Origin of the sequence: Variovorax sp. EBFNA2 (assembly GCF_033802765.1) — a bacterium.
Classification (GTDB): domain Bacteria; phylum Pseudomonadota; class Gammaproteobacteria; order Burkholderiales; family Burkholderiaceae_C; genus Variovorax; species Variovorax paradoxus_H.
In genome coordinates this window covers 4570170-4623192 of sequence record NZ_CP138496.1, presented here as the reverse complement: position 1 = coordinate 4623192, position 53023 = coordinate 4570170, and the positions used below count along the sequence as shown (strand labels likewise).

The window sequence follows — 53023 nt, the reverse complement described above, 5'->3', positions numbered from 1 at the left end:
GGCATTTCCATCTCGCCCATGTCGGCCATGCCCTTGTCGCCCATCACCATGTAGTCGGGCACGAGCTTCTTGATCTTCTCGGCCACGCCCTTGTGGTCCACGCCGATCATGGTCGGCACGTCGTGGCCCATCGGGCCCATCGTGTGGTGCGCCTTGTGGCAATGCAGCGCCCAGTCGCCTTCCTCGTCGGCGATGAACTCCATCTGCCGCATCTGGCCCACCGCCACGTCGACCGACACCTCGGGCCAGCGCGCGGTGCGCGGCACGGGGCCGCCGTCGGTGCCCGTGACCTCGAACTCGTGGCCGTGGATGTGGATCGGGTGGTTGGTCATCGTGAGGTTGCCCACGCGGATGCGCACGCGGTCGCCCTTGCGCACGTTGAGCGTGTCGATGGCCGGGAACACGCGGCTGTTGAAGCTCCAGATGTTGAAGTCGGTCATGGTGTTGACCTTGGGCGTGGCGCTGCCGGGTTCCACGTCGAAGCTGCCGAGCAGAAAGCAGAAGTCGCGCTGCACGGGCTCGATGAGCGGATGGTTCTCTTTCGGATGCGTGACCCAGAAGCCCATCATTCCCATCGCCATCTGCACCATCTCGTCGGCGTGCGGGTGGTACATGAAGGTGCCGGGGCGGCGCGCCGTGAACTCGTAGACGAAGGTCTTGCCCGGCGGAATGTGCGGCTGCGTGATGCCGCCCACGCCGTCCATGCCGTTGGGCAGGCGCTGTCCGTGCCAGTGCACGGTCGTGTGCTCGGGCAGCTTGTTGGTCACGAAGATGCGCACCTTGTCGCCCTCGACCACCTCGATGGTCGGGCCCGGCGACTGGCCGTTGTAGCCCCACATGTTGACCTTGAAGCCCGGCGCCATCTCGCGCACCACGGGTTCGGCGACGAGGTGGAATTCCTTGACGCCGGCGTTCATGCGCCAGGGCAGCGTCCAGCCGTTGAGCGTGACGACGGGGTTGTAGGGGCGGCCGTTCGGCGGCACCAGCGGTGGCGCGGTGGCGGTCGAGGCTTGTGTCACCGGCTCGGGCAGCGCAGCCATCGACACGCGGCTGACGGTGGTGGCGGCCACGGCCGTGGCTGCGCCTGCGAAGAAGTTGCGACGGTTCATGTCAGTGGCCTCCCGCCGCAGGTTCGTTGGTGGCCGCGGTCTGCAGGGCCGTCATGCCACCGGGCGAGCTGCCCGTGAGCACCAGCTGCAGATCGGTGTCCGCCAGCCAGAAGTCGCGCTGCGCCTCCATGCCGGCGTTCACGGCCAGCATGCTCGCGCGCGTTTCGCCGAGCAGCTCCCACACGCTGGCGAGCATGCCGTTGTAGCGCAGCACCATCTCCTCGTTCACCTGCTTGCGCAGCGGCAACACCTCGTCGCGGTAGCGGCGCGCCAATGCGTAGGCGGTGTTCCAGCCTTGCCAAGCTTCGCGCGCCTCGCTGGCCGCAAGCACGCCCACGTCGCGCACGCGCGCCGCCGACTGCAGGTACTGCGCCTCGGCGCGTCCGTTGCGCACCTGGCCCCAATCGAAGATCGGAATCGGCAGCTCGAGCTCGAAGCCGCGCGTGGTCGATCTCGAGCGATCGGCGTCGTTCTCGAAGGTGGTGTTGCGCACCACGCCCAGTTCCATCGCATTGATCACGCGCGTGGCGTGCGTGAGGCCGAGCGAGCCGGCCACGGCCGTGTTCTGCGCTTGCGCCGAGCGCACGTCGAGCCGGTCGCGCAGCGCCAGTGCCTGCACATCGCCGAGTTCGGGTGCGGCCTTCGGCAGCGGCGGCAGGCGGTCGGGCAGGGCGTAGGCGGCGCGCGTGCCGCTCAGGCCCAGCAGGCGCGTGAGCTGTTCGCGGCTTGCGACTGCTGCCTGCTCGGCGCGTGCGAGCTGCGCGGACGCGTCGGCCAGCAGCAGCTGTTCGCGCGTGCGCTGCAGCGCGCTCCAGTTGCCGACTTTGGCCATGCGGTGCGCCAGTTCGGCACCGGCCTCGGTGGCTTCCTTCGCGTCGCGCAGGTAGACCACGCTCTGCTGCGCCGCCACGGCGCGCACCCAGGCGCGGCGCGTGTCGGCGGCCAGCAGCAGCACGCTTTGCGCGGCCTGCAGCTTGGCGGCTTCGTGCCGCTGGCCGGCCCAGCGCGCCTGCCACGGCAGCGTGAGCAGGCCCACCACGTTGAACGTCAGCATGCGTTCGAACTCGCGCTCGCTGCCCTGCGCCAGCCGACTGAAGGACAGCACCGGGTTCGGCAGGCTCGCGGCCTGCACGCGGTCGGCGTCGCTCAGTTGCAGCGTGGCAAAGGCCTCCTGCACGCGCGGGCTGTTGACGAGCGCGATGCGCACGGCGGCTTCGGCGTCCAGCGGCTGGGCGAGCAGCGCGTCGACGCTTTTCTGCGAGGCATCGTCCGGCTTGCGCTGGGCCGCGGCGCCCGCCATGAGCGGGTTGCCGTCGACCAGCGCCTGCACGTCGCCGGCGCCGCCGTCGGGCGACAGGCTGGCGCAGCCGGCGAGCACCAGTGCCGCGGCCAGCGCGGCGGCGGTTCTGATGAATGAAAGGTGACTTTTTCGCCCGGGGGGCGGGCTATCTGTTCGATAGCGCGGGATACCGGCATACGGCCGGCGAGCAAGGGAATTCACGAGCGATCTCCATGGGCAATACAGCGAACGCTGCGAGCCGGCAAAGGCTCACTGCGGACGGACTACGGGCAGGAAGATCAGGAAATGGGCGGCTTGAGGCCCAGGACGGGCTCGGCGCTTGCAAAGCGGGCCGCGTGTGCGGCCGGCAGCGCCTGGGGCGCCGCATGCGGGGTGTCGACCAGCGGCATGCCGCCGAGCGCCACCGTGTGGCAAACCTGGCAGGCGACACAGGTGCCGCAGTCCGCGTGGTCGGTGCCATGGGGCTGCTGCGAGTCGCCGCTGTTGTCATGCATGGCCGCCATGTCGTGGCCGGTGTCGGCCTCCATGGTGGCTTCGTGGCAATGCGACTCGGCGATGCCAGCTGCTGCGGACACCACCGCCTCGGCGGCAGGCAGCGAATGCCGCACCATTTCGACCGCCATGGCATCGCCGAGCCAGCCGCGGATGGGCAGCAGGGCGATCATGAGGGCGAGCAGCAGGGTGCGCATGGTGGTCGCGATGATAAACCGGGGCGGGGCCTCAGCGCCTCAAGACATCAGCTGGCTGCGGGCCTTGTCGACCCACACCTGCAGGTTGTCGAGCAGGTCTTTCTGGCTGAACGAGCAGCTTTCCTCGCTGAAGAGCGCGCTCGATTCGAGGCGGTCCAGCAGGTTCAGCAGCACCTCGCCGTAGCGCGGCGGCAGGGCGCCGAGCAGCTCGGCGCTGGCGCGCGCGGCCGTGGAGAGCGTGGTGACGGAGCCGCTGCCAGCTTGCAGCGCGGCGATGCCCGAAGCGATGGCGTCGAGTTGAATCACGGCGCTCATGGTGCCGCCTTTGCCGGCGCCGGCAGTGCGAGCCCCCGTTCGCGCATCAGATCGCGCAACACATCGGGGTAGTCGGTGATCAGGCCGTCGACGCCAGCGTCCATGAGACGGACCATGTCGGCGCGCTGGTTCACGGTCCAGGGCACGACCTTCATGCCGAGCTTCTGCGCTTCGCGGATCGCGGGGGCGCCCAGGTCGGCATGCGCCGGCGACCAGATCACCGGCCCGGCCGACGTGCCCGCCGCGGCCTTCACGAGCTGCGGCACCGAGGCGAAGCTCGCGGCATCCAGGCCGGCGGTCCAGCGGCTGTCTTTCAGCGTGCGGGCCGTGGTGAGGTAGGCGCGCGGCAGCTGCGGCGCGAGCTGGCCGACCAGCGCGAGCGTGCGCCAGTCGAAGCTCTGGAGGGTCACGCGGTCGGCCATCTTCGCCTTGTCGATCTCGGCCAGCAGCGCACGCACCATGGGCTCGGGCGCGGCGGTCTCGTCTGGCTTGGTGGGGTCGATCTTGGTTTCGATGTTGAAGTGCACCCGCGCGGCATCGGCGCCGCGCGCCTGCACCTGCGCGAACAACGCGGCCAGCGTGGGAATGCGCTCGCCGTCGCGCGGCTGCTGCAGCGCGAACTGCTTGCCGTAGTTGCTCGCGGGGTTGAGGCGGCCCACGTCGTAGGTCTGCAGTTGGGCCAGCGTGAGCGAGCGCACCGACGGGCCGGGTTTGGCCGTGAGCCAGGCGCCGCGCGCGTCGCGCGTGTGGTCGGCGTTGAGCGCCGTGTCGTGCGACACCACCACCACGCCGTCGGCCGTGAGCCCGATGTCGAGTTCGAGCGTGGTCACGCCCAGGTCCATTGCATTCGAGAACGCGGCCAGCGTGTTCTCGGGCGCCAGGCCGCGTCCGCCGCGGTGGGCCTGCAGGTCGAAGTGCTGCTTCACCTTGGGGGCGATGGCGGCGCAGCCGGCGCCGGCGAGCGCAGCGGCGGTCAAGAGAAGAAGGACGGCGCGATGTTTCATTTGAGTTGCACTTTGATGCCGTTGTCTTGCACCGTGATGTCGCCCACCTCGTAGGTCTTGCGACCGACCGTGAGTTCGTCGGCCGTGAAGCTGCGCAGGATCTGGCCCTGCAGCAGTTCCTGCGTGACCACCGCGCCCACCTTCTGCAGGCGTTCGGCGTCGCGGCCTTCCACGCCCTGCAGTTCGAGCCGCTCGGCCTTCGGCTGGTCGAGCCGCAGCGCGCGCGCCGCCACGTCGTAGCGCAGCGCGCTGCTCACCGACACCAGGCCCTGCACCGGCGAGGCCGCCAGCAGCGGGCTGGCGATGGTCAGCGTGGCCGTGATGGCGGCGCGGTTGGTGCGCCCGTCCAGGCCCAGCTGCGGGTCGCGCAGCCCGACCATGAAGATCTCGGCATAGCGCTCGGCCACCGGAAAGCGCTTGGCGATCTGCGTCTGCAGCTCCTCGCGCGTGGCGGTGTATTCGCTGGTGAAGAAGTTGAAGCCGGCCAGCGCCGCGAACGGCGCGGGCAGGGCGGCGGCGCCCAGCAGCGCGCGCAGCACCTGGCGGCGGAAATGGGAAGGCGGGATTCGGTCGGTCATGGAGCGTGCGAGCTTGCCACAGGCGCTTGTGTTCCCGCCAGCGCCGAAGCGGCCCGCCGGCGTGTGGGACGGTCAGCCGTTCATGGGCAATTCGTAGCGTCGCCCTCAGCCATGCCGGATCACATGGAACCCTTCCACGGCCGTCGGCGGCGCGAAGTGAAGGGTGATCAGGTCGAACTCGGCGTCGGAGGTCTCGAACGGGTGCTCGCCCGCCGCGTTGCGCGCACGCAGCCGCGCCTTGCAGATGTCGTCCGGCACGTCGAGAAAGTGCAGCTGGTGTGCGGCGCCGGCTTGCTCGAAGAGGCTGCGCGCCCAGGCGCGGTGGGTCACGGTGTTGGCCGGAAAGTCGAGCACCACCGACACGCCGGCGCCGAGCAGCGCGCAGACGTGGCCGCCCATCGCCTGCTTCAGCCGGCCGGCCGCGCGCACGTAGTCGGGCAGCGTGTGGATTTCATCAGGGTAGAGCGCTGCGAGCCAGGTGTCTTCGCTGATGCACACGGTGCCGGGCGCTTGCGCCAGGCGCCGGGTCAGCGTGGACTTTCCGGCGCCGATCTTGCCGCAGACCATGTGCAGCACGGGCGAGGAAGGCGGGGGCGGTGTCGGTGTCATTCGGTCTCCTGCAGGTTGGGAAAGAAACCTCGGGAGACGGGCAAGAAAAACCCGCCTCCTGGGGCGGGTTGGATGGCGTGGCTTTGAACCGTGCGCTAACCCACCCGCTCTCGCGAGAGCGGGCGAATGATCGATGCGGTGCGAACGCGGGCCATGAGGTCGAGGGTAACCGAGGTCGCGCTTTCGGGGGGCGGCGGCATGGATGAACCAGGAACTGCGGTCGAAATGCGCCGGGATTTTTTACAAGTGAAATCAGGCGCACTGATTTGCCGATTCGATATTCTTGTTATCTGTGTAATTGGTTGTATGTATTCGACTTGGAGGCATTCCTGTCGATGTAGCGGTTTTGGATTAATTTGAATTTCCTATGGATGTTCGAAAGCCGATCCATGCTAAAGAAGCGGCTCGATTTTTCGGGCCGCACGGACACTGAAACGTGGGGGCCGCGGCGCTTTGCAAACCTTCAGTTCTGGAGCCCTCATGGACGAATTTCTGATCGCAGTGGACGCCGAAGACCGCCCTCTGCACGCGGTCGAGAAGATGAGCGCCCACCGCGAAGGCGTGCTGCATCGGGCGTTCTCGGTCTTCATCTTCGACACGCAAGGCCAGGTGCTGATGCCGCAGCGCGCGCTGGGCAAGTACCACTCGCCCGGTCTGTGGAGCAACAGCTGTTGCGGGCACCCACGCCCCCACGAAGAGACCGGCGCCGCCGCTGAGCGCCGGCTCTACGAGGAGCTGGGGCTGCGCTGCGTGCTCCAGCCGGTGGCGGCCTTTCTCTATCGGGAGGCCGTGTCAGAAGAACTGATCGAGCACGAGTACGACCATGTGTTCGTCGGCATTGCGCGCGGCCTGCCGCGGCCCGACCCCGGTGAGGTGCGCGAGTGGCGCTGGCTGGCGTTGCCCGAGCTGCACCGCGAGCTGGCGCGGGCGCCGACGCACTTCACCATCTGGCTGCACCGGATTGCCGAGCGCTTCGGGCCGAAGGGCTTGCGGTCCTGGAGGGCGCAGGCCATGGCGGCGCTGTGACGCAGATGCCACGGATTGCCGTGGTTCATCCGATGAATCCAATGTAATGAAAAAGTTGAATATCAAAAATTCTGACTTTAACTACAATTGCGAATGCACTAAATTTGAAATTCAGACGCAATGCCTCCTCGTGTTTGGGGATGAACGCCGATTCGAGAATTGAATGTGAAAAAATCTCAATCTTGAATTGACCGGGTTTTCGAAATTATTGGGAATTCACGCAATTGGAATTCCCCGTTGCATGGCCCTTCGCCATTCGATGCGATTGAATTGCTTTGAAAGAAGGCAGACATGAAGCACAAGCGCGAACAGGCCCCGATGTGCACCGCCACATCCACCGCGCCTCCCGGCTGAGAGGCAGTTGCGGTGCTGCGCATCACCTTCCGACAACTGGAAGCCTTTCACTGGGCCGCGACACTGGGCTCCGTCAACGCGGCGGCCCGCCATCTGTTCGTGAGCCAGCCGGCCATCACGGCGCGCGTGCGGGAGCTCGAGGGCATCCTCGGACACGCCCTGTTCGCGCGCAGCCAGCAGGGCGTGCAACTCACCGCCGCCGGCGGCGAGCTGTTTCAGCGGGTGCAGGTCCTGCTGCAAGCAGGCGAAGATTTCGAGCGGCGCGGCGGGCGGCCTCTGCCGCCGTTGACTGCGGGGCTGCGGGACTGCGTCGACGAGTCGCAGCATCTGTAGCGGCCCCGCCCGCAAGGGCCCACTCAGTCGTGCAGCGACGACAAAAACTGCTGCAGCTCCGGCGTCTGCGGCGCACCGAACAGTTCCGCCGGCGGGCCCATCTCGTGCACACGCCCCTGGTGCATGAAGATCACGCGGTCGCTGACCTTGCGCGCAAAGCTCATCTCGTGCGTGACCATCAAGAGCGTCATGCCTTCGTCGGCCAGCGACTCCACCACGCGCAACACCTCGCCCACCAGCTCGGGGTCGAGCGCCGAGGTGATCTCGTCGCACAGCAGCACGGCCGGCTCCATCGCCAGCGCACGCGCAATCGCGACGCGTTGTTGCTGGCCACCCGACAGCTGATCGGGCATCGCGTCGAACTTCTCGGCCAGGCCCACGCGCTCGAGCAGCTTGCGCGCCTGCGACGCCGCTTCCATCGACGATCGCTTTTTCACCAGCGTGGGCGCGAGCATCACGTTCTTGCCGACCGTGAGGTGCGGGAACAGGTTGAAGCCCTGGAAGATCATGCCCACGCGCTGGCGCAGCGTGCGCATGGCCATCGCGCTCTCGTGCAGCAGCGGCTTGCCATCGACGGTGAGCGCGCCTTCCTGGAACACCTCGAGCCCGTTGATGCAACGCAGCAGCGTGCTCTTGCCCGAGCCGCTCTTGCCGATGATGGCGATCACCTCGCCGCGCTTCACGTCGAGGTCGATGCCCTTGAGCACCTCGTTCGTGCCGTAGGACTTGCGCAGCGCCGTGATGCGCACGATGGGCGCGGCGAACGATGCGGTTTCGGGTTGCGATTGGGGTTGCGATTGGGGTTGTTCAAGCACGGCGGCCATGGGTCTTCCTCTCGAGGGTCTTGGCGTACAGGCTCACGGGGAAGCACAGCACGAAGTAAAGCAGGGCCACGCAGCTGAACACCACGAAGGGCTGGAAGGTGGCGTTCGAAATCATGCTGCCGGCCTTGGTGAGTTCGACAAAGCCGATCACCGACGCCAGCGCCGTGCCCTTGATCACCTGCACCAGGAAACCGACCGTCGGTGCAATCGCGATCTTCACGGCCTGCGGCAGGATCACGTGGCGCATCTGTTCGGCGAAGCTCAGCGCCAGGCTGCCCGAGGCTTCCCACTGGCCCTTCGGAATCGAGGCCACGCAGCCGCGCCAGATCTCCGTAAGAAAGGCGCTGGTGTACAGCGTGAGCGCCACGCTCGCGGCCGTCCACGCCGACACGTCGATGCCGAACAGCGCGATACCGAAGTAGGCGAGAAACAGCTGCATCAGCAGCGGCGTGCCCTGGAACAGCTGCACGTACAGGCCCACGGCCCGCTCGGCCGCCTTGCCGCCGCGCAGCCGCGCGAACAGCAGCAGCGCGCCCACGATCCCACCGCCGACGAAGGCGATGAGCGAGAGCACGACGGTCCAGCGCAGCGCCATCAGCAGGTTGCGCAGGATGTCCCACAAAGAAAAATCGACCATGGTGAAAGTGCCTCGCGGTCAGCGGCCGAAAAAGAAACGCGGCCCGGCCCAGTTGAGCAACCGGCGCAGCGCCACGGCCAGCGCGAGGTACAGCAGCGTGGCGACGATGAAGGATTCAAACGCGCGGAAGTTGCGGCTCTGGATCAGGTTGGCCGCGTAGCTCAGCTCCTCGGTCGAGATCTGTCCGCACACCGCCGACCCCAGCATCACGATGACGATCTGGCTCACCATCGCGGGCCACACTTTCTTGAGCGCAGGCGGCAGCACCACGCGCAAAAAGACCTGCGCCTTGCTGAGCGCCAGGCTCACCGCAGCCTCGATCTGCCCCTTGGGCGTGGCCTCGATGCCGGCGCGGATGATCTCGGTGGAGTACGCGCCGAGGTTCATCACCATCGCGATGATCGACGCCACCTCGGGCGACAGCTTCACGCCCGCGGCCGGCAGGCCGAAGAAGATGAAGAACAGCTGCACGATGAAGGGCGTGTTGCGGATCAGCTCCACGTAGGTGCCCGCGACCCAGCGCAGCCACAGCGGCCCGTTGGCGCGCGCCCAGGCGCAGGCCACGCCGACGGCCATGCCGATGACCGTGGCAATGGCCGTGAGGCCGATCGTCCAGGCGATGCCCTTGGCGAGCAGCCGCCAGTCGACGAGAACTGCACCGAAGTCGAATTCCATGGCGGCGCCTTGGTTCGTGCGTCTGCTGTGCTCAGACCGGCAGGTCGCCGGCCGCCTTGCCGAGCCACTTCTTGGACATCGCGTCGAGCGTGCCGTCCTTCTTGGCGGCGGCAATGATCTCGTTGACGCGCGTCTTCAATGCGGTTTCGCCCTTCGCGATGCCGATGAAGCAGGGGCTGTCTTTCAGCAGCAGCTTGAACTCGGCGCTCACCTTCGGGTTCTTGGCGAGCATGTCGCCGGCCACCGCCGCGCTGGTGGCGATGGTTTGCGTCTGGCCGGCCACGAAGGCGGCGATGGTCGCGTTGTTGTCCTCGAAGCGGCGGTAGTCGACGTTCGACGGCGCCACCTTGTTCAGCTCTTGGTCTTCCATGGCGCCGCGCGTCACGGCGATGGTCTTGCCGGCCATGTCGGCAAAGCTGGTGAGTTTCATGCTCTTGCCCGCATACACGGCCTGGAAGAAGGGCGCGTAGGCCGCGCTGAAGTCGATCACCTTCTCGCGTTCGACGTTCTTGCCGAGCGTGGAGATCACGAGGTCGGCCTTGCGCGTCTGCAGGTAGGGAATGCGGTTCGCGCTCGTCACGGGCACCAGCTCGACCTTCACGCCGAGCTTGGTGGCGATGAGCTGCGCCATCTCGACGTCGAGGCCCTGCGGCTGCATGTTGCGGTCGACCGAGCCGTAGGGCGGGTAGTCGGTGGGCACGGCGATCTTGATGGTCTTGGCCTTGAGCACGTTGTCGAGCGCGTTCTGCGCCTGCGCGGCGCCGGTGGCGGCCAGCAGGGCGGCGGAGGCCAGCGCGAGGGCAAGGCGACGGGAGGCGGAAGTGGTGAACGTGGTCATAGCAGGGCTCCTAGGTAGGTCGATGAATCGGTGGCGTCGTCGGCGGGCGCGGCCTTGCGGCGGCGCTTCGGCGTGGGGGTGTTAGGGGTGCCGTTGTTGAGCGGTGCCAGCGCATCGCGCAGCTGCGCGAGCGGGTCGGTGGGCGCCTGCACGCGCAGCGCCGACTGCACCGTGCCGATGTGTTCGGCCATCAGCGCCTCGGCGGCGGCGTGGTCGCCGCCCTCCAGCGCCGCGACGATCTGCACGTGGTCTTCGCACGACTGCACCGCATCGTGCGTGCTCTGGTAGAGCATGGCGATCAGCGTGGTGCGCGCGGTGAAGTCGCGCAGCGTGTCGGCCAGCAGCGTGTTGCCCAGGCACTCGGCCAGGCACACATGGAAGTCGCCCAGCAGGAAGCTGCGGTGGCCGACGTCGCTCTCTTTCAGTGCGGCCTTTTCACGCTGAAGGTGCGCCTTCAATTGGCGCAGGGCACTCTTGTCGATCCTGCCCGTGCTGCGGATGAGGCCGAGCTCGATCACGCGCCGCGCCTCGAAGGCCTCGCGCGCCTCGTCCTGCGAAGGCTCGATGACGAACCAGCCGCGCCGCGCGCTCACCGTGACGATGCCGCGCGCGGCCAGCCGTGTGAGCGCCTCGCGCACGATGGTGCGGCTGCAGTCGAACAGCATCGCGAGCGGCTGCTCGCCCAGGCGCGCGCCGGGCGCGAGCTTCTGCGCCATCACCGCTTCGACGATGCGTGCACTGATTTCGGATGCGGAGATGGCCATAGGCCTGCATATCAGCAGCTTCTGTGCCAACTGGTATGCAAGCTGTGTGCACCGAAATGGGCCGGCCGGGTCGCGCCGGCAGTGCGCCTACCGCTTGCCGAGCGCGCTGCGGGGCAGGGCCAGCAGCATGAGCAGCGCCGACAGCACCAGCGCACCGCTCAGCACATACAGGCTGGCCGTGAAGCCGCCCGTGAGCGTCTTGAGCGCGCCCACCATCATCGGCGCCACCAGCCCCGCGCTGCCGCCGATGGTGCTGATGAGCGCAATGCCCGCCGCCGCGGCGCTCTTCGACATGAAGCTGCCCGGAATCGCCCACAGCACGGTGAAGGCACTCGAGATGCCCATCGACGCGAGCGCCAGGCACAGCACGGCGGCCACGGGGCTTTGCATGAAGAACGTGGTCAGCGCCAGCCCGGCCGCGCCTGCGAGCGCGCCCAGCGCGAAGTGCCAGCGGCGCTCCTGGTGCCGGTCGGAGTGACGCCCCACGGCGATGTTGGCCGCAATGCCGGCGATGGCGGGAATCACCGAATAGAAGCCGATCTGCAGCACGCTGAGCCCCATCGACTTGAGGATCGTCGGCTGCCAGAACGACAGCGCATAGATACCCAGGATGATGAGGAACGACATGAAGCCGATCAGCCACACGCGCCCGTCGCGCATCGCCGCGCCGAAGGTGTGGCGCCCGGCGGCGCCGTGCGCGGCCTGGTCTTCGGCCAGCAGGCGCGCCACGCGTTGCTTCTCTGCGGCCGAAAGCCACGGCGCCTGCGCCGGGCTGTTCGACAGAAAGCGGAAAGCCATGACGCCCAGCAGCACACTCGGCAGGCCTTCGAGCAGGAACAGCCACTGCCAGCCGCGCAGCGCCAGCACGCCGTCGAGGTAGGTCATCGTGAGCCCGGCGATCGGCCCCGCGACGATGGGCGCCGCGCCGAAAGCCATGAAGAACAGCGCGGTCGCCTGCGCGCGGCGCCGCGAGGGAAACCACAGCGTCAGGTAGAACAGCACGCCCGGTGCAAAGCCGGCCTCGAACACGCCGATGAGAAAGCGCAGCACGTAGAACTGCGTGGGCGTAGTGGCGAACATCATGGCCGCCGAGGCCAGTCCCCACAGGCCCATGATGCGCAGCAGCGTGGCGCGCACGCCGATCTTCGCGAGCATCAGGTTGCTCGGAATCTCGAACACCGCATAGCCGAGAAAGAAGATGCCGGCGCCCAGGCCGAACACCGCGTCGCTGAAGCCCAGCTGGTCCTTCATCTGCAGCTGCGCGTAGCCGATGTTGGTGCGGTCCAGGTAGTTCAGCACGTAGCAGGCGCACAGCAGCGGCATCAGCCGCCAGGTGATCTTGCGAAAGAGCGCGGCGTCTGCGCGCGCATCGGCCGAAGCCGGTGTGCGCGCGTCGGCGGCATCGAGGGTGGCGGTGTTCATCGGTGTGTCTCCTTCTCTTTTTGCTATTGCGTGCGTGCCGGCGGATCAGGTCCGAACGAGCGCGCCGAAGCTGGTTTCGCCCCACAGGTGGCTGGTCGGCGCACCCGGAAACAGCCAGTGCGGTGAGCACTCGGCCGACGGAACGACGTTGCTGAACCCATGCAGCGCCGAGGTGCCCGCGAGCGTCTTCTCGAGCACCATCGACAGGTACTGGTCGTTGCTGCTCTCCTGCGTGTTGCCGTTGAGGATCACCTCCGCGCCCGTGGCCTGCGCATAGCGGCGGATGCCGTTGTGGCGCGACTGCAGTGGCGCCCAGCTGTCGGCCGCCACGCCGTTCTCGCTGCTCACGCGCAGGCCGTCGGCACTGCGGTAGACCAGCGAATGGTTGCCTTCGGTATGCCCCGGCGTGTGGACCAGCGCGAGGCCGCGGCCGAGTTGCAGGCTGCCGTCGAAAGCGACGATGCGCTCGGCCGGCACCCCGTCCAGGCCGTGCGGGCAGTACCACTCCGCCTGCACGGGCAAGAGGCCGCGCACGTTCGCGAGTTCCTGGCGGTGCACCAGCAGCTTTGCATTCGGCAGCAGGCCCGGCGCGCTTGCACTGCCGAGCCAGCGGCGCACGTCCTGCGTGTGCAGGTGGTCGTAGGTGATGTAGTCGATCTGCTCGGGCGCCACGCCGCAGCTGGCGAGCGCCTGCAGCACCGTCTGGTAGACCGGCGCGATGGCCTTGTGCAGGAACTTCGGCGTCTGGTCGCTCAGGCGCTTGAAGTAGGGCGTTGCGTTGCCGGCCTCGAAGTCGGCCGGCGTGAAGAGCAACGTGCGCAAACGCCCTTCGAAGTCGTCGTACTGGACGAGCACGGTGCGCGCCAGCAGATGCACCATGTGCGGCTTGAGCAGCTGTTGCGAGTACACGCCGGTGAAGGCGAACCACGCGGGGTAGGGAATGCGCAGCAGGTTGAAGCTGCGCGCGAAGTGAACGGGCGGCGCGTCGAGCAGGCGCTCGCGCAGCGCCTGTGCGCCGTGGCGGATGGCGCGCAGGCGGTCTTGCGGCATGGCGGCGTTGCGCGTGCCGTCGAGTTCGGTGATCTGCGCGAAGCCGGTGGGGTCGGGGTCTCGGGTCATGGTCGTCTCCTGTATTCGGCCGTGCTGGTTTTTCGACGTGCGGTGTCGTTCAGGGCGACGCTCCCGCCGACGGGGAGCCTTGCTCCGCGAATGTCCCCCGCCTTCGGCTCCTCCTTGATTTCGCTGCGCAAGGCACCCCATCGACGTGAGCGGTGGACAGTGCAGTCGTTGATCGGCTGAGCACCAGCGCTGCGTCCCGTGCGCAGGACACTGGGTGCTTCCCGCAGCGAAATCAAGGAGGAGGGCGAAGCCCGGGGGACATTCGCGGAGGGAAGTACCCGGTGGCCTGTGCACTCGCCCTGAACGTGACGGTCATGCCGTGGCGGCCTCGGGTTGTGGCGCTGACTGGCCGAGCAGGCCAGCGACCAAGCCACCCACCATCTCCGCAGGCACACCCACCAGCAGCTGTCGCAGCATCGTCAGCGTGTCGAAGTACACGCGCTCGCAGACCAGCCGGTCGCCCTCGAAGATGAAGAAGGCGTTCATGCGGCAACGAAAGCTGTTGCCCGTCGGCGGCAGGCCCTTGAGCGGGCCGCGGTGCGTGCCGAGCAGCCAGAACTCGACGATCACCGAATCGTCGGCATGGCGCAGCTGGATGATCTCGTGGCGCTGATCGGGGAAGGCGCGGCGCGTGTCGGTGTAGTACTGGCGCACGTCGGCGATGCCGTCGTGCACCTCGCCGCTGGGAATCAGCTCGTAGTGCGGATGCGGAAAGGTGCCGAGCACCGCGTCGAAATCCTGCCGCGTCTCGTCGGCGAAATGGTCGAGCACGAGGCGCTCGCGGCGGGCTTGCAGGTCGGTCAGGTTGGTCATCGGGGTGTGCTCCATGTGACAGGGATGACAGGGGACATCGGGTTGCCGCGAATGCGTCGACCCGGGTGGCCTGCGTACTATCGACAGCCCCTCGAACCCAGACTGTCCGGTGTTGGCAATCGATGCCCCGGACAAACCCGCGATGCCACGCTCCTCTGTTTCCGCCAGCCCCGCCGAGCCGGACGCGCAGCACTCGCCCGTGCACAACAGCGACATGCGGCTGGCCGACGACGTGCAGCAGCGGCTGCTCGCGGTGGCGCACCGGCGCACGCTGGTGCGCGGCGAATCGCTGTTCCACAAGGGCTCGTCGCCCGATGCGTTGTTCGGCGTGGTCAGCGGCTCATTGCGCGTGAGCGTGGTGGCCCCGGGCGGGCGCGAAGCGGTGATCGCGATGCTCGAGCCGGGCCACTGGTTCGGCGAGGTCTCTTTGCTGGTGGGCCGCGAGCGCGTCTACGACACCTGCGCGGTCGACACCACCGAGATGGCCGTGGTCGCGGCGGCCGACTTCCACCGGCTGGTGGCCGACCATCCCGACGTGCACATGGCCTTCACGCGGCTCGTGTGCCTGCGGCTGCGCCAGGCACTGGCCTGGATCGACGACGTGATCCTGATGCCGCTGCCCGTGCGGCTCGCGCACCGGCTGCTGACGCTCGATGCGCGCGCGGTCGCGCCGGCGCAGGACGGTGGCGGCACGCTGCTGGGCGTGTCGCAAGAAGACCTGTCGTTCATGCTCGGCGTGTCGCGCCAGAGCGTGAACCGCCAGCTCAAGCTGTGGGAAGAAGACGGCACGCTGCGCGTGCGCTATCGCAGCATCGAATTGCTCGACCGCGCACAGCTCGAGCGGCACGCGGCCACGCCGCCCTGAACGTGAGGGACGGCGCCGGCGGGGTTCAGTCCATCCGCGCGCCCGACGCCTTCACCGCCTTGTCCCAGCGCGGCGTTTCCGTTGCCAGGAAGCGCGCGAAGTCTTCGCTGCCCAGGTAGGCCGGGTCCGCACCCTGGCTCACCATGCGCTCGCGCACCTCGGGGCTGGTCAGCACCTGCTTGAACGCATCGCTGAGTTTGGCGACCACGTCTTTCGGCGTGTCCTTCGGCGCGAGGAAGCCGTAGAAGCCCACCACCTCGAAACCCTTCACGCCCGACTCGATGACGGTCGGCACATCGGGCAGCGCGGGGTTGCGTTCGCGGCTGGTCACGGCCAGCGCGCGCACCTTGCCCTGCTTGTGATAGTTGGCGGCCTGCGGAATCGATTCGGCCATGAACTGCACCTGCCCGCCCATCAGGTCGGTGAAGGCCGGGGCGCTGCCGCGGTAGGGGATGTGCACCATGAAGATGCCGGTCGCGGTCTTGAACATCTCGGGCACGAGGTGGCTGATGCCGCCGTTGCCGGCCGAGCCGTAGTTGATCTGGCCGGGCCGCGCCTTGGCGTAGTCGATGAACTGCTTCAGGTTCTGTACCGGCAGCTTGGGCGTGACCAGCAGCGCCAGCGGCTGCATGGCCGTGCGCGCGATCGGCACGAAGTCGCGCTGCGTGTTGTAGGGCAGCTTGCTGTAGAGCGCGCCGTTGATCACCGCCACGCCGGTGTTGGCCAGCATCAGCGTGTAGCCGTCGGCCGGGCTCTTGGCGACCGCGTCCGCACCCACCGAACCGCCCGCGCCGGGCTTGTAGTCGACGATCAGCGGCTGGCCGAGCACGGCCTGCAGCTTGTCGGTGAGCAGGCGCGCATGCTGGTCGAGCGGGCCGCCGGCCGGGAAGCCGATGACGACCTTGATCGGCTTGTCGGGGTAGGCGGCGATCACTGCCGTGGTGCCGAGCGTGCCGAGGGCGAAAGAAAGGACCGCCAGTGCGGTCCGGGTGGGCTTGTTCATGATCCGTCTCCTTGTTGTGGAGACGATCATAAGCAGCGCGGTCAGCCGGCCAGCGTCGCCTTCAGCGTGATCTCGGGCACGCTCGCCAGCGCCTTCGACAGCGGGCAGCCGGCCTTGGCGGCGGCGGCGATCTGCTGGAACTTCGCCTCGTCCAGGTTCGGCACGCTGGCGTCGAGTTCCAGCGCGATGCGGTCGATCTTGAAGCCTTCGCCGTCCTTGGCCAGCCGCACGGCGGCGCGGGTGTCGATCTTCGTGGCGGCCAGGCCTTCCTTTTCGAGCGCGAAGGCAAAGGCCATCGTGAAGCAGGCCGCGTGCGCGGCGCCCACGATCTCTTCGGGGTTGGTGCCGCGCCGGTCGTCTTCGAAGCGGCTGGCGAAGCCGTAGGGATAGTCCTTGAGGGCGCCGGTCTCGGTGCTGACCTGGCCCTTGCCGGTCTTGCCGGCGCCTTCCCAGTGAACGCTTGCGTGCTTTTCTGCTGCCATGGCGATTCCTTCAGTCGGGGTGGTGGTGGGTTGCTCGGAGGGAGAACCGCAGGTATCGCTCCGAAAGCCGCCGCTGTCTGTAGTCGCAGGGCGCATCGCGCGTGGCGATGATCGCGCGCTGGGCCGATGTCAGACGCCGTGCACGCCGGACGTGCTGCGCTTCAGCTGACCCCGGACTTCGCCCGCCGGCCAGGCCTGGGTCGACACGCTGACGTACCAGAGACCGGCCATGAGGTCGGCCATTTGTGCCGGCGTCAACGTGCTCGTGCCGGTCAGCTCGTAGCCGTCGCCGTCCGGGTCGCGCAGCTCGGCCCGGCTGTGCGGCGGCAGCTGGATCACCAGCGGGCCGTTGCTGCCCTTGGCGGCAGGGCCATGAAAGCCCGCGAGCGTCGCCGGCCCGCTGAGGCGCGCGTAGTTCACGCGCCACTGGAAGCTGCCGGTGGCGAGCGTCAGGGTTCCGAACATCGAGCCGCCGCCCTTGCTGCTTTTTCTGGGGAGGGGCGGAACCACCTCCTCGGTGCCGAGCCAGCAGTCGGCCATGAACCACGTCGGCGGCTCCTTGGACTGCGAGGATGTCGCCGGCTCCTGCGGTCCGAACCTGGAGAGCAGCGCGCAGCCTGTCGCGGCCAGCGTGGCACCGAAGAGGACGATCCGTCGGCGGAGGGTGGGGCGGGCGGAATCAGGCATGGCAGACAGGCGCAGGTGAAGCGGAGCCCGCACGATAGCCGATGCGTCCGCACGGCCAACGTACGACTAATGGGCGTCGCCAAGGTGACGCCCCGAGGGCTTCCCCGATGGGAGCGGCGGCCGCTGCGTCTTAGGCTGGCGCGCTGCGCCTTTTTCGCACCGCTTCTTTTTCTCTTTCCTTCCGCCTGTTCACAGACCATGCAACCACGCCCGCATTACAAGTTCTGGCCCAAGCGCCTCCCGCATTCGATCACCGTGCCCGCCACGTCGCTGTGGCACAACCTCGCGACCTCGGCGGCGCGCTATCCCGACAAGGCCGCGCTGGTCTTCTTCGGCCGCGTGCTGAGCTACCGCGAGGTGGCCGACCAGGTCGAGCGGCTGGCCGGCACGCTGCATGCGCTGGGCGTGCAGCGCGGCGACCGCGTGGTGCTGAACATGCAGAACTGCCCGCAGCTGGTGATCGCGCATTTCGCGATCCTGCGCGCCAACGCCGTCGTGGTGCCGGTCAACCCGATGAACCGGGCCGAAGAACTCAAGCACTACATCGTCGACCCCGACGCCAAGGTGGCGATCACCACCGGCGACCTCGCGGCCGAACTGGCCAAGGCCAGCGACGCGTTGCCGGCCGAGCAGCGCCTGTCGCATGTCATCGTGACCCAGTTCACCGACGCCTTCGATGCGAACGTGACCGGCGACGACGCCCCCGCGCCGGCCTGGGCCGACTGGCTCGGCACGCGCCACCCGCTGCCCGCGCTGGCCGGCGGCCAAACCATGGCCTGGACCGACGCGCTCGCGGCCGGCCACGCGGCGCCTGCGCATGTGGTGGGCGCCAACGACATGGCGCTGCTGCCCTACACCAGCGGCACCACCGGCCTGCCCAAGGGCTGCGTGCACCACCATTCGAGCCTCATGCACAACGCGATGGCGGGCCAGCTCTGGGGCCAGGCGACGTCGGAGGCGGTGGTGCTGGCCGTGGTGCCGATGTTCCACATCACCGGCGTGGTGAGCATGATGCACACCTCGATCCTCGCGGCGGCCACGCTGGTCATCATGCCGCGCTGGGACCGCGACGTGGCGGGCCGGCTCATCTCGCGCTGGAAGGTCACGAGCTGGACCAACATCCCGACCATGGTCATCGACCTCATGGCCAGCCCCAACTTCGCGAGCTACGACCTCACGAGCATGACCCACATCGGCGGCGGCGGCGCCGCCATGCCGCAGGCCGTGGCGCAGCGCTTGTTCGAGCAGTACGGCCTGAAGTACCAGGAAGGCTACGGCCTCACCGAAACCGCCGCGCCCTCGCACACCAACCCCTCGGACCACCCCAAGCAGCAGTGCCTGGGCATTCCGTTCATGAGCACCGACGCACGCGTGGTCGACCCCGACACATTGCAAGAGATGCCCATCGGCGAATCGGGCGAGATCATCATCCACGGCCCCGAGGTGTTCCAGGGCTACTGGAAGCGTCCCGACGCCACGAGGGCCGCCTTTGTCGAGTTCGAGGGCAAGCGCTTCTTCCGCTCGGGCGACATGGGCCGCATGGACGAGGAGGGCTACTTCTTCATCACCGACCGCCTGAAACGCATGATCAACGCGAGCGGCTTCAAGGTGTGGCCGGCCGAGGTCGAGCTGCTGATGTTCCGCCACCCCGCGATCCAGGAAGCCTGCGTCATCTCGACCAAGGACGACTACCGCGGCGAATCGGTCAAGGCCGTGGTGGTGCTGCGCGCCACGCACAAGGACACGACCGAGCAGCAGATCATCGACTGGTGCCGCGAGAACATGGCGGTCTACAAGATTCCGCGCAAGGTGGAGTTCGTCGATGCGCTGCCCAAGAGCGGGAGTGGGAAGGTGATGTGGCGGTTGCTGCAGGAGAAGGAAGGCACGGCGGCCTGATCGCCGTCGCCCCTGTGGGCTACAGCTGGCGCGCGTAGCGGCCCGGCGCCTGGCCCACATGGCGGCTGAACGCCGTGCTGAAGGTGCTGGCCGAGGCATAGCCGACGCGCGCGGCCACGTCTGCCGGCGCGCAGCCACCGCGGCGCAGCAGGTCCTTGGCGATCGCCATGCGCCACGCGAGCAGGTATTCCATCGGCGGCAGTCCTACGGCGCGCGAGAAGCGCTCGAAGAACGCCGAGCGCGACAGCGCGGCCTTGCCGGCGAGCTCTTCCACCGTCCATGAACGCGCGGGGTCCGCGTGCATGTGCCGCACGGCGGCGGCCAGCCGGCTGTCCGCCAGCGCGCGCAGCAGCCCCGGCGGCGCGCCGTCGCCGGGCGCCGAGCGCAGCGCCTCGATCAGCAACACCTCGACCAGCCGCCCGAGCACGAGATCGCGCCCCGGTCGCTGCGCCATGGATTCTTCGCGCACGAGCTGCACCAGCAGCGACAGCCGCGCGACGCCGCGCATGTGCAGCACCGAGGGCAGCAGCGACACCATCAAGGCAGCGTCCGGCGAGTCGAAGGCGAAGTAGCCGCCGAGCATGCGCACGTCGGGCGGGCCTTCGCGATCTCCGTGGCGGACCTCGCCGTGGGCGTCCTCGCGCGCCGCCTGTTCATGCGGATCGAGAAACACCGGCGGCGCCGGCGTGAGCCCTGACAGCGTGAAGCCGGGCGTGGCCGGCATCAGCAGGAAGTCGCCGGCGGCCAGCGCCAGCGGCGGTTGCCCATCGACCGCCAGGATGCAGTCGCCCTCGAGCATCGTGCAGAAGCTGGGCTGGCCGAAGGCCGTGTAGCGCACGGCCCAGGCACCGGCGCCCGCGATCACCTTGGAATACACGGCGCGCGGCCGAAGCAGCGCGATGACCTCGGCGAGTGGATCGGCCATGGATGGACTCCTGCAAAAGAAATGGCGACGCTGGATGGTAGCGAGTCCGGCTGGTCGCTCCTATCGTTGGGGCTCTTCATCACCCACCTCCAAGGAACGCCATTGAAAACCGCACTGATCACCGGCTGCTCGTCCGGCTACGGCCTGGCCACCGCACGCCACTTCCACGCCCAGGGCTGGCGCGTCATCGCCACCATGCGCACGCCGCGCGACGACCTCTTTCCCGACGCGCCGAACCTGCGCGTGCTGCCGCTGGACGTGACGCAACCCGACAGCATCGCCGCCGCCATCGAGAACGCGGGCCCGATCGACGTGCTCGTGAATAACGCCGGTGTCGGTCTCTTCGGCGCCTTCGAGGCGACGCCCATGGCCACCGTGCGCGAGGTGTTCGAGACCAACACCTTCGGCATGATGGCCATGGCGCAGGCCGTGCTGCCGCAGTTCCGGACGCGGCGCTCGGGACTGCTGGTCAACGTCACCTCGACCGTCACGCTCGCGCCGATGCCGCTCGTGGCTGCGTACACCGCGAGCAAGACGGCCATCGAGGGCTTCACCGCCTCGCTCGCCTTCGAGCTGGCGGCGTTCAATGTGCGCGTGAAGCTCGTCGAGCCGGGCTACGGGCCCGGCACGCGGTTCACCGAGAACGGGGCGCAGCGCATGCAGGGCCTGATCCCGCCGGACTACGCGCCGCTCGCGCAGAGCGTCTTCGCGGCACTGGGCAACCCGACGGACCTGACCACGGCGGCCGACGTGGCCGAGGCTGTCTGGCGTGCCGCGAACGACACGGAGGCGACGCTGCGCTATCCGGCCGGAGCGGACGCGCTCGCGCTGGCCCGGCAGGCCTGAGCCGAGGCGCTCGGAAGCACGGGGAGGGCGGCACTGCGGTCTTTTTGCTTAAAATGAGAATAATTCTTATTTGTAGGCGGAGCTCCCGCCCCCGTGCCGCCCGCCATGTCCGCTGCCGAAGCCGCCTTCCAGCAAGTCCACACCCTCTACAGCGACCACCACGGCTGGCTTCAGTCGTGGCTGCGCAAGAAGCTCGGCAATTCGTGTGACGCGGCCGACCTGGCGCAGGACACCTTCGCGCGGCTGCTGATAGCGCGCAACCCCGAGGTCATTGCGCAGCCGCGCGCCTACCTCACGAGCGTGGCCAAGAACATCCTCGTGAACTGGTACCAGCGCCAGGCGCTGGAGCGCGCCTACCTCGAAGCGCTGGCCCTGATGCCCGAGCCCGAGGCGCCGTCGCCCGAGCAGCGGCTGGTGATTTTGCAGACGCTGCACGAGATCGACGCCATGCTCGACGCCCTCAAGCCGCTCGCACGCCGGGCCTTCCTGCTGTCGCAGCTCGACGGCATGAAGTACGAGGACATCGCGCGCGAGCTGGGCGTGTCGCTCGTCACGGTCAAGCGCTACATGCAGCAGGGCTTCCGGGGCTGCCTGGCGGTGATGGGATGAGCGCCATGAATTTCGAAACATCGGCACTTGCGCCGCGCGTGCTCGACGAAGCCGCCGAATGGCTGATGCGGCTGCACGACAGCGCCGTCACCGACGAAGACCGCCGCGCCTGCGAGCGCTGGCGCCAGAGCCATCCCGACCACGCCCGCGCCTGGGCGCGCGCCGAGCTGCTGATGAACAAGCTCGGCGGCCTGCCGCCGGCGCTGGCGATGTCTTCGCTCGCGCGACCCGCGCGTGGGAATGGCAACAACCGCCGCGCCACCCTCGGCCGATTGGCCGCGCTGCTCGCGGCCGTGCCCGCCGGATGGCTCGGCTGGCAGGCGGTTGAGGCGGCCGGCGAGCGCGGCTGGATGGCCGGCCACCGCACCGGCACCGGCGAGCGCCGCGAACTGCGGCTGGCCGACGGCAGCCGCCTCACGCTCAACACCGCCAGCGCGGTCGACGTGCACTTCGACGGCACGCAGCGCCTCATCGTGCTGCACGCGGGCGAGATCTTCATCGCCACCGCGCCCGACCCCGCCGGCGTGCATCGTCCGTTCCGCGTGGCCAGCGCTGGCGGCACGCTGGAAGCCTTGGGCACGCGCTTCAGCGTGCGCAAGGAAGCGGACGGCGCCACCCACATCGCCGTGCTCGAAGGCGCGGTGCGCATCACGCCCGACCGCGCCGCCGCGCGCGTGCTGCCGGCAGGGCAGCAGGCCCGCTTCACGGCCGACGGCATCGACAACGTCAGCCCGGCGGATGCCTCGGTGCTGGCCTGGACGCAGGGCATGCTGCTCGCCGACGGCATGCGGCTGGCCGACTTCGCCGCCGAGCTGTCGCGCTACCGCCCCGGCCTGCTGCAGTGCGACGCGGCCGTGGCTGACCTGCGCATCTCGGGCGCCTTTCCGCTGGCCGACACCGACGGCGTGCTGCGCATGCTGGTGTCGACCTATCCGGTGGATGCGGCCACGCGCCTGCGCGGCTACTGGGTCACGCTCGTGCCGCGCGCGGCGCAAGAAGATGCAGAAGCGGCGGGCGCCTCGAAAAATATTTCGATCCGGGGGTGAGACTTTTTTTCGTTTCGGCTGGCAAGGAGGGTGAAGAACTCACCGTCGTTGCCCAACCGAAAGGCCCGTCTCCATGTCCGCATCCCGCCCGTCCGCCTTGCGCCCGTTCGCAGAGCGCCGCCTGAACACCGTCCTTCGCCATGCCTTGATGGCGCTCGCCCTCGGCGGCCTGGCCGGCGCGGGAGGGCCGGCCTTCGCGCAGGCATCGTCGTCGCTCGACGCGGCGGCGTCCCGCGCCTACGACATTCCCGCCGGCCCGCTCGGCCGCACGCTCGCGACTTTCGCGGCCGGCAACGGCATCGCGCTGTCGTTCGACCCGGCGCTGACGCAGGGGCGAAGCAGCCCCGCCGTGTCGGGCCGCTACACCGCGCGTGAGGCCATCGAGCGCCTGCTTGCGGGCAGCGGCCTGCAGGTGGTGGCGCGCACCGACGGCAGCTACACGCTGAACCGCCGCGAGGCGGGCGGGCCCGTCGCGGGGCAGGGCGGCATCGACACGCTCTCGCCCGTCACCGTCACGGCCGACGCCGACCGCAGCGGCACCACCGAAGGCACCGGCAGCTACACCACGCGCGCCACGGCGGCGGCCACGGGGATGTCGTTGTCGCCGCGCGAGACGCCGCAGTCGGTCACCGTCATCACGCGCCAGCAGATCGACGACCAGAACCTGCTGTCGCTCGGCCAGGCCATGCAGAACGTGCCCGGCGTGTTCGCCGTGAGCTCCGACAGCGACCGCACCGACCTGTACGCGCGCGGCTTCTACATCGACAACTACCAGTACGACGGCGTGCCGACCACGGTCACCACCGACTTCTTCGGCGCCTCCACCAACGACCCGGTGCTGTACGACCGCATCGAGGTCGTGCGCGGCTCGACCGGGCTGCTCACCGGCGCGGGCAATCCGTCGGCCTCGGTGAACCTGGTGCGCAAGCACGCCGACAGCAAGGTGTTCGCCGGCAGCGCGTCGCTCGCGCTGGGCTCGTGGAATTTGCGCCGCGGCACGGTCGACCTGCAGACCCCGGTCACGAAAGACGGCCGCGTGCGCGCCCGCATCATCGGCATGACGGAAGACCGCGACTCCTTCATCGACATGTACCACGGCCGCAAGCACGTGCTGTACGGCGTGGTCGATGCCGACCTCTCGCCGAGCACCACGCTGAGCGTGGGCATCGAGTCGCAGGCCACGCGGCCCACGTCGTCGACCTGGGGCGGCCTGCCGCTGACCTTCAGCGACGGCACGGCCACGCGCTGGGACCGCTCCAAGACCATCGGCACGCCGTGGACCCACTGGGACACGACCACCACCACGGCCTTCGCGAACCTCACGCACCAGTTCGACAACGGCTGGAAGCTCAAGGCCAACGCCTCGCACCGCGACAGCCAGCAGAACGCCAAGCTGCTGTACCTCTTCGGCGGGCTGGACCGCTTCACCGGCCGCGGCCTGGGCTCGCTGCCCGGCTACTTCGAACACGAGTTCCGCCAGAACAGCCTCGACGTGCAGGCCACCGGCCCGTTCACGTTGCTGGGCCGCACGCATGAGCTGGTGGTGGGTGTCACCAACAGCCAGTCGCGCTACGTGGAGGCGAGCCATCCGCGCACCAGCGCGTTGCCCGACACCGGCAACTTCTACCAGTGGAATGCCGCGTCGTACCCCGAGCCGGCCTGGGACCCGCTGAAGGTCTCCGGCATCACCAAGACGCGCCAGACCGGCTATTACGGCGCCGCGCGCCTGTCGCTGGCCGATTCGCTCAAGCTCATCGTGGGCGGCCGGCAGAACAGCTGGCGCTCCACGCGCCTGACCGCCGACGCCCCGGCCACGCGCGAGCACGAGGTGTTCACGCCCTACGCGGGCCTGGTGTACGACCTGAGCCAGAACTACTCGGTGTACGCGAGCTACACCGACATCTTCCAGCCGCAGAACTACCGCGACGCCGGCGGTTCGTACCTCGACCCGGTGACCGGCAAGAGCTACGAGATCGGCCTCAAGGGCGAGCACCTGAAAGGCAAGCTCAACACCTCGATCGCCGTCTTCCGCGCCGAGCAGGAAAACGTGGCGCAGCGCGACGGCACCAGGCTCGTGCCCAACTCGACCGAAGGCGCCTACTACGGCGCGCGCGGCGTGACCAGCAAGGGCATCGAGCTGCAGGTGTCGGGCGAGCTGGCCCCGGGCTGGCAGCTGAGCGCGGGCATCGCGCGCACGCTGGGCCGCCAGGGCAACGGCGACCGCATCAACACCACCATGCCGACCACGCAGGCCACGCTGTTCACCACCTACCGCCTGCCCGGCGAATGGCACCGGCTCACGCTGGGCGGTGGCGTCAACTGGCAGAACCGCACCTACTACGCGTACAGCGTGGGCGACGTCGACCTGCGCTACCAGCAGGGCTCGCGCGCGGTCGTGAGCCTGATGGCGCGCTACGCCTTCACGCCCAAGCTGGCGCTGCAGCTGAACATCGAAAACCTCTTCGACAAGAAGTACTACAGCAACATCGACGGGCAGGCCTACTTCGGTACGCCGCGCAACGCGGTGGCGACGCTCAGTTACGCGTTCTGACGGCCGAAACAGCCGGGGCGTGACCCTTTTTCCGTTCTCGTTGGTCATGTAGGGGAGGGGCGCATTTCCGCGCCCCGCTCCCTCGTCTTCCCCGTCCCCGATGAACACCCGCTCTTCCTCCTTTTCTCCCGCCCTGCGGCTGCTGTCCCGCGTCGCGGCCGCCGTGTTTGGCGGCTACGCGCTGGCCTCGGCCGCCGCCGTCTTCCTGGCCGCCGTGCTGCCGTCCGGCCGTGCCGAGGCCGCGCTCGGGGGCATGCAGTTCAGCTTCGCGGTCTACACCGTCGCCGTGATCTGGGCGTTCGCGCCCGTGTCGCTGCCGCGCGCCTGGGCCGGCCTGGTGTTGCCGGCCGTGGTGCTGGCCGGACTCGGCCTGGCCTTGCGCGGCGCGGGAGGCGGGGCATGAGCACGCCGGCAACCAAGGCGCCCTCGCAGGGCGGCGGTTTCCGCCAGGCCCAGGCCTGGCTGCACACCTGGTGCGGCCTGTGGTTCTCGTGGCTGTTGTTCGCGGTGTTCCTCACCGGCACGCTGGCTGTGTTCGACGAGCCCATCACCCACTGGATGACCCCGGAGCACCACGCCGAGGAAGCCGCCGCGGCGGCCAAGAAGGCAAAGGGCGAACCCACCGCAGACCGCGCGCAGCGCCTGGCCTGGGGCATGGCCTACATGGCCAGGCACCACCCGGGCGCGCCGATGTGGGAGTTGTGGCCTTCGGACGCGCAGGGCGGCGGCGAGCTGCGCGTGTTCTGGTTCGATGCCAACCGGGAGTACGTGGGCGTGACGCTCGACCCCGTCACCGGCAAGCCGCTGAACGACGAGCCCGGCCACGCGGCACGCGCCACGCAGGGCGGTCACCACTTCGTCGACTTTCACTACGAGCTGCATGCCGGCACCGTCGGCCTCTGGATCATCGGCATTGCGACGATGGCGATGCTGGTGGCGCTGGTGTCGGGCGTCATCACGCACAAGCGCATCTTCAAGGACTTCTTCACCTTCCGGCCGAAGAAGGGCCAGCGCAGCTGGCTTGACGCGCACAACGCCGTGGCGGTGCTGACGTTGCCCTTCCAGTTCATGATCGCCTACACCGGCCTCGTGATCTCGGGCACCAGCTTCATGCCGGCCCCCAAGGTGCTGCACTACGGCACGGGCCCGGCGGCGCAGATGCGCTTCGTGTCGGAGCTGAGCGACAGCGAAAACCCCGTCGCCACCGGCCGCGCCATGCCCGTGCCCGTGCTCGAACCGTTCGCCGCGCGCGGCCAGGAGCGCATGGGCCAGCCCGTGCGCGCGGTCGTCATCGACCACCCGGGCGACGCGGGCGCGCGCATCGGCGTGTACGGATGGAACGGCGACGACGATTCGCTGCGACGGCTCAGCGCTGCCACGACCGGCATGGTGCAGTTCTCGGCCGCCACCGGCGAGGTGCAGCGCGTGCGCCTGCCGGGCGCCGCCGACGGCGGCGCCACCATGACCGCGCAGTCGGCCATGGGCGGGCTGCACATGGTCACCTTCGGCGGCTGGCCGATGAAGTGGCTCTACTTTCTATGCGGCCTCGCGGGCACCGCGATGATGGGTTCGGGCGCCGTGCTGTTCATCGTCAAGCGCCGGCAGAAGCACCTCGGCGAGTTCGGCGGTGCGACGGCGCGGGTCTACCGGCTGATTGAGGCGCTGAACGTCGCGGCCATCGCCGGGCTGGCCATCGCCTGCGTGGGCTACCTGTGGGCCAACCGGCTGGTGCCGGTCGGCATCGGGCACCGCGCCGACCGCGAACTGCAGGTCTTCTTCGCGCTGTGGGCGCTGGCGCTGGCGCATGCCTTCGTGCGCCAGCCGGCGCGCGCGTGGCGCGAGCAACTCGGTGCGCTCGCCGCGCTGTGCCTGCTGCTGCCGGTGGTCAACTTCCTCACCACAGGCGATCACCTGCTGGCGCAGCTGCTGCGCAGCGATTGGGAAAGCCTCGGGGTCGAACTGGGCGTGGTTGCTTTCGGCCTTGCGGCGCTGGGCGCGCTGCGTCATTTGCTGCGGAAGGGGGTGCGATGACGACGGTATGGGCTTCGTTGCTCGGCTTCGCGCTGGCGTATGCAGGCATGGCATGCCTGAGCTTTGCCATGGACCGGCACCACGAGCAGCTGACGCGCGGGCGCGACGTGCCTGCGCGCCGGCGCATCGTGTTGCGCGCGATGGGGGCCGTGTTGCTGGCCGCATCCGTCGTACCGTGCGTGATGGCGTGGGGCCCGACGGTCGGGCCGGTCGCGTGGCTGGGCTTCCTGTCGGCCGGGGCGTTGCCGGTGGCCTTGCTGTTGCCGTACCGCCCGCGCGCCGTCGCGTGGGGTGCCGGTGCTGCCGCCGTGGCCGGTGGTGTGGGGCTTGTGCCGGTGCTGGCGGGGCTGCTGCGCTGAGTGGCGAGCGCGGCGCCCGCCGTCAGTCCACCTTGATGGCTGGTGGTGCGCAAGTCGACGGGCGCACCCGCCACGCGCTGACGCGAAGACGAAAACAAATGCATCCGAAGGGCGGCGCGTTCACTTCGCGCCGAGAATCGTCGGCCATTCCCGGCCCCGTGTTCCGTTCCCTTTCCGCATGCGCTTTCGCCCCGTCTTCCTGCTTCTGTCCCTCGGTCTTTCCCTCCCGCTGCTGACCCACGCCGCGTCGCCGCGCACCTGCCTCGTCGTCGGCGTGAGCGATGGCGACACGCTCACCGCGCGCTGCGGTCGCAGCGGTGCCTATGAGCAGGTCAAGGTGCGCATCGCCGCCATCGACGCACCCGAGAAAGCGCAGCCCTACGGCCAGCGCAGCCGCCAGGCGCTGAGCCGCCTGTGCTACGCCGAGAAGGCCGTCATCACCGAGCGCGACACCGACCGCTACGGCCGCACCGTGGCCGACGTGCGCTGCAACGGCGAAGACGCCGGCCGCCGCATGGTGGCCGAGGGCTGGGCCTGGGTCTACGACTACCACGGCATCGTGAAGAAGCGCGGCGGCGACCTGTTCCGCCTCGAGGCGACGGCGCGCGCCCAGCACCTGGGCCTGTGGGCCGGCACGGCACCGACACCACCGTGGGACTGGCGGCGCGAACGGCGGGAGCAGCCGCGCAACCACAACAACAACAACGGCGGTGGTTCGCAGCCGTGGGGCGACGTGCGCTTCGAACCCTTGTCATGAGCGCCTGACGGCACCTCGCGACATCAATGGGTCAGCAGTGGCCCGAGTACCAGCAGCGCACTTCGGGCATGAGCAGGCCCCAGACGAAGCTGATGGCGCACACGACCAGCATCAGCAGCGCGAACATGCGCAGGCCCTCGGCGCTCCAGCGTGGCGCGAAGATGTTCACGAGAAAACCCGAGAGAAACCTGCCTTCGAGCCAGGCGGCGCCGCCCCAGCGCAGGATCCAGAGCCAGAACAGCGCATCGAGCGCATGAAACACGACCCACCAGAGCAACGTCATCGCGCGGCGTTGCTGTGACTCAGGACTCGCTGCGGCCCTGCACGTCGGCCACCACGCGCGCGTTGCGCTGGAAGCTCCAGTAGGCACTGGCCCAGTCCCACATCACGACGACGCGGTTGCGAAAGCCGATGAGGAAGTACGCGTGCGCGAACAGCCAGAACAGCCACGCGAACCGGCCGCTGAAGCGCAGCGGCCCGAAGGGCGTGCCCAGGTCGACCACGGCCGAGTTGCGCCCGATGGTGGCCAGGTTGCCGTAGTCGGCGTAGCGGAACGGCACGGTGGGCTGGCCCGCCAGTCGGCGCAGGATGTTCGCGGCCGCCGCGCGGCCGGCCTGCTTGGCGCCGGGCGACACGCCGGGCACCGGCTTGGGCGGCTTGCCGGGCGCGTGGCTCATGGCGGCAGCCAGGTCGCCCACCACGCTGATCTCGGGGTGGCCCGCCAGGCTCAGGTCGGGCTCGACCTTGATGCGCCCCGCGCGGTCGCACTCGACGCCCGTGGCGTTGCCGAGCAGCCGGCCCAGCGGCGAGGCCGCGACGCCGGCCGCCCACACCACACAGCTGCTGGGAATGCGGTAGCTCTGCAGCGGTGCGCCGTCGGGGCCGCCACCGGTCTGCACTTCGAGGCCGGCGTTGTCGATGGCGGTGACGCGCGCGTTCAGCCGCACTTCGACGCCGAGCCTTTCGAGTTGTTCGAGCGCCTTCTGGCTCAGGCTTTCGGGCATGGCCTGCAGCACGCGCGGGCCGCCCTCGACCAGCAGCACCTGCGCGCTGCCGGGGTCGATGCGGCGGAACTCGCCCGACAGCGTGTGCTTGGCGATCTCGGCCAGCGTGCCCGCCATCTCGACGCCGGTCGGCCCGGCGCCGATCACCACGAAGGTGAGCAGCGCGCGGCGGCGCTCGGGGTCGGTGGTGGTCTCGGCCGTCTCGAAGGACATCAGCACGCGGCGGCGGATTTCGAACGCGTCGGCCAGCGTCTTCAGGCCCGGCGCGGCGGGCGCCCACTCGTCGTGCCCGAAGTAGCTGTGCGTGGCGCCGGCCGCAACGATCAGGTGGTCGTAGGCCACGTGGCTGCCGTCGGCCAGCTGGATGCTGCGCGCGGCCGGGTCGATGCCCGTCACTTCGGCCAGTAGCGTGGTCACGTTGGCCTGCTTGCGGAACAGCGCGCGCACCGGCGCCGCGATCGACGGCGCCGCGAGGCCGGCGGTCGCCACCTGGTAGAGCAGGGGCTGGAACAGGTGGTGGTTGGTCTTGTCGATCACCGTCACATCGACGTCGGCCCGCTGCAGCTTGCGCGCTGCCTCGAGTCCGCCGAAACCGCAGCCGATGATGACAACGTGGGGGCGGGGCGAAGCAGGGGTGGTTTGCATCGTTCGAATCATACGCAGAGGCCCAGCGGCGATTGCACGCAGGACAGGCTCTTGCGGCGGCGAGGCGGCGGCGTCTTGTCCTACGTGGTCCTGTCACCGGTATGGGCTACAACTTCCCGTTGACCCGACTGGAGACTCCATGACGTTTTCCCGGCCGAACGCCCCCGTGGCGAACGCCCTGCGCGAGCGATTCCGCACGGTGCGCGCCGCCAGCCTGGCGCTCGCCGCACCGCTGTCCGCCGAGGACCAGTGCATCCAGTCGATGCCCGATGCCAGCCCGACCAAGTGGCATCTGGCGCACACGACGTGGTTCTTCGAGACCGTGCTGCTGCAGCCGCACGCGCCGGACTATCGGCCCTTCGATGCGCGCTTTCATTACCTCTTCAATTCGTACTACGAGGCGCTCGGGCCGCGCCACCCGCGGCCGCAGCGCGGGCTGCTCACGCGGCCGTCGCTCGACGAGGTGCATGCCTACCGCCGCCACGTCGACGAGGCGGTGCTCGCGCTGCTTGCGGCGCCCGGGAAGCTCGACTGGGCGGCCATCGAGCCGATCGTCGCGCTCGGCCTGAACCACGAGGAGCAGCACCAGGAGCTGCTGCTCACCGACATCCTGCATGCGCTGTCGTGCAACCCGCTGCTGCCGGCCTACAAGCCCGCGAGCGGCCCGGCGCTGCGGCTGGCCGCTATGCCGGCCGAGGTGCGCTGGCTGGCGCAGCCGGGCGGCACGGTCGAGGTCGGCCATGCGGGCGATGGCTTCTGCTTCGACAACGAGACGCCGCGCCACGCCGCCTTGCTGCGCCCCTACGCCATCGCCGACCGGCTGGTGAACTGCGGCGACTACGCCCAGTTCATTGCCGACGGCGGCTACCGGCGGCCCGAGCTGTGGCTGTCCGACGGCTGGGCCACGGTGCAGGCCCAGGGCTGGCGCCATCCGGCCTACTGGCTCGAAGCCGACGACGCGCGCATCGCCACCTTGGGGGCGGGCAGCGGCCATGCCGCGCCCAGTGGGTGGCAGGTGTTCGGCCTGCATGGCGTGCGGCCGATGGAGGCCGATGCGCCCGTGGCGCAACTGAGCTTTTATGAAGCTGCCGCCTACGCCGAATGGGCCGGCGCGCGGCTGCCGACCGAGTTCGAATGGGAGGCCGCCTTCGACGCGCCCGGCATCGCGCAGATGAGCGGCCACGTCTGGCAGTGGACGCGTTCGTCGTACGACCCGTACCCCGGCTTTCGTCCGCTGCCCGGCATCGCGGCCGAATACAACGGCAAGTTCATGGTGGGGCAGCTGGTGTTGCGCGGCGGCAGCGTGGCCACGCCGACCGGCCACACGCGGCCGAGCTACCGCAATTTCTTTCCGCCGGCGGCACGCTGGCAGTTCTCGGGGCTGCGGCTCGCGAAAGACCTTTGATCGACCTCGATGGAGCCGAGCACCATGCGCAACCCGACCACCTCTTCGTTCGCCCTCGCCAGCCACCTGCAACGCGAGGAAGAAGCCCCCACGCCCGACACCGCCCCGTGGTCCGAGTTCGGCCGCGCCATGCAGACGGGCCTGGCGCGCACGCCGCGCCACATCTCGCCCAAGTTCTTCTATGACGTGGCCGGTTCGCAGCTGTTCGACCGCATCTGCGAGCTGCCCGAGTACTACCCCACGCGCACCGAGCTGGGCATCCTCGGCGCCTGCGCCGGCGAGATCGCCGCGCAGATCGGGCCGAACGCCGAGATCGTCGAGTTCGGCGCCGGCTCGCTCACCAAGGTGCGGCTGCTGCTCGACGCGCTCGACTCACCCAAGCGCTACCTGCCGATCGACATTTCGGGCGAGCACCTCGAGGCCGCGGCGGCGCGCCTGAAGGCCGACTACCCGGCGCTCGCGGTGCAGCCCATCGCGGCCGACTACACCATGCCGCTCGTGTTGCCCGCGCCCATGGCCGGGGCGGGCCGGCGCGTGGGCTTCTTCCCCGGCTCGACCATCGGCAACTTCGAGCCCGACGAGGCGCTGGCGTTCCTGCAGCTCGCGGCGCGCATGCTGCGCGGCGGCGGCCTGCTGATCGGTGTCGACCTGGTGAAAGACCCCGACCGGCTGCACGCGGCCTACAACGATGCGCAGGGCGTGACGGCGGCGTTCAACCTCAACCTGCTGCGGCGTGCGAACGCGGAGCTGTCGGCCGACTTCGACCTCGACGGGTTCTCGCACGCGGCCTTCTACAACGCGCCGATGCGCCGCATCGAGATGCACCTCGTGAGCCGGCGCGCGCAGAGCGTGCAGATGCGCGGCGAGCAGTTCTCGTTCGAGGAAGGCGAAACCATCCACACCGAGTACTCGCACAAGTTCACCGTCGAAGGCCTGCAGAGTCTCGCGGTGCGCGCGGGCTTCCGCGTCGGGGCGGTGTGGACCGACCCCGAGCGGCTGTTCAGCGTGCACTGGCTCCTGAGTTGACTCGTTAGGTGTCCAGTCCCGCAAGGCACACGTACTTCACTTCAAGAAAGTCGTCGAGCCCGTACTTCGAGCCCTCGCGCCCCAGCCCCGATTGCTTGACGCCACCGAACGGCGCCTCGGCGGTCGACACCAGGCCGGTGTTCACGCCCACGATGCCCGATTCGAGCGCTTCGGCCACGCGCATGATGCGGCCGATGTCGCGGCTGTAGAAGTACGCGGCCAGGCCGAACTCGGTGTCGTTGGCCGCGGCGATGGCCTCGGCCTCGGTGTCGAACGCGAAGATCGGCGCCAGCGGGCCGAAGGTTTCTTCGCGCGCGAACAGCATGTCGGGCGTGGCGCCGCCGATCACGGTCGGTTCGTAGAACAGGCCGCCCAGCGCATGGCGCTTGCCGCCCGCGAGCACGGTGCCGCCCTTGGCGACGGCATCGGCCACGTGCTCCTCGATCTTCTCGACCGCCTTGGCGTCGATCAGCGGGCCCTGGTTCACGCCGGCTTCGGTGCCGTTGCCGACCTTCAGTGCGTTGACCTTGGCCACGAGTTTCTGCGTGAAGGCCTCGAGCACGCCGCGCTGCACGTAGAGGCGGTTCGCGCACACGCAGGTCTGGCCGGTGTTGCGGTACTTGGAGACCATCGCGCCTTCGACGGCCGCATCGACATCCGCATCGTCGAACACGATGAAGGGCGCGTTGCCGCCGAGTTCGAGCGACAGCTTCTTGATGGTGTCGGCCGACTGCTTCATGAGCGTGCGGCCCACCTCGGTCGAGCCGGTGAAGGTGAGCTTGCGCACGATCGGGCTGCGCGTCATCTCGCCGCCGATCTGGCTGGCCGAACCCGTGAGCACCGACAGCAGCCCCTTCGGCACGCCCGCGCGCTCGGCGAGCACGGCAAAGGCCAGCGCCGAGAACGGCGTCTGCGTGGCCGGCTTCACGACCATCGCGCAGCCGGCCGCGAGCGCGGGCCCGGCCTTGCGCGTGAGCATGGCGGTGGGGAAGTTCCAGGGCGTGATGGCCGCGGTGACGCCCACGGGCTGCTTCAGCGCGAGGATGCGGCGGTCGGACTGCGGCGCGGGAATGGTGTCGCCGTACACGCGGCGCGCTTCTTCGGCGAACCACTCGATGAACGAGGCGGCGTAGGCGATCTCGCCGCGGCTCTCGGCCAGGGGCTTGCCCTGCTCGGTGGTCATGATCAGCGCGAGGTCGTCCACGTTCGCGAGCATGAGGTCGTTGAGCTTGCGCAGGATGGCCGAGCGTTCCTTGGCGGGCACCTTGGCCCAGGCCTTCTGGGCCTTCTCGGCGGCGGCGATGGCGCGCACGGTTTCTTCGGTGCCGCACATCGGCACGGTGCCGATCTGCTCGCCGGTGGCGGGGTTGGTGACGGCGACGGTGGTGCCGTTGTCGGCATTCACCCAGGCGCCGGCGATGCAGGCCTGCTCGCGCAGCAGGGTCGGGTCTTGGAGCTTCAATGGCATGGCGGGTGTGTCTCAGGCTTGCAGCACGGCGGCGAGGATGTCGAGGCCTTCGCCGAGCACCGCGTCTTCGATGGTCAGGGGGAACAGGAAGCGGACCACATTGGCGTGCACGCCGCAAGTCAGCAGCAGCAAACCCGCGTCGCGCGCCCGGGTTTGCACCTGCTTCGTGAACGCGGCATCGGGCGAGCCGTCGGCCCCCGCGAACTCGACCGCCACCATCGCGCCCAGGCCGCGCACGTCCGAAATCTGCGGCACCTTCGCGCGCAACCCTTCGAGGCGCGCCTTGAGCCGGTCGCCCAGTATCTGCGCGCGCTCGCACAGCCGTTCGGCCTCGATCACGTCGAGCACCGCATGCGCCGCTGCAATGGCCAGCGCGTTGGCGGCGTAGGTGCCGCCGAGCCCGCCGGGCGCGGGTGCGTCCATGATCTCGGCGCGCCCGCACACGGCCGACAGCGGTGTGCCGCCGGCCAGGCTCTTGGCCATGGTCATGAGGTCGGGCACCACGTCGTAGTGGTCCATGGCGAACCACTTGCCGGTGCGCGCAAAGCCGGTCTGGATCTCGTCGGCGATCAGCAGGATGCCGTGGCGGTCGCAGATCTCGCGCAGCGCGCGCATGAACTCGGGCGGCGCGGCATAGAAACCGCCTTCGCCCTGCACGGGCTCCAGGATGATGGCGGCCACCTGCTCGGGCTCGATGTCGGCCTTGAACAGCTGCTCGATGGCGCGCAGCGAATCGTCCACCGACACGCCGTGCAGTGCGATCGGCGCGGGCACATGGAAGATGCTGCCGGGGAAGGGGCCGAACCCGGTCTTGTACGGCACCACCTTGCCCGTGAGCGCCATGCCCATGAAGGTGCGGCCGTGAAAGCCGCCGCCCAGCGCGATCACGCCGGGCCGGCGCGTGGCGGCGCGCGCGATCTTGATGGCGTTCTCGACCGCTTCGGCGCCGGTCGTGAAGAAGGCGGTCTTCTTCGCGTGCGTGCCGGGCGTCAGGCGGTTCAGGCGCTCGGCCAGCGACACCACGCTTTCGTACGGCACCACCTGGTAGGCCGTGTGGGTGAAGCAATCGAGCTGCGCGCGAATCGCCTCGACCACGCGCGGATGGCGGTGGCCGGTGTTGAGCACCGCGATGCCCGAGCCGAAGTCGATGTAGCGCCGGCCTTCGACGTCCCACAGCTCGGCGTTGAGCGCGCGCTCTGCGTAGATCGGAAAGCCGATGCCGATGCCGCGCGGCGTGGCGGCGATGCGGCGCGCGTCGATGGCGGCGTTGGTCTTGGATGTCATGCGAGGTTCCTTCGTTTGCTTGTGTTTGAGGGGCGCTCAGTGGCTGCCCGGTGCCACCATGCGATGGCGGATCTGGTCGGCGACCACGGCCACGATCAGCAGCGCGCCCAGCACCACCATCTGCAGGTACGAGCCCACGCTGGCCAGGTTCATGCCGTTCTGCACCAGGCCGATGAAGATCGCGCCCATCACCACGTTGGGCACGCGGCCGATGCCGCCGCGCAGGCTCACGCCCGCGATCACGCAGGCGGCAATCGATTCGAGCGCCACGGTGCCGCCGAGGTTGGCCTCGCCGGTTTCCACGCGCGCCGTGAGCAGCAGGCCGCTCACCGCCGCCAGGCCCGCGCACAGCAGGTAGGCCATGAGCAGCACGCGGCGGGTGTCGATGCCCGACAGCGCCGCGGCCTTGGCGTTGCCGCCCACGGCGAGCAGGTGCGTGCCGGTCGGCAGGCGGCCCATGAGCACGCCCATGCCGACCACGCACACGGCCGTCACGAGAATCGGCACCGGCACGCCGAGCACCGTGCCGAAACCGAACAGCTCGCTGAACTCCGCCGGCATGCCCGACACCGGCACGCCGCCCGTGAGGAACAGCGCAAAACCGAAGCCGATCGACTGCACGCCCAGCGTCACGATGAAGGGCGACACCCCGATCACCGCCACGCCGAAGCCGTTGACGAGGCCCACCACCAGGCCGGCGAGCATGCCGCAGGCGCAGCCCACGAGCACCACCATCCAGGCCGCGTCGGGAAAGGCCACGCCCAGCGCCTGCATGGCGAGCGCGGAGACCACCGAGGTGATCGCCATCACGGTGCCCACCGAGAGGTCGAAGCCGCCGGTGACCAGCGCCAGCATCTGGCCCATCGACACGAGGATGAGGTAGACCGACTGGCGCAGCAGGTTCACGAGGTTCTGCGCCGTGAGGAACTGGTCGGACAGCGTGGCGAACACCACGCAGGCAATCACCAGCATGAAGGGCAGCACGCCCAGGCGCAGGAAGAGGCTGCGCAGCAGGCCGAGGGCACGCCCGGCCAGGCCGGGCGTGGGGGCCGCCGGGGCGGCGATGAGGGAAGGCGAAGTCATGGGGATGGGTTCTCGCTGGGGCCGAAAAACAGGTTGAGCACGGCGGTTTCCTGGATGGCGTCGCCGTGCAGCTCGCCGGCGATCTCGCCGCGGCACATCACGTACACGCGGTGGCTCAGGTGCAGCACCTCGGGCAGGTCGGACGAGATCACGACCACCGCGGCACCGCCTTCGCAGAGCTTGCGGATCACCTCGTACAGCGCGCTGCGGGTGCCGACGTCCACGCCGACCGTGGGCTCGTCGAACACGTAGAGCGCGGCGTCGCGCGTCATGCCCTTGCCGAACAGCACCTTCTGCTGGTTGCCGCCCGAGAGCAGGCCCACGGGCCGTTCGAGGTTGCGCGGCGCGAGTTCGACGCGCTCGGCGGCCGTCGTCGAAAGCCGCCGCCCGAGGCGCTTGCGCAGCCAGCCGCCGCGACCGCGCAGCGGCCCGTGCACCAGCGGCAGGGTGATGTTGGCGCGCGACGTGAAGCCGAGCACCAGCCCTTCGCCCTTGCGGTCGGGCGGCAGGTAGAAGAGGCCGTCGTCGAGCAGCTGGCGCACCGTCGCGCCGGTGCGCGGCTGGCCCTTGAACAGCACGCGGCCTTCGCTCACGGGGTCGAGCCCGTAGATCGCGCGGAACAGCTCCGACTTGCCGCAGCCCACGAGGCCCGCGAGCCCGACCACTTCGCCGCGCCGCACCGTGAGGCTGGCATGGCGAACACCGTTGGGCGAAACGAGTCCTTCGACCTGCAGCACCACCTGGCCGGGGTTCGCCGTGATGCGCGGGTAGATGTTGTCGATGGCCCGCCCGCTCATGAGCTCGATGAGCCGGTCGGCGCTGGTCGCATGGGCCTCGACGGTCGTGACCTTGCGCCCGTCGCGCAGCACGGTGATGCGATCGGCGATCTGCGCGATCTCCTGCATGCGGTGCGAGATGTAGACGATGCCCACGCCGCGCGCCTTCAGCCGCGCCACCAGTTCGAACAGGCGCTGCGTCTCGGTGTCGGTCAGCGAGGCCGTGGGCTCGTCGAGGATCAGCACCGACACCTCGCCGCGCAGGCCCTTGGCGATTTCCACCATCTGCTGCTGCGCGCGCGTGAGGCCCGCCACGGGCGCATCGACGTCGATCTCGAAGCCCAGGTCGGCCAGCATCGTGCGGGCGCGCTTGCGCACCGCCGCACGGTCGAGCAGGCCGCCCTTGCACGGCTCTTCGCCCAGGCTCAGGTTCTGCGCCACCGACAGCGTGGGGATCAGCGAAAACTCCTGGAACACCGCGCTGATGCCGTGGCGCCGCGCGTCGTGCACGTTCGAGAATTTCACCGGAGCGCCGTGCATGCGGATCTCGCCCGCCGTCGGCACGTTGGCGCCGGCCAGCAGCGAGATCAGCGTGGACTTGCCGGCGCCGTTCTCGCCGAACAGCACGTGCACCTCGCCGGCGCGCAGCTCGAAGTCCACCGCATCGAGCGCCAGCACGCCGGGGTAGCGTTTGCCCAGGCCGAGGGTCTGCAGCAGCACAGGTGCCATGGCCGGCTTACTTGACCTCGAACACCGGCTTGAAGCCGGTCGGCGGCAGGATGTCGGCCTGCTTCACGCTCTTGATGTTGCTGCTGTCGACCACGAAGATCTTCGGGCCGACGTGCTTCACCACGTCCTTGTTCTCCAGCAGGCGCACGGCCTGGTCGACGGCGATGCGGCCCTGGATCACCATCGAGTCGGCGGGCGAGGCCACGATGCGGCCCTTCTGGATGCCTTCGTAGACGCCCGGCGTCATGTAGAACGAGAGCACCTGCACCTTCTTGTCGAGGTTGCGCGCGCGCAGGATGCCGGTGGCGGCCTCGGCCGTCACTGCCGTGCCGGCCACGTAGGCCAGGTCGGGGTTGCCCTGCAGCACGTCTTCGACCAGCTTGGCCTGTGCTTCCTTGCCGGTGTCGCCGTACTTCGGGTCGAGCACCGTCACGGCGCTGCCCTTGATCGCTTCCATGAAGCCCTTGTGCGCGGCCTCGACCCAGCCTGCGCCGGCCGGGCCCGGGAACCAGCCGACCTTCACCGCCGGCGAACCGGCAGGGTGCTTCTTGGCGAGGTACTCGCCGGTCGACTGTCCCATCGTGTAGAACGACACCAGCGACTTGGCCGACAGGTCGGGCGAGCTGATGCCGTTCACCAGGTCGATCACCGGCACCTTCCTGGCGGCCGTGGCCTTGATGACGTTGTTCAGTCCGTCGCCCGAGATCGCGCCGATGATCACCGCGTTGGCGCCGCGCGCCACGCAGTCTTCGATCTGCGAGACCTGCTTGCCCAGGTTGGTGTAGCCGCCCGCGTCGACCACCTGCAGCTTCACGCCCAGGCGGCGCGCCTCTTCGATCACGCCGTAGTCCACGCCGAGCCAGTAGGCGTCCTTCATGTGCGGGAACGACACGCAGATGTCCCACTTCTTCGACGCCTTGGCCAGCGGCGTGTAGTCGATGGGCTTCTTCGTGCCCTCGGCCGAGAAGGCGGGCTCGGTGGCTTCGGCCTTGTAGGGAAACCAGTCGGCGGCCGAGGCCGGGACGTGCCACGCCAGGGCGGCGGCGAGCGAAGCGGCGATCAATGAAACGCGCAGGGGCGAGCTGTTCATGAAGAACTCCTTGGGTGACAGCGGTGAAGAAAAGGGGGAAGGGGAACGCGTCAGGCCGCGAGTGCGGCCCGCAGGCGATCGAGCCGTCGTCGGCGTTCGGCGCGGGCTTCGAGCGCCTGCGCCATGTCGACCTCGACGAAGCGCGCCTTGTGGTTGGGCTGCATCTGGGCGATGAGGTCCATGTCGGCGCTGATGACGGTGCCGACCATCGCGTAGCCGCCGCCCGACACCGCATCGCGGTGCAGGATGATCGGCTCGCGCCCGCCCGGCACCTGGATGGAGCCGTACGGATAGCCCGCATCGACGATGTTCGACGGGTCGTCGCCCGCGCCGAAGGGCGGCGTGCGGTCCTGGAACTTCAGTGGCGTGCCGTGCTTGTAGCGATAGCCGATGCGGTCGGCCTCGGAGCCGACGGTCCAGGTGTCGGCGAAGAAGCTCTGCACCGACACCTCCTGCAGGCGATGAAAGTAGATGCCCGGCAGCACGCGCAGGGCCACTTCTTTTTCGAGCACTGGCAGCAGCGCGGCATCGACCGTGCGGCCCGCGCGGGCGCCGGCAGCGGGCGTGCCCACGGGCAGCTTGTCGCCGGCCAGCAGCTTGCGGCCGTTGAAGCCGCCGAACGCGCCCAGGCCGTAGGTCGAGCGGCTGCCCAGCACCACCGGCACGTCGATGCCACCGGCCACGGCGATGCACATGCGCGCGCCGAGCTTCATGAAATCGAAGGCGAGCTTGTCACCGGCCTGCACGGCGAACGATGTGTTGCGCGGCACCTCGTTGCCGTTGAGCTTGATCTTCGCGTCGGCGCCGGTCACGGCCACCAGCGTGGGCGCGTCGAACTGCAGCTCGGGCCCGAGCAGCGTGCTTTCGATGACGGCCGCGCCTTCGTCGTTGCCGACCAGCAGGTTCGCGAGCACCAGGCTTTGCTGGTCGAGCGCGCCCGACAGCGGAATGCCCAGGTGGTAGTAGCCGGGGCGGCCGGCGTCCTGCACGCTGGTCGCGAGGCCGGGCTTGAGCACTTCAATCGCCATGGAGCACCTTCAGGAGCTGTTGGTTGTAGCCGTCGGGGTCGGCCAGAAAATCATTGAGCGAGAACGACACGGGCGCGATGCGCAGCGTGTACGTGCCAGCCTCGACCTGCGCGATCTGGCGGTCGTACTCGGCGCGGTCGATGGGCTTCCACTTGACGATGTCGCCGGGCTGGAAGAACACCATCAGCTCCTTGAGGTACGACAGCCGCTGCGCCGGGTCGAAGATCGGCGCGGGCGTGACGCCGAACATCTGGTAGCCGCCCGCGCCGCGCACCGAGTAGATGCAACTGAAGCAGCCGCCGTGGCCCAGCGTGAGCTTGGGCGTGTCGGTGCGCGGGCTCAGGTACTTGGGCACCTGGATCTGGCGCTGGCGCTCGACCATCTGGAACAGGAAAGGCAGGCCGGCCACGAAGCCGACCATCGACACGAACCACGGCGCCGACGAGTGCGCCTCGATGAAGGCCTCGACCGAGGCGTGGCCGTTGATGCGTGCGGCGTACTCGATGTCGGTGCTCGACGGGTCCTGGTGGCGCTCGCGAAAACGCATCAGCGTCTCGTGCGTCCACGGGTCGTTGTAGAGCACCGGAATCTCGACGATGCGCGTCTGCATCTGCAGGTCGGCATCGCCCAGGCCCGCTTCGATTTCCTTCAGCGTGGCGAGCAGCGCGTCGGGCGCGATCGTGTCGGGGTCGAAGCGCACGAGGTAGGCGGCGTTGGCCGGGCAGATCTCGGTCACGCCGGGCAGGGCGCGGCGGCGCAGTTCGTTGCAGATCGCCATGCCCTTGAAGAAGGCCGGCAGCGACATCTCTTCGCTGATCTCGACGAACATGTGCTCGTCGCCGCCGAAGCTGTAGCGGGCCTGGGCGGGGAGGGTGCTTGCAGCGGTCATGCGGTCACCTTCATCAAGGCAGGAGCGTCGGGCAATGGATTTGCCGCGAGCCAGGTTTCGAGAAAGCCGGTGTGAAAAGCGGCCTTCGCTACATCGGCGTCCTCGCACAGCGCGCGGTGCAGCGGGATCGTCGTGTGGATGCCTTCCACCTGCAGCTCGTCGAGCGCGCGCCGCATGCGGGCCAGCGCGCTGGCGCGGTCGGTGTCGTGCACGATGAGCTTGCCGAGCAGCGAGTCGTAGTACGCGGGCACGGTGTAGCCGGGGAACAGGAAGGTGTCGAAGCGCACGCCGGGGCCACCGGGTACCACGAGCTGCGACACGAGGCCGGGACTCGGCATGAAGTTCTTCGCGGCGTTCTCGGCATTGATGCGCACCTCGATGGCCGCGCCGGTCAGGCGGATGTCTTCCTGCTGCAGACGCAGCGGCTGGCCGAGTGCGATGCGCAGCATCTCCTTCACGAGGTCGACGCCGGTGATCATCTCGGTGATCGGGTGCTCGACCTGGATGCGCGTGTTCATCTCGATGAAGAAGAACTCGCGCGTGTCGTCGTCGTACAGGTATTCGAGCGTGCCCGCGCCGCGGTAGGCCACGGCGTTCGCGAGCCGCAACGCCGATTCGCACAGCGCGGCGCGCGTGGCCTCGCTGATGGCGGCCGAGGGTGCTTCTTCCCACACCTTCTGGCGGCGCCGCTGCAGCGAGCATTCGCGCTCGAAGCAATGCACCACGCGCTGGCCGTCGCCCAGGATCTGCACTTCGATGTGGCGCGCCTGGCGGATGAAGCGTTCGAGGTAGACCTCGCCGTTGCCGAAGGCCGCCTGCGCTTCGGCGGTGGCGGTGGCGAACTGCTGGCGCAGCTCGGCCTCGTCGTGCGCCACGCGGATGCCGCGCCCGCCGCCGCCGGCCGAGGCCTTGATCATGATCGGGTAGCCGATGTCCTTCGCGACTTCGACGGCGGTGTCGGGGTCGGTCACCACGCCCGCGCTGCCGGGCACGGTGGGCACGCCGGCGCGCATGGCGGCGGCGCGCGCCGCGGCCTTGTCGCCCATGGTGCGGATCGCATGCGGCGTCGGGCCCACGAACACCAGGCCCGCAGCCTCGATGCGCTCGGCGAACTCGGCGTTCTCCGAAAGAAAACCGTAGCCCGGGTGCACCGCGCCGGCGCCGCTGTCAGCGGCGGCCTGCAGGATCGCATCGATGCTCAGGTAGCTCTTGGTGGCGTGCGCCGGGCCGATGCGCACGGCCTGGTCGGCCATTTGTACGGCGAGGCTCTGCGCGTCGGCGTCGCTGTAGACCGCGACGGTCTTGAGCCCCAGCTCTTTCGCGGCGCGGATGATGCGCACCGCGATCTCGCCGCGGTTGGCGATCAGCAGTGTGTCGAATGCGGCGGTCATTGGCAGGTGTCTCACGCCGTTTCGATGACAGCCAGCAGCTGGCCCGGATCGACCGGCTCGCCGTTCTCGACGGCGAAGCTGGCCAGGCGCCCGGCCGCGTCGGCCGTGACTTCGCTGAACTGCTTCATCACCTCGACCAGGCCGAGCACGTCGCCCACGGCGACGGTGTCGCCTTCGGACTTGAACGGCGGCGCGTCGGGCGCCGAGCGGCGGTAGAAGGTGCCCGGCAGCGGGCTCAGGACTTCATGGGTAGCGGGCATCGGGGCACTCCTGGAACAAGATCGGGAAAGGTGAAAAAACTCAGGCTGGCCTGGCGAGGCCTGCAACTTCGATGCCGTTGTCGGCAAGGGCGCGCCGCGTGGCCTGCACGAGCGCGAGCGCGCCGGGCGTGTCGCTGTGGATGCAGACCGAGTCGAAGCCGATCGCCACGTCTTCTCCTTCGACCGTGCGCACCACGCCCTCGGTGCACGCGCGCAGCACCTTGGCGGCCACGGCGTCGGGGTCGAGCGCGCCGACGCGGCGCGTGAAGACGATGGAGCCGCTCAGGTCGTAGTCGCGGTCGGCATAGAACTCGCGCACCACCGGCTGACCGAGTTCGCGCGCCACCTGGAAGGTGACGGACGATTCCATGCAGAACAGGCGCAGCGTCGGCTCGATCTGCTGCAGCGCAGTGACGAGTGCGCGCGACAGCGCCTCGTCGCGTGCCGCATGCATGTAGAGCGCGCCGTGCGGCTTGATGTGCTGCAGCGTCATGCCGGCCAGGCGTGCGAACTCGCGCAGCGCACCGAGCTGGTAGACCATGTCGTTCACCAGCTCGTCGGCGGGGGCGTTGATGTGGCGGCGCCCGAAACCCACGAGGTCGCGAAAGCCCGGGTGCGCGCCGATGCCCACGCCGTGCGTGCGGGCCAGCAGCACCATCCTGCGCATGATGTTCGGGTCGCCGGCATGGAAGCCGGTCGCGATGTTGGCCGAGCTGATCAGCGGCATGAGCTGCGCGTCGACGCCATCGCCGATGGTCCAGGGGCCGAAGCCTTCGCCCATGTCGGAATTCAGATCGATCCGCGTTGTCTTCGTCACGTCGTTCCGCCTTTGTGTGTGGTGTGCATCGCCGGGGGGCGGTGCAGGTTGGCGCGAAGGTTAGCCAGCGGTCGGCAGGCCGAAAAGCATTGTTTTCAGGCGGGTCGATATCTGAAAAACAGATGCTGCAAGCCGCTGGAATGGGCGCTACGCTGGAGGGAAGCGATCGCGCGGTATCGGGTTTTCGCCCGAGGCAGCAGCGCGTATCCGTAAATACCCTAGGAAGACGGCGCCATGTCCCTGACCCTTCGCCAGCTCAAGTACTTCTCTGCGGTGGCCGAGGTGGGGCGCATCTCGCACGCGGCGCTGCAGCTGAACATCTCGCAGTCGGCCGTGACCACGGCGATCCGCGAGCTCGAAGACATGATGGGACAGCAGCTCTTCGAGCGGCACCCGCACGGCGTGGAACTCACCAAGGCCGGGCGCCGTTTCCTGAGCCACGCCTACGCGGTGCTGTCGGCGGCCGACGAAGCCGTGCGCATGCCGCACGAGGGCGAGAACGTCGAGGGCTCGCTCACCATTGCCGCCAGCTACACGGTGCTGGGCTACTTTCTGCCGCACCACCTGCAGCGCTTCGAGCAGCTGCATCCGCAGGTGACGGTGAAGGTGCACGAGGTGGCGCGCGAGGCCATCGAAGAGGGCCTGATCACGCAGCGCTACGACATCGGTGTGGTGCTCACGTCGAACGTGGTGCTGCGCGAGCTGTCGCTCGAAACTTTTTTTGGCTCGCAACGCCGGCTGTGGGTGCCGGCCAAGCATCCGTTGCTCGACAAGGCCGAGGTGACGCTGGCCGACGTGGCGGCCGAGCCCTACATCATGCTCACGGTCGACGAGGCCGCGGCCACTGCGCTCAAGTACTGGAGCAAGACGCCGCACCAGCCGCAGATACGGCTGCGCACGAGTTCGGTGGAGGCGGTGCGCAGCACGGTGGCCAACGGGCTGGGCGTGACGGTGCTGTCGGACATGGTCTACCGCCCGTGGTCGCTGGAAGGCAAGCGCATCGAGACCATCAACCTGCGTGACGCGGTGCCGACCATGAACATCGGCCTGGGGTGGAAACAGGGCGTCGAGTTTTCGCCGGCGATGACGGCGTTCCGCAATTATTTCCGGCAGCTGTTTCTCGAGCCGGCCTCGGGGCGCACGGGGCGCGGTCGCGGCTGACGCGGCAACGGAAACCCTGCCCGCATCGGGCCGGGATGACCCGGCGCAAGGAAAGCACCTCGCGCCAGCGTCACAATAGTCACTGTCCCGAGCGCGCAACGCGGCATCGGCACCTTGCACCTCCCCCGGAGATCGATCCCATGAAAGCAACCTGGAACGGCGTCACCATCGCCGAAAGCGACGACACCGTGCTCGTCGAAGGCAACCACTACTTCCCGATGAGTTCGCTCAATCGCGATGTGGTCACCTTCAGCAACCACAAGACCACCTGCCCGTGGAAGGGCTCGGCGAACTACTACTCGCTGCTGGTCAACGGCGAACTGCACGCCGACGCCGCCTGGTACTACCCGGACCCGAAGCCCGAAGCCGAAGAAATTCGTGACCGCGTCGCGTTCTGGAAGGACGTGAAGGTCAGCGCCCAGTGAGCACCGCCGCCTTCGCTCCCCCGTTCACGCCGCCGGCCGAACTGGCCGGTGCGTTGCGCGAGCACGGCTACGCGGTGCTGAGCCCGCAGGGCGTGTGCGAGTGGCTCGACGTGCCGCTGGCGCAGCTCGAAGCGCTGCACGCCGACTGGAACGACCTGCCGCCCGACGAGTACCTGAAGGACGGCGGCCGCTACCGCACGCGGCGCCACGCCTGCTTCACGGTCGATGCCCACGCCACGCTGGCGCCGGTGCCGCACCGCGCGCACTGGCAGCCGGTCGAATACAACGCGCTGCACGGCGGCATGCAGCGCTGGTTTGCGCCGATGCTCGACGCCACGGTGGCGCAGCCCGTGTGGCAGCGGCTGATGCAGCAGCTCGGCCAGGTCAGCAGCGACATGCGCGGCGCACCGCAGCGCTGGTTCGTGGAAGCGCACCAGTTCCGCATCGACACCGCCGGCGGCATCGGCCGCCCGACGCCCGAAGGCGCGCACCGCGACGGTGTCGACCTGGTGGCGGTGGCGCTCATCGGGCGCCAGGGCATCAAGGGCGGCGAGACGCGCGTGTTCGAGGCCAACGGCCGGCGCGGCGAACGCTTCACCATGACCGAGCCGTGGACGCTGTTGCTGCTCGACGATGCGCGCGTGATCCACGAATCGACACCGATCCAGCCGCTGGAAGAGGGCGGCGATGGGTGGCGCGACACGCTGGTCGTCACCTGCCGGTCCGAGGGTTTCCAGGGGGATTGAGACGCTTGCGGGCCTCGCTGGTTGGAGTCCTACAGGGCGGGTTCTGCAGAGCGGTTAAATTCGGGGCCCGACCCGGCGCGAACCGGGTCCGTCAGTCTGTCTGTCTGCGAACGCTAAGCGAGGTCCCGCCATGTTCAATCACATCCTGGTCCCCATCGACGGCTCCGAAACTTCCATGCTCGCAGTCAGCAAGGCCAGCGGTCTCGCCCTGGCTTTCGGCAGCCGCATCACGTTGATCCACGTGATCGACAACTACCCCTTCATCGGCGTGGGCGCGGACTACGCGCTCGGCCAGAACGAATACCTCGCGGCGGCCACCGCCAGCGCCAATGCGGCGCTCGCACGCGGCGTGGCCGCCCTGGCGGCCGAGGGCCTTCACAGCGACCAGCGCGTGATCGACGGCCACGTCGTGCACGAAGGCATCGTCGACACCGCCATCGCCATCGCGGCCGACCTGATCGTGATGGGGTCGCACGGCCGCAGCGGCATCGAGAAACTATTGCTGGGCAGCGTGACGCAGCGCGTGCTGCAGGACGCCACCATGCCGGTGCTCGTCGTCAAGGGCCACTGAGCCACTGCGCCGCAAATTCCGCCGCAGATTCGAAGTGCAACGGCTCCCGCGTCGCGGGATGCATAAACGCCAATTCCCTGGCATGCAGCAGCAGGCGCGGTGCGCGTGCCTGCAGCGCGGCGTCGCCGTACAGCGCGTCGCCCAGAATCGGGTGCCCGATCGACAGCAGGTGAACCCGCAGCTGGTGTGAACGGCCGGTGAGCGGCTCCAGCAGCACATGCGTGGCCGCAGGCCCGCCGGGGGGCGACACGCTGGCCAGTGCGCGCCAGCGCGTGAGGCTGGGCTTGCCCGCAGGGTCGATCTTCTGCAGCGGCCGGCGCGGCCAGTCGGCCATCAGCGGCGCATCGATGACCGACCAGTCGCCGTGTTGCGGCATCACGCCGTCCACCACGGCTTCGTAGCGCTTGTGCACCTCGCGCTCGGCAAAGGCCGCGCTCAGGGCGCGCTGCATCGCCAGGCCGCGGGCCATCACCACGAGGCCGCTGGTGCCCATGTCGAGCCGGTGCACGATGAGCGCGTCGGGCCACTGGCGCTGGGCGCGTGCGCTCAGGCAGTCCTGCTTGTCGTCGCCGCGCCCGGGCACGCACAGCAGGCCGGCGGGCTTGTCGAGCACCAGCAGGTGGGCATCTTCGTGAACGGGGAGCAGGTCGGGGGGCGAAGCGGTCATGGGGACAACGAGTGTAGAGAGGCTCGGAAAGGCCGAAGAAGCCTGGGCTATCCTCGACCGATATGCCCGGCGCCGCTCCTTCCTCGTCTCCTTCTTTCTCCGACCTGAGGCGCGAGCGCCCCTTCATGCAGCTGTGGGTGGCGCGCCTCTTCGGCACCGCCGCCTCGCAGATGATGCTCGTGGCCATCGGCTGGCACATGTACGAGCTGACCGGCAGCGCGTGGGACCTGGGCCTAGTCGGCCTGTACCAGTTCGTGCCCGCGCTGCTGCTGGCGCTGCTGGCCGGCCACGTGGTGGACCGGCACCACCGCGCCCGCATCGTGGCCGTGTGCTTCGCGGTGCAGGGCACCGTGGCGCTGGCGCTGCTGTTCGCGGTGCTGCACAAGAACGACACGCGCGGGCTGCTGCTCGGGTTGTCGCTGGTGCTCGGCGCGGTGCGCTCCTTCCAGATGCCCGCGCAGCAGGCGCTCACGCCGCTGCTGGTGCCGCCGCTGCTGCTGTCGCGCGCGATGGCGTTCAGTTCGGCCGGCATGCAGGGCGCGATCATCGGCGGGCCCGCACTCGGCGGGCTGCTGTTCGTGGCGGGCATGGCGGTGGTCTACGGCGCGAGCGTGCTGTGCTTCGTGATCGCCTGCGTGCTCGTGCTGCGGCTGCGCTACGACCATGCGCCGGCCGCGCGCGAGCCGGTCACCCTGGCCACGGTGTTCGCGGGCGTCAATTTCATCTGGCTGCGCAAGCCGGTGCTCGGCGCGGTGTCGCTCGACCTGTTCGCGGTGCTGCTGGGCGGCGCGGTGGCGCTGCTGCCGATCTACGCCAAGGACATCCTGCACACCGGCCCCTGGGGCCTGGGTCTGCTGCGCAGCGCACCGGCGGTGGGCGCGCTGGTGATGTCGATTGCGCTCACGCGCCGGCCGGTCGAGCGCAACGTGGGGCGCACGCTGCTGCTGGCCGTGGGGGCGTTCGGGCTGTGCATGGTGGTGTTCGGGCTGTCGAAGAGCTTTGTCGTGTCGCTCATTGCGCTCGCGGTGTCGGGCGGGGCCGACATGGTCAACGTCGTGATCCGTCAGACGCTGGTGCAGCTGGAAACGCCGGACGCCATGCGCGGACGGGTGAGCGCGGTCAACTCGATCTTCATTGGCGCGAGCAACCAGCTCGGCGAGTTCGAATCGGGCGCCACGGCGGCGCTGCTGGGGCCGGTCGGCTCGGTGGTGCTCGGCGGCGTGGGGACGATGCTGGTGGCGCTGACCTGGTTCCGGCTGTTCCCGTCGCTGGCGCAGCGTGACCGGATGGTGGTGGCCGCACCGGCTTCGGCTTCGGCGCGGTCCTGATCTTCAGTCGAAGAGGGCGCGCGCCTGCGGCGTGTCGAGCGTGAGGTCGCTCATCGCCACGGCCACGCACGGAAGAATCCAGCCGTCGATCTTTTCGTCGAAGCTCAGGCCCGGCCATTCGATGAGGTGACGGCTCTCGCCCGACAGGCGCTGGCAGATGCAGGTGCGGCAGGTGCCGTTGCGGCACGAACTGGGCAGCTCGATGCCGGCCGCCTCCGCCGCATGCAGCAGCGTGACGCCCGCCTCGGCCTCGAATTCGAGGCCCGACGGTTCGAGGCGGACCTTCATTGCGCGGGAGGTTCTTGGGGCGGTTGCTGTTGTTGCTGCTGTTCGCGGCGTTGCTCGCGCAGCATGAAGAGATACAGGCTCTCGACCTTGTCGCGCGCCCACGGCGTCTTGCGCAAGAACTTGAGGCTGGAACCCACGCTGGGTTCGCTGATGAAGCAGCGGATCGGCACCAGGTGCCCCAGCTGCTCCCAGCCGTAGTAGTCGGCCAGCGCGGTCACGATGGCCTCCAGCGTGAGGCCGTGCAAGGGGTTGCGCGGCTGCGCCGGCTTGGGGGCGGGCGCGGGGACGTCGGTCACTTGTTCTTGAGCTTGCCGCGCGGAATCACCGCCGTGGTGACGGTGCGCACGGGCTCGATGCCGCCGGTGGGGGCCTTCGGCGGCGAAGTGTCCTTTCTCGGTTTCTTGGCTTCCTTGTTGGTGCGTTGCTGACCCTTGGCCATATGCTTTCTCCAGTTGATACGTGCGGATGCAGCCGGCAGTTTAGCGGTGCGGCGACAATAGCCGGTTCCACACGTTTTTCCGCTTTCATGTCCGATTACGAAGTTCGCCCCGCCACGATGCGCGACGCCAAGGCCGTCGCCGAAGTCCATGCCCTGTCTGCCAAGGCTGCCTACGAAGGCATCCTGTCCGAAGACGACCTGCGCGTGCTGGCCCCCGCCTCGCGCGAGGCCAAGTGGCGCGAGGCCATCGAATTCAGCGAACCCCAGGTCCACGTGGTGACGCACGACGGCGAGATCGTCGGCTTCGTCGGCTTCGACCGCTCGCGCGACCCCAAGACGCCGCCCACCACGGGCGAGATCTGGGCCATCTACGTCAAGCCCGAGCACTGGGGCAAGGGCGCCGGCGTGGCCCTGTGGGACGCCGCCCGCGAAGGCCTGGTCGAAGAAGGCTGCACCACGGTCACCATCTGGGTGCCGCTGCGCAACGACCGCGCCATGCGCTTCCACGAACTCGCCGGCTTCAAGCGCGAGATGAAGACCGCCAAGACCACGGCGCTGGGCACCGTCCGCGTCGAAGAAATCCGCTTGAAGCGCGTGGTCGATTGACTCTCCCCCAGGCTTCGCGCACTTCGTGTCGCTACGCCAACCCCCTTCCGGGGGCAACACCTGCGGCCCGGCAAAGCCGGTTCCGCGGTGTTCCACGACCCACCCCGGTCGCACCGTACGGTCTTCAACGGTAGCGACCCTGGCTGCGGATAAGCTCGCCGCTTCTTCCACAGCCTGACTTTCGCCCATGGCCACCAGCCTGCTCCTGCTGCTCGACGACATCGCCTCCGTGCTCGATGACGTCTCCGTCCTCACCAAAGTTGCTGCCAAGAAAACCGCCGGGGTGCTCGGCGACGACCTCGCGCTGAACGCGCAGCAGGTCACCGGCGTGCGCACCGAGCGCGAGTTGCCGGTGGTGTGGGCCGTGTGCAAGGGTTCCCTCGTCAACAAGGCGATCCTGGTGCCGGCCGCATTGGCCATCGGCACTTGGCTGCCCTGGCTGGTGACGCCGCTGCTCATGGTGGGCGGCGCGTTCCTGTGCTTCGAGGGCGCCGAGAAGCTGGTCCACAAGTTCCTGCACAAGAAGGAGCACGAGGCCGACACCGCGCGCCACCAGCAGGCCGTGGCAGACACCACGGTCGACGTGGTCGCGGTCGAGAAGGACAAGATCAAGGGCGCCGTGCGCACCGACTTCATCCTCTCGGCCGAAATCATCGCCATCACGCTGGGCACCGTGCAGGGCCAGCCGTTCACGACGCAGCTCAGCGTGCTGGTCGGCATCGCGCTGATCATGACGGTGGGCGTTTACGGCCTCGTGGCCGGCATCGTGAAGCTGGATGACGCGGGCCTGTACCTGAGCCAGCGCAGCAGCGCGGCGGCGCGCGGCCTGGGCCGCGGCATCCTGGCGGCGGCGCCGTGGCTCATGAAGGGCCTGTCGGTGGCCGGCACGGCCGCCATGTTCCTCGTGGGCGGCGGCATCCTGGTGCACGGCGTGCCGGCGTTCGGCCACGCGGTCGAAGACTGGGCCAAGGCCACGGGCGGCGTGTTCGGCACGCTGGGCTCGATGGGCGTCAACGCCGTCGTCGGCATCGTGGCCGGTGCCATCGTGCTGGCCGTGGTGGAACTGGTCGGCAAGCTGCGCGGCAAGAAGGCGGCGCACTGAGCGCCTGCTGATCTGGCGGGCCGGGCCTCAGCGGTCCGGCTTGCCGCGCTGGAACAGGCCGACGCCCACCAGCGCCACCCCCAGTGCGAGCGCGAACCAGCCGACGAGGTACGCGCCGGCCACCATGTCGAACCAGCGCGTGCCCTGCAGGAAGCGCGGGCCCAGCAGCACGGCGGCGCCGATCAGGAGGCAGAGGATGCCGCGCTCGATGGTGCGCAGCGGTCGTTGGGGGCGTCGGGCCATGGGGGTCTTTGCAAGGGAAAACGGAGACGGCCATTGTCCCGCGCCGCGCGGGGAGGCCGTGGGCCGCCGCAAAACGTCGCGTGCGCGCATCGGTCGGCGCGCAAAAATGCTTCCAAACGTTGCAGAATCGCAGGCCATGCCACACCGCTTCCTGCCCACCGGTTCCGCCTTCTTCCTCCCGTTCCGACGCGCCTGCGTGGGCGCCTCGCTGGCCCTGGTGGCCGCCACGGCCCTTGCGCAGCCGCAGCCCGACCCCGCCGGCTTTCCGATGGACTCGGTCGGCTACCTCAACGAGGAGCTGCCGCGCATGGAAGCCGCCGTCGCCGCGAAGGACCGCAGCTTCTTCTTCGGCGCGATGACGCGCACGGTGCAGTTTTCCGAGCGTTGGGGTTTCAAGGCCAAGGCCAACCCCGACCTGGCCGCCTACCCGATGTGCACGGCGGCCGTCATGGACTACGCGGTGGTCGGCATGTGCAAGCTCACCCCCGCCGACGACGTCTGCGAGCCGGGCCTGGCGCCGCGTTTCGACGCGAACCTGAAGCGCTGCCGCGAGCTGGCCGCGCAAAAATAGGCCTCCGGCCTTTCCTTCTCTTCTTCATCGAACGAAGTCCCCGCGCCATGGCCGTGCGTGCGGGGCGGAGACACACGCATGGACTACACCCGCTACCAGACCCTCGCCCTCACGCGCCGCGGCGCGAACGGCGCGGTGCTCGACATCCAGATGCGCGCCGCCAACGGCAAGCTGCCCACGGCCGGCCATGACGGCCACCGCGAGCTGGCCGAGATCTGGCGCGACGTGGCGGCCGACGACACGGTGCGCTGCGCCGTGCTGCGCGGCGAAGGCATGGGCTTCTCGGGCGGCGGCGACCTGGGCATGGTGCAGGACATGACCACCGACGACGCCGTGCGCCAGCGCGTGTGGAAGGAAGCGCGCGACCTCGTCTACAACCTCATCAACTGCGACAAGCCCATCGTGAGCGCCATGCACGGCCCCGCCGTGGGCGCGGGGCTGGTGGCGGGGCTGCTGGCCGACATTTCCATCGCCACGAAGACCGCGAAGATCGTCGACGGCCACACGCGCCTGGGCGTGGCGGCGGGCGACCATGCGGCCATCGTGTGGCCGCTGTTGTGCGGCATGGCCAAGGCCAAGTACCACCTGCTGCTATGCGAGCCCGTGAGCGGCGAGGAGGCCGAGCGCATCGGCCTGGTGTCGCTGGCCGTGGACGAGGCCGACCTGCTGCCGCGCGCCTACGAAATCGCCGACCGCCTCGCGGCCGGCAGCCAGAGCGCGATCCGCTTCACCAAGTACGCGCTGAACAACTGGCTGCGCCAGGCCGGGCCGACCTTCGACGCCTCGCTGGCGCTCGAGTTCATGGGCTTCGCGGGCGCCGACGTGCGCGAGGGCGTGGCCTCGCTGCGCGAGAAGCGCGCGCCGAACTTCGGCTGAACCGAAGTCCGCCGGGTCAGGCGTTCTTGAGGCCCTGCAGGGTCTGAAGCAGCACCACGCGCGTCTGCCCCAGCACCATGCCCTTCCACTCGTCGTTGTCGCAGTAGAACGCGTCGCGCAGGCGGCGGCGGATCTCGCGCTTCTGCGATTCGGGCGCCTCGGGATGGCGGCGCAGCCAGGTGTCGGCGCGCAGGCGCTCGAGCACTTCCAGGTCGGGCAGCGTGCCGAATTCCAGGCCCATGGGCGCGACGCGCGCGTTCGGGCATTCGTCGTACGCGGTCGAGATCACCGGGCCCGACACGTCGGCCGAGGCCGAGTCGCCCGCGAACGGCGCGAACACGTCGGCGCCCCACCAGGCGTGGGCCAGTGCCAAGTCTTCGGGCGTGTTGCGACCCGGGTAGATCTTTTCGCCGTGGCCGTAGGGGCCCAGGCCGGTGTGCACGTCGATCCAGCCCAGGTGCGTGGCCGAGGCCGCGTAGCTGCGCAAGATCGCGCGGATGGTGCGGTTGCTCCACGACGGCGCGGTGCCGCCGTAGAACAGGCCGTCGGGCGAGGTGTACTGGCCGCGCGTGACGGCCGCACGGAAGGCGGTCATGCCGTGCGTGGCGATGTAGCTCGCCACGGCCGCGTCGTCGGCGG

At 69.0% G+C, this 53023-nt stretch carries 60 protein-coding genes (2 of these 60 only partly in view); 23 read left to right on the top strand and 37 right to left on the bottom strand.

Annotated features, from left to right (window positions below; translation table 11 throughout):
• The 7 genes from RZE79_RS21775 to RZE79_RS21745 all read right to left on the bottom strand — a co-directional run.
• Positions 1–1109 carry the 5' portion of a copper oxidase gene (locus RZE79_RS21775; RefSeq protein WP_319356794.1) on the bottom strand. Its footprint begins 280 nt before the window's first position, so only the first 1109 of its 1389 coding nucleotides appear in the window; the start codon lies at positions 1107–1109; its stop codon lies beyond the left edge, outside the window.
• Between the two features lies 1 nt (position 1110).
• Positions 1111–2610 (bottom strand): TolC family protein, encoded by a 1500-nt coding sequence (locus RZE79_RS21770; RefSeq protein ID WP_319356793.1) that lies wholly within the window; start codon positions 2608–2610, stop codon positions 1111–1113.
• A 77-nt stretch (positions 2611–2687) separates the two neighbouring features.
• Positions 2688–3098, bottom strand: coding sequence for a hypothetical protein (locus RZE79_RS21765; protein WP_319356792.1), 411 nt, complete (start codon positions 3096–3098; stop codon positions 2688–2690).
• 39 nt (positions 3099–3137) lie between these two features.
• Positions 3138–3413: a hypothetical protein gene (locus RZE79_RS21760; protein ID WP_319356791.1), complete on the bottom strand. Its 276-nt coding sequence runs from the start codon at positions 3411–3413 to the stop codon at positions 3138–3140.
• On the bottom strand, positions 3410–4417 hold the full coding sequence (locus RZE79_RS21755) for a glycerophosphodiester phosphodiesterase (RefSeq protein WP_319356790.1): 1008 nt from the start codon (positions 4415–4417) through the stop codon (positions 3410–3412). Before RZE79_RS21755 ends, RZE79_RS21760 begins: the two co-directional genes overlap by 4 nt.
• Complete coding sequence (locus tag RZE79_RS21750; RefSeq protein WP_319356789.1) at positions 4414–4995, bottom strand: DUF1439 domain-containing protein; 582 nt, start codon at positions 4993–4995, stop codon at positions 4414–4416. Before RZE79_RS21750 ends, RZE79_RS21755 begins: the two co-directional genes overlap by 4 nt.
• A 105-nt stretch (positions 4996–5100) precedes the next feature.
• Complete coding sequence (locus RZE79_RS21745) at positions 5101–5604, bottom strand: ATP-binding protein (protein ID WP_319356788.1); 504 nt, start codon at positions 5602–5604, stop codon at positions 5101–5103.
• Between the two features lie 480 nt (positions 5605–6084).
• Between RZE79_RS21745 and idi the strand changes: the two genes are divergently transcribed.
• Positions 6085–6630, top strand: a complete 546-nt coding sequence (gene idi, locus RZE79_RS21740; RefSeq protein WP_319356787.1) for an isopentenyl-diphosphate Delta-isomerase — start codon at positions 6085–6087, stop codon at positions 6628–6630.
• A gap of 366 nt (positions 6631–6996) precedes the next feature.
• Positions 6997–7317, top strand: a complete 321-nt coding sequence (locus RZE79_RS21735; RefSeq protein WP_319356786.1) for a LysR family transcriptional regulator — start codon at positions 6997–6999, stop codon at positions 7315–7317.
• A gap of 23 nt (positions 7318–7340) precedes the next feature.
• Here the strand turns inward: RZE79_RS21735 and RZE79_RS21730 are convergent, their stop codons facing one another.
• The 8 genes from RZE79_RS21730 to RZE79_RS21695 form a co-directional block, all read right to left on the bottom strand.
• Positions 7341–8141, bottom strand: coding sequence for an amino acid ABC transporter ATP-binding protein (locus tag RZE79_RS21730; protein ID WP_319356785.1), 801 nt, complete (start codon positions 8139–8141; stop codon positions 7341–7343).
• The gene (locus tag RZE79_RS21725) at positions 8125–8778 is read right to left on the bottom strand and encodes an amino acid ABC transporter permease (RefSeq protein WP_319356784.1); all 654 of its coding nucleotides are present in this window, start codon (positions 8776–8778) and stop codon (positions 8125–8127) included. Before RZE79_RS21725 ends, RZE79_RS21730 begins: the two co-directional genes overlap by 17 nt.
• Positions 8779–8796: 18 nt before the next feature.
• Complete coding sequence (locus tag RZE79_RS21720) at positions 8797–9453, bottom strand: amino acid ABC transporter permease (protein ID WP_319356783.1); 657 nt, start codon at positions 9451–9453, stop codon at positions 8797–8799.
• A 31-nt stretch (positions 9454–9484) separates the two neighbouring features.
• Positions 9485–10291, bottom strand: a complete 807-nt coding sequence (locus tag RZE79_RS21715; RefSeq protein WP_319356782.1) for a transporter substrate-binding domain-containing protein — start codon at positions 10289–10291, stop codon at positions 9485–9487.
• Positions 10288–11055, bottom strand: a complete 768-nt coding sequence (locus tag RZE79_RS21710; protein WP_319356781.1) for a GntR family transcriptional regulator — start codon at positions 11053–11055, stop codon at positions 10288–10290. Before RZE79_RS21710 ends, RZE79_RS21715 begins: the two co-directional genes overlap by 4 nt.
• A gap of 87 nt (positions 11056–11142) precedes the next feature.
• Positions 11143–12477, bottom strand: a complete 1335-nt coding sequence (locus RZE79_RS21705) for an MFS transporter (RefSeq protein WP_319356780.1) — start codon at positions 12475–12477, stop codon at positions 11143–11145.
• Between the two features lie 45 nt (positions 12478–12522).
• Complete coding sequence (locus RZE79_RS21700) at positions 12523–13596, bottom strand: hypothetical protein (RefSeq protein WP_319356779.1); 1074 nt, start codon at positions 13594–13596, stop codon at positions 12523–12525.
• A gap of 312 nt (positions 13597–13908) precedes the next feature.
• Entirely contained in the window at positions 13909–14409 is a 501-nt protein-coding gene (locus tag RZE79_RS21695; RefSeq protein WP_319356778.1) for an ester cyclase, read from the bottom strand.
• 142 nt (positions 14410–14551) lie between these two features.
• Here RZE79_RS21695 and RZE79_RS21690 point away from each other — a divergent pair, with 142 nt between their 5' ends.
• Complete coding sequence (locus tag RZE79_RS21690; protein ID WP_319356777.1) at positions 14552–15274, top strand: Crp/Fnr family transcriptional regulator; 723 nt, start codon at positions 14552–14554, stop codon at positions 15272–15274.
• A gap of 25 nt (positions 15275–15299) precedes the next feature.
• Here RZE79_RS21690 and RZE79_RS21685 read toward each other — a convergent pair whose 3' ends face one another.
• From RZE79_RS21685 to RZE79_RS21675, 3 genes are all read right to left on the bottom strand, one after another.
• A complete protein-coding gene (locus RZE79_RS21685; RefSeq protein ID WP_153282845.1) occupies positions 15300–16277 on the bottom strand; it encodes a tripartite tricarboxylate transporter substrate binding protein in 978 nt (325 codons plus the stop codon).
• 41 nt (positions 16278–16318) lie between these two features.
• Entirely contained in the window at positions 16319–16759 is a 441-nt protein-coding gene (locus RZE79_RS21680; RefSeq protein ID WP_153282846.1) for an OsmC family protein, read from the bottom strand.
• 129 nt (positions 16760–16888) lie between these two features.
• Positions 16889–17224 carry a CHRD domain-containing protein gene (locus RZE79_RS21675; protein ID WP_319356776.1) on the bottom strand — a complete coding sequence of 112 codons (336 nt, stop codon included), beginning with the start codon at positions 17222–17224 and terminating at the stop codon, positions 16889–16891.
• Between the two features lie 420 nt (positions 17225–17644).
• Between RZE79_RS21675 and RZE79_RS21670 the strand changes: the two genes are divergently transcribed.
• Complete coding sequence (locus tag RZE79_RS21670; protein WP_319356775.1) at positions 17645–19342, top strand: long-chain fatty acid--CoA ligase; 1698 nt, start codon at positions 17645–17647, stop codon at positions 19340–19342.
• 19 nt (positions 19343–19361) lie between these two features.
• On the opposite strand, the gene RZE79_RS21665 is transcribed toward RZE79_RS21670, so the two are convergent.
• A complete protein-coding gene (locus tag RZE79_RS21665; protein WP_319356774.1) occupies positions 19362–20267 on the bottom strand; it encodes an AraC family transcriptional regulator in 906 nt (301 codons plus the stop codon).
• Between the two features lie 102 nt (positions 20268–20369).
• Between RZE79_RS21665 and RZE79_RS21660 the strand changes: the two genes are divergently transcribed.
• The 8 genes from RZE79_RS21660 to RZE79_RS21625 all read left to right on the top strand — a co-directional run bounded on the left by RZE79_RS21660 (position 20370) and on the right by RZE79_RS21625 (position 28466).
• The gene (locus RZE79_RS21660; protein ID WP_319356773.1) at positions 20370–21113 is read left to right on the top strand and encodes an SDR family oxidoreductase; all 744 of its coding nucleotides are present in this window, start codon (positions 20370–20372) and stop codon (positions 21111–21113) included.
• Between the two features lie 105 nt (positions 21114–21218).
• Positions 21219–21722 (top strand): sigma-70 family RNA polymerase sigma factor, encoded by a 504-nt coding sequence (locus RZE79_RS21655; RefSeq protein WP_319356772.1) that lies wholly within the window; start codon positions 21219–21221, stop codon positions 21720–21722.
• Positions 21723–21727: 5 nt separating this feature from the next.
• Positions 21728–22768 carry a FecR domain-containing protein gene (locus RZE79_RS21650; RefSeq protein ID WP_319356771.1) on the top strand — a complete coding sequence of 347 codons (1041 nt, stop codon included), beginning with the start codon at positions 21728–21730 and terminating at the stop codon, positions 22766–22768.
• Between the two features lie 73 nt (positions 22769–22841).
• Positions 22842–25319 (top strand): ferric-rhodotorulic acid/ferric-coprogen receptor FhuE, encoded by a 2478-nt coding sequence (gene fhuE, locus RZE79_RS21645; RefSeq protein ID WP_319356770.1) that lies wholly within the window; start codon positions 22842–22844, stop codon positions 25317–25319.
• A gap of 100 nt (positions 25320–25419) precedes the next feature.
• On the top strand, positions 25420–25722 hold the full coding sequence (locus RZE79_RS21640; protein WP_319356769.1) for a DUF3649 domain-containing protein: 303 nt from the start codon (positions 25420–25422) through the stop codon (positions 25720–25722).
• The gene (locus RZE79_RS21635) at positions 25719–27350 is read left to right on the top strand and encodes a PepSY-associated TM helix domain-containing protein (protein ID WP_319356768.1); all 1632 of its coding nucleotides are present in this window, start codon (positions 25719–25721) and stop codon (positions 27348–27350) included. Before RZE79_RS21640 ends, RZE79_RS21635 begins: the two co-directional genes overlap by 4 nt.
• On the top strand, positions 27347–27709 hold the full coding sequence (locus tag RZE79_RS21630) for a DUF3325 domain-containing protein (RefSeq protein ID WP_319356767.1): 363 nt from the start codon (positions 27347–27349) through the stop codon (positions 27707–27709). The genes RZE79_RS21635 and RZE79_RS21630 overlap by 4 nt, the downstream gene beginning before the upstream one ends.
• Positions 27710–27887: 178 nt before the next feature.
• Positions 27888–28466: a thermonuclease family protein gene (locus RZE79_RS21625; RefSeq protein ID WP_319356766.1), complete on the top strand. Its 579-nt coding sequence runs from the start codon at positions 27888–27890 to the stop codon at positions 28464–28466.
• A 31-nt stretch (positions 28467–28497) separates the two neighbouring features.
• Here RZE79_RS21625 and RZE79_RS21620 read toward each other — a convergent pair whose 3' ends face one another.
• Both RZE79_RS21620 and RZE79_RS21615 read right to left on the bottom strand, forming a co-directional pair.
• Positions 28498–28749, bottom strand: coding sequence for a hypothetical protein (locus RZE79_RS21620; RefSeq protein ID WP_319356765.1), 252 nt, complete (start codon positions 28747–28749; stop codon positions 28498–28500).
• A gap of 19 nt (positions 28750–28768) precedes the next feature.
• On the bottom strand, positions 28769–30115 hold the full coding sequence (locus RZE79_RS21615; protein ID WP_319356764.1) for an NAD(P)/FAD-dependent oxidoreductase: 1347 nt from the start codon (positions 30113–30115) through the stop codon (positions 28769–28771).
• Between the two features lie 139 nt (positions 30116–30254).
• On the opposite strand from RZE79_RS21615, the gene egtB reads away from it, so the two are divergent.
• Both egtB and egtD read left to right on the top strand, forming a co-directional pair.
• Entirely contained in the window at positions 30255–31520 is a 1266-nt protein-coding gene (gene egtB / locus RZE79_RS21610; protein WP_319356763.1) for an ergothioneine biosynthesis protein EgtB, read from the top strand.
• Positions 31521–31544: 24 nt separating this feature from the next.
• The gene (gene egtD, locus RZE79_RS21605) at positions 31545–32546 is read left to right on the top strand and encodes an L-histidine N(alpha)-methyltransferase (protein WP_373696497.1); all 1002 of its coding nucleotides are present in this window, start codon (positions 31545–31547) and stop codon (positions 32544–32546) included.
• A gap of 4 nt (positions 32547–32550) precedes the next feature.
• On the opposite strand, the gene RZE79_RS21600 is transcribed toward egtD, so the two are convergent.
• From RZE79_RS21600 to RZE79_RS21555, 10 genes are read right to left on the bottom strand one after another with little or no spacing between them, the layout of a single operon-like run.
• Entirely contained in the window at positions 32551–34014 is a 1464-nt protein-coding gene (locus RZE79_RS21600) for an NAD-dependent succinate-semialdehyde dehydrogenase (RefSeq protein WP_319356762.1), read from the bottom strand.
• Positions 34015–34026: 12 nt separating this feature from the next.
• Positions 34027–35298 (bottom strand): 4-aminobutyrate--2-oxoglutarate transaminase, encoded by a 1272-nt coding sequence (gene gabT / locus RZE79_RS21595; RefSeq protein WP_319356761.1) that lies wholly within the window; start codon positions 35296–35298, stop codon positions 34027–34029.
• A 36-nt stretch (positions 35299–35334) separates the two neighbouring features.
• Positions 35335–36381 (bottom strand): ABC transporter permease, encoded by a 1047-nt coding sequence (locus RZE79_RS21590; RefSeq protein ID WP_319356760.1) that lies wholly within the window; start codon positions 36379–36381, stop codon positions 35335–35337.
• Positions 36378–37886: a sugar ABC transporter ATP-binding protein gene (locus RZE79_RS21585; RefSeq protein ID WP_319356759.1), complete on the bottom strand. Its 1509-nt coding sequence runs from the start codon at positions 37884–37886 to the stop codon at positions 36378–36380. Before RZE79_RS21585 ends, RZE79_RS21590 begins: the two co-directional genes overlap by 4 nt.
• 7 nt (positions 37887–37893) lie before the next feature.
• Entirely contained in the window at positions 37894–38976 is a 1083-nt protein-coding gene (gene torT, locus RZE79_RS21580) for a TMAO reductase system periplasmic protein TorT (RefSeq protein ID WP_319356758.1), read from the bottom strand.
• Between the two features lie 50 nt (positions 38977–39026).
• Positions 39027–40004: a biotin-dependent carboxyltransferase family protein gene (locus RZE79_RS21575; protein ID WP_319356757.1), complete on the bottom strand. Its 978-nt coding sequence runs from the start codon at positions 40002–40004 to the stop codon at positions 39027–39029.
• A complete protein-coding gene (locus RZE79_RS21570; RefSeq protein ID WP_319356756.1) occupies positions 39994–40893 on the bottom strand; it encodes an allophanate hydrolase subunit 1 in 900 nt (299 codons plus the stop codon). Before RZE79_RS21570 ends, RZE79_RS21575 begins: the two co-directional genes overlap by 11 nt.
• Positions 40890–42284 carry an acetyl-CoA carboxylase biotin carboxylase subunit gene (locus RZE79_RS21565; RefSeq protein WP_319356755.1) on the bottom strand — a complete coding sequence of 465 codons (1395 nt, stop codon included), beginning with the start codon at positions 42282–42284 and terminating at the stop codon, positions 40890–40892. Before RZE79_RS21565 ends, RZE79_RS21570 begins: the two co-directional genes overlap by 4 nt.
• An 11-nt stretch (positions 42285–42295) precedes the next feature.
• Complete coding sequence (locus RZE79_RS21560; RefSeq protein WP_319356754.1) at positions 42296–42544, bottom strand: acetyl-CoA carboxylase; 249 nt, start codon at positions 42542–42544, stop codon at positions 42296–42298.
• A gap of 40 nt (positions 42545–42584) precedes the next feature.
• Complete coding sequence (locus RZE79_RS21555) at positions 42585–43325, bottom strand: 5-oxoprolinase subunit PxpA (RefSeq protein ID WP_319361246.1); 741 nt, start codon at positions 43323–43325, stop codon at positions 42585–42587.
• Between the two features lie 270 nt (positions 43326–43595).
• Between RZE79_RS21555 and RZE79_RS21550 the strand changes: the two genes are divergently transcribed.
• The 4 genes from RZE79_RS21550 (at position 43596) to RZE79_RS21535 (ending at position 46264) form a co-directional block, all read left to right on the top strand.
• Complete coding sequence (locus RZE79_RS21550) at positions 43596–44522, top strand: LysR family transcriptional regulator (RefSeq protein ID WP_319356753.1); 927 nt, start codon at positions 43596–43598, stop codon at positions 44520–44522.
• Positions 44523–44662: 140 nt separating this feature from the next.
• Entirely contained in the window at positions 44663–44947 is a 285-nt protein-coding gene (locus RZE79_RS21545) for a DUF427 domain-containing protein (RefSeq protein ID WP_056579293.1), read from the top strand.
• Positions 44944–45693: a 2OG-Fe dioxygenase family protein gene (locus RZE79_RS21540; RefSeq protein WP_319356752.1), complete on the top strand. Its 750-nt coding sequence runs from the start codon at positions 44944–44946 to the stop codon at positions 45691–45693. Before RZE79_RS21545 ends, RZE79_RS21540 begins: the two co-directional genes overlap by 4 nt.
• Before the next feature lie 130 nt (positions 45694–45823).
• The gene (locus RZE79_RS21535; RefSeq protein ID WP_101489523.1) at positions 45824–46264 is read left to right on the top strand and encodes a universal stress protein; all 441 of its coding nucleotides are present in this window, start codon (positions 45824–45826) and stop codon (positions 46262–46264) included.
• Here RZE79_RS21535 and RZE79_RS21530 read toward each other — a convergent pair.
• Entirely contained in the window at positions 46251–46931 is a 681-nt protein-coding gene (locus RZE79_RS21530) for an RluA family pseudouridine synthase (protein ID WP_319356751.1), read from the bottom strand. The genes RZE79_RS21535 and RZE79_RS21530 overlap by 14 nt on opposite strands.
• A 125-nt stretch (positions 46932–47056) precedes the next feature.
• On the opposite strand from RZE79_RS21530, the gene RZE79_RS21525 reads away from it, so the two are divergent.
• Entirely contained in the window at positions 47057–48259 is a 1203-nt protein-coding gene (locus tag RZE79_RS21525; RefSeq protein ID WP_319356750.1) for an MFS transporter, read from the top strand.
• Positions 48260–48262: 3 nt separating this feature from the next.
• Here the strand turns inward: RZE79_RS21525 and RZE79_RS21520 are convergent, their stop codons facing one another.
• From RZE79_RS21520 to RZE79_RS21510, 3 genes are read right to left on the bottom strand one after another with little or no spacing between them, the layout of a single operon-like run.
• On the bottom strand, positions 48263–48547 hold the full coding sequence (locus RZE79_RS21520) for a 2Fe-2S iron-sulfur cluster-binding protein (protein ID WP_319356749.1): 285 nt from the start codon (positions 48545–48547) through the stop codon (positions 48263–48265).
• Positions 48544–48843: a VF530 family protein gene (locus RZE79_RS21515; protein ID WP_319356748.1), complete on the bottom strand. Its 300-nt coding sequence runs from the start codon at positions 48841–48843 to the stop codon at positions 48544–48546. The genes RZE79_RS21520 and RZE79_RS21515 overlap by 4 nt, the downstream gene beginning before the upstream one ends.
• Positions 48840–48986: a hypothetical protein gene (locus tag RZE79_RS21510; RefSeq protein WP_180288555.1), complete on the bottom strand. Its 147-nt coding sequence runs from the start codon at positions 48984–48986 to the stop codon at positions 48840–48842. The genes RZE79_RS21515 and RZE79_RS21510 overlap by 4 nt, the downstream gene beginning before the upstream one ends.
• An 87-nt stretch (positions 48987–49073) precedes the next feature.
• On the opposite strand from RZE79_RS21510, the gene RZE79_RS21505 reads away from it, so the two are divergent.
• Together RZE79_RS21505 and RZE79_RS21500 are read left to right on the top strand one after the other, a co-directional pair.
• Positions 49074–49592: a GNAT family N-acetyltransferase gene (locus RZE79_RS21505; protein WP_319356747.1), complete on the top strand. Its 519-nt coding sequence runs from the start codon at positions 49074–49076 to the stop codon at positions 49590–49592.
• A 187-nt stretch (positions 49593–49779) separates the two neighbouring features.
• Positions 49780–50694, top strand: a complete 915-nt coding sequence (locus RZE79_RS21500; protein WP_153282883.1) for a DUF808 domain-containing protein — start codon at positions 49780–49782, stop codon at positions 50692–50694.
• A 27-nt stretch (positions 50695–50721) separates the two neighbouring features.
• Here the strand turns inward: RZE79_RS21500 and RZE79_RS21495 are convergent, their stop codons facing one another.
• Positions 50722–50937: a hypothetical protein gene (locus RZE79_RS21495; RefSeq protein ID WP_319356746.1), complete on the bottom strand. Its 216-nt coding sequence runs from the start codon at positions 50935–50937 to the stop codon at positions 50722–50724.
• Positions 50938–51073: 136 nt separating this feature from the next.
• On the opposite strand from RZE79_RS21495, the gene RZE79_RS21490 reads away from it, so the two are divergent.
• Together RZE79_RS21490 and RZE79_RS21485 are read left to right on the top strand one after the other, a co-directional pair.
• The gene (locus RZE79_RS21490) at positions 51074–51508 is read left to right on the top strand and encodes a hypothetical protein (RefSeq protein ID WP_319356745.1); all 435 of its coding nucleotides are present in this window, start codon (positions 51074–51076) and stop codon (positions 51506–51508) included.
• Positions 51509–51586: 78 nt separating this feature from the next.
• Positions 51587–52384 carry an enoyl-CoA hydratase/isomerase family protein gene (locus RZE79_RS21485; RefSeq protein WP_319356744.1) on the top strand — a complete coding sequence of 266 codons (798 nt, stop codon included), beginning with the start codon at positions 51587–51589 and terminating at the stop codon, positions 52382–52384.
• A gap of 16 nt (positions 52385–52400) precedes the next feature.
• Here RZE79_RS21485 and RZE79_RS21480 read toward each other — a convergent pair whose 3' ends face one another.
• On the bottom strand, positions 52401–53023 hold the 3' portion of the coding sequence (locus tag RZE79_RS21480; protein ID WP_319356743.1) for a M14 family metallopeptidase. Its footprint extends 481 nt past the window's final position; only the last 623 of its 1104 coding nucleotides appear in the window; the start codon falls outside the window, past its right edge; the stop codon is at positions 52401–52403.

Bases quoted from the DNA above. Each gene is read 5' to 3' on its own strand.
- RZE79_RS21615 (WP_319356764.1), bottom strand. From the start codon at position 30,115: ATGCAAACCACCCCTGCTTCGCCCCGCCCCCACGTTGTCATCATCGGC.
- RZE79_RS21575 (WP_319356757.1), bottom strand. From the start codon at position 40,004: ATGGCGATTGAAGTGCTCAAGCCCGGCCTCGCGACCAGCGTGCAGGAC.
- RZE79_RS21745 (WP_319356788.1), bottom strand. From the start codon at position 5,604: ATGACACCGACACCGCCCCCGCCTTCCTCGCCCGTGCTGCACATGGTC.
- RZE79_RS21730 (WP_319356785.1), bottom strand. From the start codon at position 8,141: ATGGCCGCCGTGCTTGAACAACCCCAATCGCAACCCCAATCGCAACCC.
- RZE79_RS21500 (WP_153282883.1), top strand. From the start codon at position 49,780: ATGGCCACCAGCCTGCTCCTGCTGCTCGACGACATCGCCTCCGTGCTC.
- RZE79_RS21630 (WP_319356767.1), top strand. From the start codon at position 27,347: ATGACGACGGTATGGGCTTCGTTGCTCGGCTTCGCGCTGGCGTATGCA.
- RZE79_RS21690 (WP_319356777.1), top strand. From the start codon at position 14,552: ATGCCACGCTCCTCTGTTTCCGCCAGCCCCGCCGAGCCGGACGCGCAG.
- RZE79_RS21495 (WP_319356746.1), bottom strand. From the start codon at position 50,937: ATGGCCCGACGCCCCCAACGACCGCTGCGCACCATCGAGCGCGGCATC.
- RZE79_RS21640 (WP_319356769.1), top strand. From the start codon at position 25,420: ATGAACACCCGCTCTTCCTCCTTTTCTCCCGCCCTGCGGCTGCTGTCC.
- RZE79_RS21555 (WP_319361246.1), bottom strand. From the start codon at position 43,325: ATGGGCGAAGGCTTCGGCCCCTGGACCATCGGCGATGGCGTCGACGCG.
- RZE79_RS21535 (WP_101489523.1), top strand. From the start codon at position 45,824: ATGTTCAATCACATCCTGGTCCCCATCGACGGCTCCGAAACTTCCATG.
- RZE79_RS21675 (WP_319356776.1), bottom strand. From the start codon at position 17,224: ATGTTCGGAACCCTGACGCTCGCCACCGGCAGCTTCCAGTGGCGCGTG.
- RZE79_RS21650 (WP_319356771.1), top strand. From the start codon at position 21,728: ATGAATTTCGAAACATCGGCACTTGCGCCGCGCGTGCTCGACGAAGCC.
- RZE79_RS21625 (WP_319356766.1), top strand. From the start codon at position 27,888: ATGCGCTTTCGCCCCGTCTTCCTGCTTCTGTCCCTCGGTCTTTCCCTC.
- RZE79_RS21585 (WP_319356759.1), bottom strand. From the start codon at position 37,886: ATGGCACCTGTGCTGCTGCAGACCCTCGGCCTGGGCAAACGCTACCCC.
- RZE79_RS21520 (WP_319356749.1), bottom strand. From the start codon at position 48,547: ATGAAGGTCCGCCTCGAACCGTCGGGCCTCGAATTCGAGGCCGAGGCG.
- RZE79_RS21530 (WP_319356751.1), bottom strand. From the start codon at position 46,931: ATGACCGCTTCGCCCCCCGACCTGCTCCCCGTTCACGAAGATGCCCAC.
- RZE79_RS21485 (WP_319356744.1), top strand. From the start codon at position 51,587: ATGGACTACACCCGCTACCAGACCCTCGCCCTCACGCGCCGCGGCGCG.
- RZE79_RS21600 (WP_319356762.1), bottom strand. From the start codon at position 34,014: ATGCCATTGAAGCTCCAAGACCCGACCCTGCTGCGCGAGCAGGCCTGC.
- RZE79_RS21720 (WP_319356783.1), bottom strand. From the start codon at position 9,453: ATGGAATTCGACTTCGGTGCAGTTCTCGTCGACTGGCGGCTGCTCGCC.
- egtB (WP_319356763.1), top strand. From the start codon at position 30,255: ATGACGTTTTCCCGGCCGAACGCCCCCGTGGCGAACGCCCTGCGCGAG.
- RZE79_RS21685 (WP_153282845.1), bottom strand. From the start codon at position 16,277: ATGAACAAGCCCACCCGGACCGCACTGGCGGTCCTTTCTTTCGCCCTC.
- RZE79_RS21560 (WP_319356754.1), bottom strand. From the start codon at position 42,544: ATGCCCGCTACCCATGAAGTCCTGAGCCCGCTGCCGGGCACCTTCTAC.
- torT (WP_319356758.1), bottom strand. From the start codon at position 38,976: ATGAACAGCTCGCCCCTGCGCGTTTCATTGATCGCCGCTTCGCTCGCC.
- RZE79_RS21505 (WP_319356747.1), top strand. From the start codon at position 49,074: ATGTCCGATTACGAAGTTCGCCCCGCCACGATGCGCGACGCCAAGGCC.
- RZE79_RS21525 (WP_319356750.1), top strand. From the start codon at position 47,057: ATGCAGCTGTGGGTGGCGCGCCTCTTCGGCACCGCCGCCTCGCAGATG.
- RZE79_RS21490 (WP_319356745.1), top strand. From the start codon at position 51,074: ATGCCACACCGCTTCCTGCCCACCGGTTCCGCCTTCTTCCTCCCGTTC.
- RZE79_RS21545 (WP_056579293.1), top strand. From the start codon at position 44,663: ATGAAAGCAACCTGGAACGGCGTCACCATCGCCGAAAGCGACGACACC.
- fhuE (WP_319356770.1), top strand. From the start codon at position 22,842: ATGTCCGCATCCCGCCCGTCCGCCTTGCGCCCGTTCGCAGAGCGCCGC.
- RZE79_RS21565 (WP_319356755.1), bottom strand. From the start codon at position 42,284: ATGACCGCCGCATTCGACACACTGCTGATCGCCAACCGCGGCGAGATC.
- RZE79_RS21705 (WP_319356780.1), bottom strand. From the start codon at position 12,477: ATGAACACCGCCACCCTCGATGCCGCCGACGCGCGCACACCGGCTTCG.
- RZE79_RS21550 (WP_319356753.1), top strand. From the start codon at position 43,596: ATGTCCCTGACCCTTCGCCAGCTCAAGTACTTCTCTGCGGTGGCCGAG.
- RZE79_RS21765 (WP_319356792.1), bottom strand. From the start codon at position 3,098: ATGCGCACCCTGCTGCTCGCCCTCATGATCGCCCTGCTGCCCATCCGC.
- RZE79_RS21590 (WP_319356760.1), bottom strand. From the start codon at position 36,381: ATGACTTCGCCTTCCCTCATCGCCGCCCCGGCGGCCCCCACGCCCGGC.
- RZE79_RS21750 (WP_319356789.1), bottom strand. From the start codon at position 4,995: ATGACCGACCGAATCCCGCCTTCCCATTTCCGCCGCCAGGTGCTGCGC.
- idi (WP_319356787.1), top strand. From the start codon at position 6,085: ATGGACGAATTTCTGATCGCAGTGGACGCCGAAGACCGCCCTCTGCAC.
- RZE79_RS21695 (WP_319356778.1), bottom strand. From the start codon at position 14,409: ATGACCAACCTGACCGACCTGCAAGCCCGCCGCGAGCGCCTCGTGCTC.
- RZE79_RS21680 (WP_153282846.1), bottom strand. From the start codon at position 16,759: ATGGCAGCAGAAAAGCACGCAAGCGTTCACTGGGAAGGCGCCGGCAAG.
- RZE79_RS21755 (WP_319356790.1), bottom strand. From the start codon at position 4,417: ATGAAACATCGCGCCGTCCTTCTTCTCTTGACCGCCGCTGCGCTCGCC.
- RZE79_RS21760 (WP_319356791.1), bottom strand. From the start codon at position 3,413: ATGAGCGCCGTGATTCAACTCGACGCCATCGCTTCGGGCATCGCCGCG.
- RZE79_RS21670 (WP_319356775.1), top strand. From the start codon at position 17,645: ATGCAACCACGCCCGCATTACAAGTTCTGGCCCAAGCGCCTCCCGCAT.
- RZE79_RS21700 (WP_319356779.1), bottom strand. From the start codon at position 13,596: ATGACCCGAGACCCCGACCCCACCGGCTTCGCGCAGATCACCGAACTC.
- RZE79_RS21510 (WP_180288555.1), bottom strand. From the start codon at position 48,986: ATGGCCAAGGGTCAGCAACGCACCAACAAGGAAGCCAAGAAACCGAGA.
- egtD (WP_373696497.1), top strand. From the start codon at position 31,545: ATGCGCAACCCGACCACCTCTTCGTTCGCCCTCGCCAGCCACCTGCAA.
- RZE79_RS21715 (WP_319356782.1), bottom strand. From the start codon at position 10,291: ATGACCACGTTCACCACTTCCGCCTCCCGTCGCCTTGCCCTCGCGCTG.
- RZE79_RS21570 (WP_319356756.1), bottom strand. From the start codon at position 40,893: ATGACCGCTGCAAGCACCCTCCCCGCCCAGGCCCGCTACAGCTTCGGC.
- RZE79_RS21635 (WP_319356768.1), top strand. From the start codon at position 25,719: ATGAGCACGCCGGCAACCAAGGCGCCCTCGCAGGGCGGCGGTTTCCGC.
- RZE79_RS21725 (WP_319356784.1), bottom strand. From the start codon at position 8,778: ATGGTCGATTTTTCTTTGTGGGACATCCTGCGCAACCTGCTGATGGCG.
- RZE79_RS21665 (WP_319356774.1), bottom strand. From the start codon at position 20,267: ATGGCCGATCCACTCGCCGAGGTCATCGCGCTGCTTCGGCCGCGCGCC.
- gabT (WP_319356761.1), bottom strand. From the start codon at position 35,298: ATGACATCCAAGACCAACGCCGCCATCGACGCGCGCCGCATCGCCGCC.
- RZE79_RS21655 (WP_319356772.1), top strand. From the start codon at position 21,219: ATGTCCGCTGCCGAAGCCGCCTTCCAGCAAGTCCACACCCTCTACAGC.
- RZE79_RS21620 (WP_319356765.1), bottom strand. From the start codon at position 28,749: ATGACGTTGCTCTGGTGGGTCGTGTTTCATGCGCTCGATGCGCTGTTC.
- RZE79_RS21710 (WP_319356781.1), bottom strand. From the start codon at position 11,055: ATGGCCATCTCCGCATCCGAAATCAGTGCACGCATCGTCGAAGCGGTG.